Here is a 57671-nt window from a genome sequence, read left to right on the forward strand (position 1 = left end):
TTTGCGCTTTCTGGTCATGTAGAACTCCTCGATAAATGTATTTTCCACTTATCGAGGTGTCCGGGGAAATTAGACCACTGCACGACGCCTTCCCGGCTAAAGCCGGTCCTACTGACGGTACGCGGTGTGAATGTGGGACCGGCTTCAGCCGGGAAGGGGCCTGAATGTGCACCCTCAATTTTGTGGTGTGACGCCTGACGCTTTCCCGGCTCAAGCCGGTCCTACTGACGGTACGCGGTGTGAATGTAGGACCGGCTTCAGCCGGGAAGAGGCCTGAATGTGCATCCTCAATTTTGTGGTGTGACGCATGACGCTTTCCCGGCTAACGCCGGTCCTGCTGACGTCGCCGATCTTCCGGCAGGTGAAGAACGTGTGGGAGCGAGCTTGCTCGCGAATAAGCCGGCACATCCGCCGAATATCCATCGGTAGAGATGCCGCCTTCGTGAGCAAGCTGACTCCCATATGACCGGTGTCCGCCGCATCGTTGCCAGCCACCTTCCCGGCCAAAGCCCATCCTGCCCATTGCGCGCAGTCCCGCCATGCAGAGTTGGCGTGCTTCCTGCTTCGTCTCCCCGATATCGCCATTGATCATCTTTTTGACGCCTGGCCGCATCACAGGGAAAACGTAATGCACCCTCATTCATCTCCGGGAAACACCATGCCGCTCGATGCCCAACTGACGCTTGTGGTCCTCACCCATGACCGGCCCGCGCTCCTGCGCCGGACATTGCAGTACTACAGTGCCTCGTCGGCTCATGTGCTGGTGCTCGATGCTTCGCAGCAGTCAGCCGCAGACATCGCCGCGCTGTTCCCGCAGGTGGATTACCGCCACGTGCCTCAGTTCGCCGAGACCGGGGTCCAGAGCAGGATCGCCCACGGCGTGACCCAGGTGGCTACGCCGTTCATGGCGTTCGTGGGCGACGAAGATTTTCTGATGCATGACGCGCTGGCCCAGTCGGTGGAATTCCTCGCCGCCAACCCGGACTACGGCCTGTGCCACGGCTATTGCCTGATGTACCAGGCCCACGGCGACAAGGTTGAATACTTCCGCCGCGACAAAAAGGGCCAGGAAGACTTCGCCGCCGACGAAAGCGGCGAGCGCGTCCTGAGCTTCATGGATCACTACATTCCGCCGTTCTACGCCGTCACCCGCACGGCGCTGCTGCAACAGTGGTTTGCCGCGTTGCCCCAGAGCATCAGCGGCGAACTGCAAGAGTTCGGCCACGCCTACTTCCTGCTCTCGGCCGCCAAGGCGCGAATCCTGCCGATCCCCTACGTGGTCCGCGAACTCCACCACCGGCTCTCCGACCGCCCGACCCACATGCTGAAAAAGCTGAGTGACAGCGATCCGTCAGCCGTCCTCGAACGGCACGAATTCGCCGGTTTTCTGGCAGCCCTGACCAAGGCCGACCGCGACCTGAATGCAGCCGACGGTATCGAGCAGGTCAAAAAGGCCTACACCGCCCTGCAGGTCTGTCTCGAAGATCAACATTCCCTGGGCCTGACCAGCATCGTGTTGTCCCGCTGGAACGATGTCTTCAGACCCGTGGACCGTCAGTTCGGGCCCCGGCAGTTCGTTGAGATGCCGTTTTACAACCATGCCTTTTTCGATGTGCTGACCGAGATCGAATTCCTGATCCACGCGCTGCCAGCCGGCAAGCTGCAAATGGAACAGCTCGAAGGCACCTGGGTTCAGCAGGAAGTGCTGCTGCGCACCCACGCCAACGACAACCCCGAAACCATCGCCAACCGGATGTGGGAAGCGATGGCCCTGAACATCTTCAACCCGCACATCGTCGAACCGCTGGCCGGTCTGATGGTGCGGCAGGGCGACCCCGAAGAAGCCGCGCAAATGTCGCGCTGGCTCGAGCGCCTGAACTCGGTCCATCGCGAGGACCACCGTGAACGCTTGGCCGATATGCCGTCGGGCCAGCTGTTGCAGTGGCTGGACGCACGCCAGCCGAGCCCGGGCGACGCGCAGGCCATCCTCAACCGCATCGACAGCCTTGGCGGCGCACCGCAGTTCGGCATTCTGTTGCTGGACCTCAACGATGACATGACCAAACTCCAGGTCACCCTGGACAGCCTGGTCGAAGGCCACTGCAAGACCTTCAAGGTCGTGGTGTTCACCAGCGGCGAGCCGCCGGCAGCGACCAGTGCGCAAAACACCCTGCATTTCGTCAAGGTCAGCAAGAGCAACTGGGTCGACAAGGTCAACCAGATCGCCCGCCAATCCACGTGCCATTGGCTGATGCTGGCGGAAGTCGGTGATGCCTTCACCGCCGGCGGCCTGTTGCGCGCCTCGCTGGAACTGCAGGCCGCCCCTGAGTGCCGTGCGGTGTTCGCCGATGAAGTTCAACGTGAGGCCAGCGGTGCGCTGACCCATGTCATGCGCCCGGGCTTCAACCTCGACCTGCTGCTGAGCAACCCGACGCTGATGTCCCGCCACTGGCTGGTCCGCCGCGACGTGCTGGTCGAGGCCGGCGGTTACTCCGCCGACTTCGCCCAGGCTGCCGAATTCGAACTGCTGCTGCGCATCATCGAGCAGGGCGGCATGGGCTGGCTGGCCCATCTGGACGAGCCGCTGCTGGTCACCGACGCGCAACCGCTGGAAGAAAACCCCCAGCAGCGTCTGGCCCTGACCCGGCACCTGAACAATCGCGGCTTCAAGGCCCAGATCAGTCCGGCGGCAACCGGCGCCTGGCGCATCGATTACCGCCACATCCAGCGCCCGCTGGTGTCGATCATCCTGCATGACATCGACGACCTGCCGGTGCTGCAGCGCTGCCTGGCCAGTGTGCTGCTGCGCACGCGCTACGCGAATTACGAAGTGCTGATTGCGGACGATCACAGCGTGTCGGCGGAGCTGAGCGAATGGCTGGGCCGCCAGGAAAAAGGCCGCGTGCGGGTGATTCGTTTCGATCAACCGCTGAACCACGCCGCGCTGATCAACGCCGTGGGCGCGCAGGCCAAGGGCGAATACCTGGCGCTGCTCTCGGCCCATGGTGAAGTCATCAGCCCGAACTGGATCGACGCCTTGCTCAATCAGGCGATGCGTCCGGAAGTCGGCGTGGTCGGCGCCAAGCTGATTGAACGCAACGGCACGGTCAGTCAGGCGGGGTTGATCCTCGGCATGAACGGCGGCGTCGGTTCAGCGTTCGTCGGAGAAGCAAAAGACGCTGCCGGTTACATGAGCCGTTTGCTGCTGGACCAGAATTACTCGGCGGTGTCCGACGCTTGCCTGATGGTGCGCAAGGCGCTGTTCGACGACGTCGGCGGCCTGGATCAAGGTCATTTTGCCGACGCCTTTGCCGACGTGGATCTTTGCCTGAAAGTGGCCCAGGCCGGCTACCTGACGGTGTGGACGCCTCACGTGCAGTTCGTCCATTCGGGGTCGTTGCCTGACGCGCCACAGACGCTGGCGGCGCTGCAGGACAAATGGTCCGGTGCGTTCGCCCACGACCTGGCGTACAACAAGAATCTGCAACTGACCGGCAAGGGCTTCACCCTCGCTCAGGCCGACGGTTCCAGTTGGGCCGAGCTGCTCGCTTAAGGCCTCCGGGTTAAAGGACTACGTCATGTTCAACGGCAAATCAGTGTTCATCTCAGGCGCAACCGGCTCGTTCGGTCGCATGTTCATCCGCTCGCTGCTGGCGCGTTATCAGCCTCGGCGCGTGGTGGTGTTCTCCCGCGATGAACTCAAGCAATACGAAATGCAGCAGGAATTCAACGCCCCGTGCATGCGCTATTTCCTCGGTGACGTGCGCGATGCCGACCGTTTGCAGCAGGGCATGCGCGGCATCGATTACGTGGTCCACGCAGCGGCGCTCAAACACGTGCCGGCGGCGGAATACAACCCGACCGAGTTCATCCGCACCAACGTCAATGGCGCGGAAAACATCATCTCCGCGGCCATCGCCAACGGCGTGAAGAAGGTCGTCGCGCTGTCGACCGACAAGGCCGCCAGCCCGATCAACCTGTACGGCGCCACCAAGTTGCTGTCGGACAAACTGTTCGTCGCCGCCAACAACATCGGTGGCGAGGAGCAGACGCGGTTTTCCGTGGTGCGCTACGGCAACGTCGCCGGCTCCCGCGGCTCCATCGTGCCGTTCTTCAACAAGCTGCTGGCCGGCGGCGCGGCTGAATTGCCGATCACCGACCCGCGCATGACGCGGTTCTGGATCACCCTCGACCACGGTGTGGATTTCGTCATGCAGAGCTTCGAGCGCATGCACGGCGGCGAAGTGTTCGTGCCGAAGATTCCGTCCGTGCGCATCGTCGATCTGGCCCAGGCCATGGCCCCCGACCTGCCGCACAAGATCGTCGGCATCCGTCCCGGGGAAAAACTGCATGAGCTGATGGTGCCCCAGGACGACGCGCGCATGACCCTGGAATTCGACGACCACTACACCATCGTGCCGTCGATTCGCTTCAACAACGTCGACACCGATTTTGCCGTCGACGCCACCGGCGCACAGGGCAAGGCGGTCCACGACGAGTTCGAATACCGCTCCGACACCAACCCGGACTTCCTGTCGATCCGCCAGATCGGCGAGCTGCACGCTGACGTAAAGCCATGATTCCGTACGGCAGGCAGAGCGTTGATCAGGCCGATATCGACGCCGTGGTCGAGGTGCTCAAGTCCGACTGGCTGACCCAGGGGCCGACCCTTGAGCGCTTCGAAGCCGCTATGGCCGAGCGCTGTGAAGCGGGTTTCGCGGTGGCGGTGTGCAACGCCACGGCGGCGCTGCACATTGCCTGTCTGGCGGCCGGACTGGGGCAGGGCGACTGGCTGTGGACCAGCCCGAATACCTTTCTGGCCTCGGCCAACTGCGGGCGCTATTGCGGCGCCGACGTGGATTTTGTCGACATCGACCCGCTGACCTGGAACCTCGACACCGATGCTCTGGCGCGAAAACTTGAAGCCGCCGAATCAACCGGCACGCTGCCCAAAGTGTTGGTGGCGGTGGCGTTTTCCGGCCAGAGCTGCCACATGCGCGCCATCGGCGAACTGGCCCGGCGTTATGGGTTTGTGGTGATCGAAGACGCCTCCCACGCGGTCGGGGCGCACTACGCCGGGCGTCCGGTGGGTTGCGGCGAGTTCGCCGACATGACGGTGTTCAGCTTTCATCCGGTGAAGATCGTGACCACTGGCGAAGGCGGCATGGTGCTGACCAATCGCCCTGAACTGGCTGAACATCTGCGCCGCCTGCGCAGCCACGGCATGACCCGTGACCCGGCGCAGATGGACGAACCGAGTCACGGCCCCTGGTATTACCAGCAAGTCGAACTGGGCTTCAATTACCGCATGACCGACATGCAGGCCGCGCTCGGGCTTTCGCAGCTGAACAAACTGGACGGTTTTCTGGCCCGTCGGCGAGAGCTGGTGGCGCGCTATCAGACGCTGCTCGCCGACCTGCCGCTGACCTTGCCGGCCCTTCAGGCCGAGGCCGAGTCGGCGTGGCACCTGTATGTCGTCCGCGTGCAGACCGACATGCTTTCGGTGAGCCATCGTCAGGTGTTTGAAGGGCTGCGCGCGGCGGGCATTGGCGTGAACGTGCACTACATCCCGGTTCATCTTCAGCCCTATTACCGCGACCTGGGCCACAAACCGGGTGATTTTCCCGAGGCCGAAGCCTATTACGCCCAGGCCATCAGCCTGCCGTTGTACCCGGCGATGACCGACGCGCAACAGGACTACGTGGTTGAGCAGCTTGGCCGGCTGCTTGGCGAAACGGCGCGGGCCAGCGACTGATGCGAGCGAACCCATGACAGGCCCACGAGCATGAACGCCGTCGCCATCATTCCCGCACGGGGCGGCAGCCAGCGCATCCCGCGCAAGAACATCAAGCTGTTCAACGGCGAGCCGATGATCGCCCATTCCATTCGTGCTGCGCTGGCGAGCGGGGTGTTTGATCAGGTTGTCGTCAGCACCGACGATGAAGAGATCGCCGACGTCGCCCGCCATTACGGTGCCGAGGTGCCGTTCATGCGCCCAGCGGATCTGGCCGATGCCTTCACCGGCACGGCGGCGGTAATCCAGCATGCCCTCGGCGCCCTCAGTTGTTCCTTTGATTACGCCTGCTGCATCTACGCCACCGCGCCGCTGTTGCAGGCGCGTTATCTGCGTCAGGGCCTGGAAGCGCTCGAAGCAGCAGCCGAAAAATCCTATGCGTTCTCGGTGTGCAGCTTCGGCTTCCCGGTGCAGCGTGCGCTGTTGATCGACAGCGACGGCTGCCTGGGCGCGATGCACCCGGAATTTCGCAGCGTGCGCTCCCAGGATCTACCCGTCGCCTATCAGGACGCCGGCCAGTTCTACTGGGGCCGCAGCGATGCCTGGCGGCGCGGCGACACGGTATTTTCCGAACTGAGCCTGCCGGTGATTCTGCCCCGGCATCTGGTGCAGGACATCGACAGCCCGGAAGACTGGCTGCGCGCCGAATACCTGTACGCCGCGCTCAAGGCCGGCGGGGAACTGCAATGATGCGCGTGCTGATCCGCGCCGACGCCTCGGTGACCATCGGCAGCGGCCACATTGCCCGCTGCCTGACGCTGGCGAACACGCTACGTGCAGATGGCGCCGATGTGCATTTTGCCTGCCGCGAATTGCCGGGCCACTTACTCCAGCGGCTGGCGGATCAGGGCTATGTCACCCATGTGCTGCCCGCACGCTATGGTGCTGAAGAAGACTCGGACATCGAAGCGGCGTTGCCGTGGCAGGCGGACCTGTCTGCCTTGGCCGAAGAGATTGAAGATGAGCCGCCCTTTGACTGGCTGATCGTCGACCATTACGGGCTGGATGCACGCTGGGAAACGGCGGCGCGCGGTCTCGCCTATCGGGTCATGGCGATCGACGATCTGGCCAATCGGCCCCATGCGGTCGAGGTGTTGCTGGACCAGAATTACAGCGCTCAGGCCCTGGATCAGCCCTATGCCGCTTGGGTTGGTCCTGAGAGCCAGACCTTTCTGGGGCCGAGATTTGCTTTGCTGCGCGACGAGTTTCAGTGCGAGCCCATCGCGATCAAGCCTCGGGTGGAGCGGGTGCTGGTCAATTTTGGCGGCTTCGATGCGGCCGGTCAGGTCTACGCCACGATGCAGGCGCTTCAGGGCTTCGCTGATCTGCAGGTGGATTTCGTCGCCGGTTTGCACAATCCGCACTGGCAGGCGATGAGCGAGCTGGCGGCCTCTCGACCTGAGTGGCGGCTGCACACGCTGACCGGTGATTTTTTCGCGCTGATGCAGGCGGCCGATCTGTTTATCGGCGCCGGCGGCGGCACCACCTGGGAGCGTGCAGCGCTGGGCTTGCCGACGATCTGTATTTCGGTGGCGAACAATCAGCAGCTCAATGCGCAATTGCTGGCCGAGGCCGGTGTGCATGAGTATCTCGGGCCCCATGTGCAGCTTGAGCCCTGGCGTTTGTACGACGCCATCGAGCGGCTTTGCGGTGATGCCCCGTTACGCCAATCATTTGCCGATCAATCGAGGTTGTTGGTGGATGGCCGAGGTGCCCGGCGCATCGCTGATGCATTGGCGACAGTTGCCGATAACGCGGCAAAGGGGCAGGGCGCATGAGCCACTGCCCGTTCTTATTTTCATCGTTTGGCCTAGTGCCGGCCGATGTCAGTGCAGCGAGTGAGCAACGATGAATTCTTTCAAGATCGGTTCCCGAACCATCGGCCCCGACGCGCCGCCGTTCATCATTGCCGAGATGAGCGGCAACCATAATCAGTCGCTGGATCAGGCATTGCGCATCGTCGAGGCGGCGGCCAAGGCGGGCGCCCACGCCCTCAAGCTGCAAACCTACACCGCCGACACCATGACCCTGGACATCGCCGAGGGCGAATTCTTCATCAAAGACCCCAACAGCTTGTGGGCCGGGACCTCGCTGTATGCGCTGTATGAACAGGCGCATACGCCCTGGGAATGGCATGCGCCGATCTTCGCCCGTGCGAAAGAACTGGGGCTGCTGGCATTTTCGACGCCTTTCGACGAGACCGCCGTGGACTTTCTCGAAAGCCTCGACGTGCCGGCGTACAAGATCGCCAGCTTTGAGAACACCGACATCCCGCTGATTCGCAAGGTGGCGGCCACAGGGAAACCGATGATCATCTCCACCGGCATGGCCAGCATCGCCGAGCTGGACGAAAGCGTGCGCGCTGCGCGTGCGGCGGGCTGCAAGGATCTGGTGCTGCTGAAATGCACCAGCACCTACCCGGCGACACCGGCCAACAGCCACGTGCGCACAATTCCGCATATGGCCGGGCTGTTTGGCTGCCAGGTCGGCTTGTCCGATCACACCATGGGCGTTGGCGTGTCGGTGGCGGCGGTGGCCATGGGCGCGACGGTCATCGAAAAGCACTTCACCCTCGACCGCGCCGACGGCGGGGTCGACGCCAGTTTCTCGCTGGAGCCAGCAGAAATGGCCAGCCTGGTCATTGAAACCGAGCGCGCCTGGCAAGGCATGGGCCACGTGCAATACGGCGCCACTGAAGCCGAACAGAAATCGCTGCAATACCGCCGCTCGTTGTACGTGGTGCGGGACATCGCCGAGGGCGAGGCTTTCACCCCGGACAACATCCGCGCCATCCGCCCCGGCCTCGGCCTGGCGCCCAAACACATCGACGCCGTCCTCGGGCGCAAAGCACGACACGCGCTGAAACGCGGCTCGGCGCTGAGTTGGGATGGGGTGGGTTAGCACTCGCGCGACCGACTAAGCTTGTGAGAGGGACCATTATCTTCAGCGCACGCAAAATCGGTGGGAGCGAGCTTGCTCGCGAAGGGGCCGGTACATTCGCCGCATTTTCAGCGTTTGAAATGCCGCCTTCGTGAGCAAGCTCACTCCCACAGTGGTTCTGCGCAATGACCATTATCTTCAGCGCACGCAAAATCTGTGGGAGCGAGCTTGCTCGCGAAGGGGCCGGTACATTCGCCGCATTTTCAGCGTTTGGAATGCCGCCTTCGTGAGCAAGCTCACTCCCACAGTGGTTCTGCGCAATGCCCATAATCTTCAGCGTACGCAAAACCTGTGGGAGCGAGCTTGCTCGCGAAGGGGGCTGAACATTCGCCGCATTTTCAGGGTTTGGAATGCCGCCTTCGTGAGCAAGCTCACTCCCACGATGTCACGTGTCGTCCGATGAATTAGCGTCTGACGCAATGCCGATGACACTGAACCACCCGCCACAATCCCGTGACATCTTCATGTCAATTGCCTGTCTGACCGGCGATCTGATGTTGCGCCGTACCTGTCGGTCAGCTAAAAGCTTGTAAAACTTTTGGTGACCTGTGGGTCATAACGGGCATCTTCACTGTATCGTGTTGGCGGGCCGTGACGTCGTCGGGCTGATTCCAGAGCGATTCTGGTACTGCCCTGACCTGTACGTTGCCCTTTTTTCAGGCCGCAAGCCCCGGATTTTCAACGCCCCGCCTAACCGCGCCGGGTGATGTTCAGCAGTTTTTTATTGGGAAGCCATGATGATTGGCATCAAGAGCATAGCGAGTTATGTGCCCACGGCCGGCGTCGACAATTACGCCCAGGGTGCCAAATTCGGAAAGGATGAAGACTTCATCCTTGGCAAGATCGGTTCTGCTTTTCTGCCGCGCAAAGACGACACCCAGGAAACCTCGGACCTGTGCGTCGAAGCGGTCAACCAGCTGTTCGCCAACAACCCCGGTCTGTCGCGGGACTCCATCGATGCATTGATCGTCGTCACCCAGAACGGCGACGAAGAAGGTCTGCCTCACACGGCCGCCATCGTTCAACACAAACTCGGCCTGCCGACCCACGTCGCCGCGTTCGACATTTCCCTGGGTTGCTCGGGTTATGTCTACGGTATCTATGCGCTGAAAGGCTTCATGGAAGCGACCGGGTTGAAAAACGGCCTGCTGGTCACCGCCGACCCGTATTCGAAGATCGTCGACCCGGAAGACCGCAACACCACCATGCTCTTCGGCGACGCCGCCACCGCCACCTGGTTGAGCGATGACGCGCCGTGGCAGCTGGGCAAATCCAAGTTCGGCACCGACGGCTCGGGGGCGGAGTTCCTCAAGACCACCGACGGCGCGTTCTACATGAACGGGCGTCAGGTGTTCAACTTCGCGCTGGTCAAAGTGCCGGCGCACCTCAACGAATTGCTCGAAGACTCCGGCCTGCAATCCTCCGACGTCGATGCGTTCTGCATCCACCAGGGCAGCGCGGCCATCGTCGATGCGGTCGCCCGTCGGTTCGAGGACGGCAAGTCGCCGGAGAAATTCGTCAAGGACATGCTTGAGACCGGCAATACGGTGTCGTCCAGCATTCCGCTGCTGCTGGAAAAACACGTCATGAACGCCACCTGGAAACGCATCGCGGTCAGTGGTTTCGGCGTGGGCTTGTCGTGGGGCTCGGCGATCCTTTATCGTCCCTGACATCGCGTCACCAGGCTGATCCCAGCCTGCACAACGGCGACGCTGATTTATCAGGTCGCCGTTGTGCTTTCTGCACCTCTCTCGGGAAAAGGACTGCCGTCATGAGCGAGTTTTTCCAGCGCAACCTCGCCGTGATCCGACAGCGCTGGCCTGACGTGGTGCAGCGGTTGAGCGCCGAACACATCGAATCCATTCCTGCGCAGTTGATCGAAGGCCGACAATCGACCCTCAGCATTGGCGGGATCCAGCTCACCAGCCGCCATGATCGCCTCGCCGAAGCGCACACCCAGGCACAAAGCCTCCCCGCCAACAGCCCCGTCGTTCACCTTTACGGCACCGCCCTCGGCGATCTGCAGCGGGTATTGCTGGCCGACGCTTCCCTGCAAACGCTGCACGTTCACATCCTCAATGGCGCGCTGTTCGCCCTGGTGCTGCAACTGCTGGAACAGGATGACTGGCTGTCCGACCCCCGCGTGAACCTCGCGTACGCTGATGCCCGGAGCGAAATCCTCCTGCCATTCTTCGCGCTGCCGGCCGAACTGGTGCTGGCCGACGACAGCAGCGCACGGATCCGCGATCGACTGGTCAGCGAGGTGCACGTCGGCTTCAACAATCACGCGTTCGCCGCCGACACCCCCGACAATGCGCGCCTGCTGGAACAGGGCAGGGCGCTGCTGCAACAGGACACCGATGTCGCCGAGTTGTTTGACACTCAATCCGGGTGCGATGTGTTCGTGATCGCCACGGGGCCGAGTCTGCAACAGCATTTGCCGCGCCTCTTGAGCACGTCGAACAGCGCCAACCGGCCCCTGATCATTTGTGTGGATACCGCCTACGTGCCGCTGCGCAACCAGGGCATTACCCCGGATGTGGTGGTGAGCATCGACCACCGCATCACCCCGCGACATCTCCCCGCCGAGGATTCGGCGCACATCACGCTGGTCTATGTGCCGGGCCAGGACGCCGAGATGCTGCGAAGCTGGCAAGGCCCGCGCTACGTCGGCTATTCCACCAGCCCGCTGTATGCGCGGCTGCGCGAGCAGATTCCCAAGGCCACCTTGCATGTGGGCGGCAGCGTCATTCATCCGGCCGTCGATCTCGCGGTCAAAATGGGCGCCGCGCGGATCACCCTCTTCGGCGCCGACTTCGCCTTCCCCGGCGGCAAGACCCACACCGGGTGGCAGGACGGCGATCTGGGGCCTGCCCTGAGCATCGCCAAACACTGGGTGCGCGACGGCCGGGGCAACAAGGTCAAGACGCAGCTCAATTTCCGCAGCTACCTCATCGAACTCGAACGCTTCATCGCCCGCCACCCCGAGGTCACGTTCCTCAACACCAGCCGCGACGGTGCTTTGATCGCCGGCGCCGACTTCGACCCGGACTGGACCGCGCCATGACCCTGCCTGAACACGTTGTAGAAGAAGCCCGCGACTGCGCGAAGCTGTTTCGTCTTGGCCGGGATATCGAAGGGGCCTTGAAAATGGTCGAACTGATTGATCGATCGCTGCCGCTGATGGATGGGGTTTCTGCTGATAGACAGGCTGAATGGGGGAGGGTGTTGAGTGCGATTCTGGCGTGCCAGGAGCGGCAGGATTGGTTGGGGGTGGCGGATTGGCTTGAAGTCGAGTTTCTTGAAGTCTGACACTTTCCCATTGTCGAGAAGTTGGAGAAATCTCCTACATTAGTTTCAGTTTGATCTGAATTAAGCGGCCCGCAGCGGCCGTTTTTTTATGTTTTTTTAATATCCATTCCAATTAATGCGTTAGCCAATTTGTTACCCTTCAACTGTCGTGATGGCGCAGCCTGCCTGACATGTTTGATATTAAAGCCACTATGCAAATCGTCGATACCGGGACTGTAGGTTCTCCGGGAGAAATGGACTTCCCCGATATTAGAGAACCCTCCGTTTCTATCAACGAGGAATTCAAAATGGCTTTAACCGTAAATACCAATATTGCATCGCTTGCTATTCAAACCAAACTCAATCGTGCGAGCGATGCGCTGAGTATATCTATGACACGGTTGTCATCGGGGTTGCGGATCAACAGCGCGAAGGATGATGCAGCCGGGCTGCAGCTCGCGACGATGATGACCAATGAGATAAGAGGGCAAAGCGTCGCGTTGAGAAACGCTAACAATGGAGTATCAATGGCGCAGACAGCGGAAGGAGCGCTCAACGAGACAGCAAATATTCTCACCAGGATGAAAGAGCTGGCGATTCAAGCTCGTGATGACAATAACGGTACTGCTCAGCGCGCCGCCATGCATGATGAGTTTGTTTTGATGAGCGCCGAGCTCACCCGAACTTCCGAAGATACGAAGCTCAATGGTCGGCGGCTTCTTGATGGTTCTGCGGGGGTCATGGAGCTGCAGATTGGTACCGACACGAGCGCCGCATCTCGAATTACTCTGGATTTAAGCGCTAAGTTCGATGCTGTTTCAATGGGAGTGGATTCCCCCACGTTGGCGTTATCAGGAGCGACCACTGCCGACGCCCATACGAATGCTGACGCGGCGATGCTAGCAATCGATAAAGCTCTGATGTCTGTTACGTCTACCCGGGCGGCCTTGGGGGCGTCGCAGAACAGACTGACCTCGACGGTCGCCAACCTGCAGAGCATGAGTGAAAACACTCAATCTGCTCGTGGCAGGATTCAGGATGTCGACTTCGCCGCCGAAACCGCGGAGCTAACCAAGCAACAAACCCTGCAGCAAGCCTCCATGGCAGTGCTGGCCCAGGCGAACCAGCTGCCGTCCGCCGTTTTGAAGCTTCTCCAATAAACAACCGCCTCTATAGATAACGCCAAGCAAAACCCGGGCGCGCCGAAGGGGGCGCCCGTCTTTTTGAGAACTGGTTAACAAATCGCCGGGTGAGGTTAAAGCTTCCAGGGGTTGCGCCGAAACGCTGTGTATCCCCGGACAACAAACTGCGGGGGTGGCGCTCTGGTGGCAAATAAATTTGAAAAAGCCCTCAAGCTCCTGGCAACCGCGACGATAAACATTACGTAGGTTCTCTAGGCCACACCCGGCGCTTGCCAGGGCCGGATAGCCGCAGCAAACAACTCACGAGGAATTCATCATGGCTTTAGGCGTAAACACCAACGTAGCTTCCCTGGCTGTTCAGAAGAACCTGTCCAAAGCTTCCGATGCACTGTCGACTTCGATGACTCGTCTGTCTTCCGGTCTGAAAATCAACAGCGCTAAAGACGACGCAGCCGGCCTGCAGATCGCAACTCGCGAAACTTCGCAAATCCGCGGCCAGACTGTTGCCATCAAGAACGCCAACGACGGTATCTCGATCGCTCAGACCGCTGAAGGCGCTCTGCAAGAATCGACCAACATTCTGCAGCGTATGCGTGAACTGGCTGTTCAGTCCCGAAACGACACGAACGGTACTGCTGACCGTGGCGCACTGGACTCCGAATACGCTCAAATGTCGGACGAACTGACCCGTATCGCCGGTTCGACCAACCTGAACGGCAAGAACCTGCTGGACGGTTCGGCTAGCACCGTAACCCTGCAAGTCGGTTCCAACACCGGTACTTCGAACCACATCGACCTGGTTCTGACTGGCAGCTTCACTGCTTCGGCTCTGGGCGTTGCAAGCGGCTCTACTTCGATCAGCGGCGCGGATAACGCTACTGCTCACACCAACGTCGACGCCGCTATCTCGGCAATCGACGCGGCTCTGGCAACAATCAACAGCACCCGTTCGAGCCTCGGTGCCGCGCAAAACCGTCTGACCAGCACCATCTCCAACCTGCAAAACGTTAACGAAAACGCCACCGCAGCACTGGGCCGCGTTCAAGACACCGACTTCGCCGCTGAAACCGCTAACCTGACCAAACAACAGACTCTGCAACAAGCTTCCACCTCTGTTCTGGCCCAGGCTAACCAGCTGCCATCCGCTGTTCTGAAACTGCTTCAGTAATAACGGCTAGAGTTTTGGCGGGGGAGTATGCTTGCGTGCTCTCCCGCTTTTTACTTTCAAGAGGTGAGTGGACATGGACATAAGTAGCAGGCTGAACGTGTCTTATTCGATGGTCCAGTCGTTGCCCGCGGTGCCTGTGGTTGCTGACAAGCCTGCCGTGGCGCCTCAAGTCGTTCCTGCTCCGGCGGCTTCATCGCAGTCAGGCACGTCGACAAGTAAAGACTCAGACCCGGAAAAGAAAACCGAAGAACTGGAAGCAGCCGTCAAACAAATGGAAAAGTTCTTTCAGTCGGTTCATCGCAACCTGGAATTTTCCATCGACGATAAATCGGGGAAAGTGGTGGTGAAGGTGATCGCCACGGAAACCGGTGAAGTGGTGCGGCAATTGCCGTCTGCCGAAGCCTTGAAGCTCGCCGACAGCCTGAAGAATGCAAACAGCCTGTTATTCGACGCGAAAGTTTAAATGGCATGAAAGGTGAACGCTGTGCATGTGGCATCGCGTGCTCGTCAAAATGCCGACTACAACTGAAAGGAGACTCACATGGCTAGTCCTATTACCCCCTCCACCGGCCTCGGCTCGGGCCTGGCAATCGGTGACATCGTCACTGCGCTGGTCAACTCCGACAAGCTGGCCAAGCAAACTCAGATCACCACCCAGACCAAGCTGGTCACCACCAAAATCTCCGGCATTGGCACGCTGACGAGTGCGATGACCGCCTTTCAGACCGCGCTGACGAACCTCGGCAAGACCGACACCCCTGCGTTCGCCGGTTATGCAGCAAAAGCTTCCGATGCGACCAAGCTAACCGTCACGTCCGACAACTCGGCCGTACCCGGTACCTACAGCATCACCGTCAAAGACCTTGCAACGGCTTCGAGTGTCGCCAGTGCTTCTTTTGCCGGCGGGACCACCAGTGCTATTCCGAGTGGCGATTTGACCCTCACTCAAAATGGCATTGACACCAAGATCACCATCCCGACCGGCGCCACGTTGGCGTCGGTCGCCAAGCAGATCAATGCGCAAACCGCGACGTCAAACATCAGCGCCAACATCATCACCGATGACAATGGCTCACGCCTGGTATTCAGCTCCACGGTGACGGGCAAGGGCACGGATATCACGGCCTCCAGCACGACGTCCAGCGAATTCAATATCGTCGCTGGCGCCAAGCTCGATCCGGCCAGCAAAACCAGTGCGGGTTACATTGGCGCCCAAGCGATCGACGCCAGTCTGACCGTCAACGGCCTGACCATCACCAGCGCCAGCAACACCATCGACAAGAGCCTCGGTGGCTTGTCCATGACCCTGTTGGCGCCGGGTGCTTCGACCGTTGCGGTGACCGGCAACAACGATGGCCTGAAAGCCTCGCTGCAAACCTTCATCGATGCCTACAACACCGTTGTCAAAGCCGTGGCCAGTGTCACCAAGGCCACCATCAGCGACACCCCGGATAAAACCACCGGTGCAACAGTGACCCCGGCCGCACTGACCGGCGATGCGTTGCCGCGCTCGATCCTTTCGGCGATTCGTGATCAGTTGGTAACGTCAGGGGCACCCGGCGGTATTTCCGTGCTCTCTCAATTGGGTATTACCACCGGTCAGTCCGACGGTACGCTCAGCCTTGATGCCAAGAAGTTTTCCGCCGCGATGGATCAGGGACTTGCGGGCGACGTGCAGCAGCTCTTCAGCGGCACTGACAGCACCAACGGCTTGCTGTCTCGGATGAAGGCGGCCATCACGCCGTACACCCAGACCGGCGGCATCTTGTCCACGCGCACCAGCAGCCTCAACAAACAGCAGACTGATCTGCAGAACCAGCAGACGGCGCTCGACCTGCGCGTGACCACGCTGACCGCCACGCTGACCGCCAAATACAACGCGATGGACTTGTTGGTGGGGCAGTTGAAAGCCTCTGCGACGAGCATTACCTCGTTCTTCGACTCGCTCAATGCCCAGCAAAGCGGCTGACCGTTGACGAGCTGATCAAGACCCGGCCCCCAGTGCCGGGTTTTTGGCATCTGGCCTTAAAGTTTTCCCGGGCCGTGTCGATACCCTCACTATAGAAACTTCGTTGCGCGAGGTAAGACAATGAACCGTATGGCAGCCCTTCGTCAGTATCAGAAGGTTAACTCACACGCCCAGACCGCCGTGGCCACGCCACACCGTCTGGTACAGATGCTGATGGAAGCCGGCCTGGACCGTATCGCCCAGGCCAAAGGCGCCATCGAGCGCAAGGACATCCCCGCCAAAGGACTGTTGATCGGCAAGGCGATTGAAATCATCGGCGGCCTGCGTGAAGGTCTGGACATGGAAAAGCAGGCAGAAGCCCTGGCCCATGTCGACAACCTGTATGTCTACCTGATGAAGCGTCTGGCGGAAGCGAACATCAAATCCGATCCGAAGATCCTCGATGAAGTCAGCGGCTTGCTGACCACGGTCAAGGAAGGCTGGGACGGGATCGGCGAACAGCAACCCGTGCTCTGAAGGAGAACCCCATGAGCGCTGCACTCAAGCGAATCGAAGAAACCCGTGAAGCCTTGGTCGATGCCCTCGAGCAGCGTGACTGGGAGGCGATCGGCCAGCTCGATATGGCCTGCCGGGCCTGTGTCGATGAGGTCATCAGTCAGGCAAGCAACGATGAGCCTGAGCTGCGAAATAATCTGGAAGAGCTGCTAGGCGTCTATCGCAAGCTTATTGACGTTGCTGTGGGCGAACGTCAAGCGATCGTCGACGAAATGTCGCAGATCCAGCGAGCGAAAAGCGCGGCAAAGGTTTACCATCTGTTCGGTTGACACTTGGTCCATAGCCAAAATAAGTACGCCATAAATTTGACTGTGTACGGTTTTTTGACTTAACTAGTGAAGTTCACTAATTTCGGTGATTGACACGTCTCAACGGACGATACGAAAGCCAAGCTTGCCCGTGATCGGGCATCGAGTTGACTAGGGAAGTTGCTATTGCATGTGGCGTGAAATCAAAATCCTGCTGATCGATGACGATAGCCAGCGCCGCCGTGACATGGCGGTGATCCTGAATTTTCTGGGTGATGAGAACCTGTCTTGCTCCAGCACAGACTGGCAGCAAGTCGTGGGTTCGTTGACATCCACCCGAGAAGTGCTTTGCGTGCTGGTTGGCAGCGTGAACGCCCCGGGCAGCCTTCAAGGCCTGCTCAAAACCGTGGCCGCGTGGGACGAGTTTCTCCCGGTCCTGCTGATGGGTGAGAATTCTTCGGCCGAACTGGCGGACGATCTGCGCCGCCGGGTCCTCTCCACCGTCGAGATGCCGCCCAGCTACAGCAAACTGCTGGACTCCCTGCACCGCGCCCAGGTCTATCGCGAGATGTACGACCAGGCCCGTGAACGCGGGCGTCAGCGCGAACCCAATCTTTTCCGCAGCCTCGTCGGCACCAGCCGTGCGATCCAGCACGTGCGCCAGATGATGCAGCAGGTCGCCGACACCGACGCCAGCGTGCTCATCCTCGGTGAATCCGGGACCGGCAAGGAAGTCGTCGCGCGTAACCTGCATTACCATTCCAAGCGCCGCGATGCGCCGTTCGTGCCGGTCAACTGCGGCGCGATCCCGGCCGAGCTGCTCGAAAGCGAATTGTTCGGCCACGAGAAGGGCGCCTTCACCGGCGCCATCACCAGCCGGGCAGGGCGCTTCGAACTGGCCAACGGCGGGACGCTGTTTCTCGATGAGATCGGCGACATGCCGCTGCCGATGCAGGTCAAGCTGCTGCGCGTCCTGCAGGAACGCACCTTCGAGCGCGTGGGCAGCAACAAGACCCAGAGCGTCGACGTGCGGATCATTGCTGCGACGCATAAAAATCTTGAAGACATGATCGTCATCGGCAGTTTCCGCGAGGATCTGTACTACCGTCTGAACGTGTTCCCGATCGAAATGGCCCCGTTGCGTGAGCGTGTGGAAGACATTCCACTGCTGATGAACGAGCTGATTTCGCGCATGGAGCATGAGAAGCGCGGGTCGATCCGCTTCAATTCCGCTGCCATCATGTCTCTGTGCCGTCACGGTTGGCCGGGCAACGTGCGTGAACTCGCCAACCTCGTTGAACGCATGGCGATCATGCACCCGTACGGTGTCATCGGCGTCTCCGAGCTGCCGAAGAAATTCCGCTACGTCGACGACGAAGACGAGCAACTGGTCGACAGCCTGCGCAGCGATCTCGAAGAGCGCGTGGCCATCAACGGCCATACGCCGAACTTCGCCAGCAGCGCATTGCTGCCGCCTGAAGGCCTGGACCTAAAGGACTACCTCGGTGGTCTGGAGCAGGGCCTGATTCAGCAGGCGCTGGACGATGCCAACGGGATCGTGGCGCGCGCCGCCGAGCGTTTGCGCATCCGCCGCACCACGCTGGTGGAGAAAATGCGCAAGTACGGCATGAGCCGTCGCGAAGGCGACGAACAGGTCGAAGACTGACTGTCGTTTGACGCGTCAAAAATAAACCGCTGATTTTTCAGCGGTTTTTTTTCGGCACGGGGATTGCTATGTCTCTGGGAACATACCGTTTACTGACGGTTCGCTACCCGAGAGATCAACTATGCCCCAGGCCGCTCAGATGTCTTCCGAACCCGGTTCAGCCATTGGTTCGTTAGTGCAGCAGTCCCCGGAAGTGGCCAGCAGGCAAGGCCTTGAACAGGCCTTCGCGCTGTTCAGCCAGATGTCGACTCAACTGACCGATTCCTACGGCCTGCTCGAAGCGCGGGTCACCGAGCTCAAGGGCGAACTGGCCGTGGTCAGCGCCCAGCGCATGGAGGAATTGGCGGAGAAAGAGCGTCTGGCGAACCGCTTGCAGCATCTGCTCGATCTGCTGCCCGGCGGCGTCATTGTTATCGACGGCACCGGCATGGTCCGCGAGGCCAATCCTGCCGCACTGGATCTGCTGGGCGAGCCGTTGATCGGCATGCTCTGGCGCCACGTCATCGCCCGCTGCTTTGCGCCGCGCGAGGACGATGGCCACGAAATCTCCCTGAAGGACGGGCGCCGGCTGTCCATTGCCACCCGTTCCCTGGACGCCGAGCCGGGCCAATTGGTGCTGCTCAACGACCTGACCGAAACCCGTCATCTGCAAAGCCAGCTGGCGCGCCATGAGCGTTTGTCGTCCCTGGGTCGCATGGTCGCGTCGCTGGCCCATCAGATCCGTACGCCGCTGTCCGCCGCCATGATCTACGCCAGCCACCTGGCCGAACAGGCCTTGAACGTCGAAACCCAACAGCGCTTTGCCGGACGTCTTAAAGAGCGTTTGCACGAGCTCGAGCATCAGGTCCGCGACATGCTGGTGTTTGCACGTGGCGAGTTGCCGCTGACCGACCGGGTGACGCCGGCCGCGCTGGTGGCCGCCCTCGAATCCGCCGCCCAGACCCATGTGCGTGATGTGGCCGTGCGCTGGCAGTGCGACAGCCCGTCGGGTGAGTTGCTGTGCAACCGCGACACGCTGGTCGGCGCGCTGCTCAACCTCATTGAAAACGCGGTCCAGGCCAGTGCCGGCCAGCCTGACGGGCGTCGCCGCCTCAAGATTCATGCGTACAACCGCGGCAACACATTGCGCCTGTGTGTCAGCGACAGTGGCAGCGGCATCGAGCCTGCGGCCCTGGCCCGCATCGGCGAGCCCTTCTTCACCACCAAAACAACCGGCACCGGTCTCGGTCTGGCCGTTGTCACCGCCGTGGCGCGGGCGCATCAGGGGCGTGTCGAATTCCGCTCACGTCCGGGCCGTGGCACCTGCGCCATCGTGTCCTTGCCTTTGGTTCCTGGCGCTGGGAGTGACACGGCGTCTGGTCCGTCGGTGATAACGGCAGGTGAGCGCTCATGACCATCAAGGTGCTGCTGGTTGAGGATGACCCGTCTCTGCGCGAAGCACTGGGCGAAACCCTGGCGCTGGCCGGCCATGATTATCAGGCGGTTGGCTCGGCGGAAGAGGCGCTGATCGCCGCTGCCGATTCGTCGTTCAGCCTGGTGGTCAGCGACGTCAATATGCCCGGCATGGACGGTCACCAATTGCTCGGCCAGTTGCGCAGCCGCTACCCGCAGTTGCCGGTGCTGTTGATGACCGCCCACGGCACGGTCGACCGCGCGGTGGAGGCGATGCGTCAGGGCGCGGCCGATTATCTGGTCAAACCGTTCGAGCCCAAGGCGTTGGTGGCGTTGGTTGCCCGCCATGCGTTGGGTCGCCTCGGGCCGGCCGATGGCGAGGGTCCGATCGCGGTCGAGCCTGCCAGCGTGCAGTTGCTCAGCCTCGCCAGTCGTGTTGCGAAGAGCGATTCGACGGTGTTGATTTCCGGCGAATCGGGCACGGGTAAAGAAGTGCTGGCGCGTTTCATTCATCAGCAGTCGCCGCGCGCCGGCAAGCCGTTCATTGCGATCAACTGTGCGGCCATCCCGGACAACATGCTCGAAGCCACCCTGTTCGGCCACGAAAAGGGTTCGTTCACCGGGGCCATTGCCTCTCAGGCCGGCAAGTTCGAGCAGGCCGAGGGCGGGACTCTGCTGCTCGACGAGATTTCCGAAATGCCCATGGGCCTGCAGGCCAAGCTATTGCGTGTGCTGCAGGAGCGGGAAGTGGAGCGGGTCGGTGCGCGCAAGCCTATCGAACTGGATATCCGCGTGCTGGCGACGACTAACCGCGATCTGGCGGGCGAAGTGGCGGCCGGGCGTTTCCGCGAAGACCTGTTTTATCGACTGTCGGTGTTCCCGCTCGCGTGGCAATCCTTGCGCCAGCGTCCCGCCGACATTCTGCCGCTGGCCGAGCGTCTGCTGGCCAAGCACGTCAATAAAATGAAGCACGGGCCGGTGCGTCTGTCCGCCGAGGCGCAGCAGTGCCTGATCAGCTACGCCTGGCCGGGCAATGTCCGCGAGCTGGACAACGCGGTACAGCGAGCGCTGATTCTGCAGCAGGGCGGTGTCATTCAGGCCGAGGACTTCTGCCTTGCCGGGCCGGTCACGTTCGCCGCTGCGCCGACCCCTCAGGTGTCGGCGGTCGCGACCGGCGCCATGGAAGTGTCGCCCGATATCGGCAGCGGGGAAGGGGCCGGCGCCCTGGGTGAAGACCTGCGTCGGCGGGAGTTCCAGATGATCATCGACACCCTTCGTGCCGAGCGCGGTCGTCGCAAAGAGGCCGCCGAACGCCTCGGTATCAGCCCGCGTACGTTGCGCTACAAGCTGGCGCAGATGCGTGATGCGGGGATGGATGTCGAAGGGTTTCTGTTTGCCTCTTGAGCAGGCGCGTGTGTCGGTGAAATGGATGCCTGCCTGACTGGAGCTGACGATAGATATCCGTCAACCCGCTGATTTTTCAGTGAGTGTGATGCCGTCTTCGTGAGCAAGCTCAGTCCCACAGGGACTGCGTCTGATAGGGCATCGCGCGGTGTCAATGCGTGAAGCGCCTCTGCGTTTATGTGTCCGTTCAAATACCCATCCGAACACTTTCATCAAACGTGGCACATCGCCGCTATTGGTCTGGCACCCTTGTTGCTAATGCTTAGGTAACCGCTGAATCCGTGTCAAAAATCTGCGGCCCTTTTGAGAGAAACGTCATGACCCAAGGTGTTGAATTTAATCGCTTGATGTTGGACATGCGCTCCATGCAAATGGACGCCATGGCTCAGCCCAAGGCCATCGCAGCGCCAGAACAGGCCGGTGCGAGCAGTTTTGCTGACATGCTCGGCATGGCGGTGAACAAGGTCAACGACACCCAGCAGGCGTCGAATCAGTTGTCGACCGCTTTCGAGATGGGCAAGAGCGGCGTGGACCTCACCGACGTGATGATCTCCTCGCAAAAAGCCAGCGTGTCGTTTCAAGCGCTGACCCAGGTACGCAACAAGCTGGTTCAGGCGTACCAAGACATCATGCAAATGCCGGTTTGAGGACGATTTAAGTCATGGCCGAAGCCGCCGTCGATAACGTACCCGCCAAAACGGGTGCGCCAGGAAGCAAGCCGCCGATGTTCGGGCTGGCGTTCCTGCAAAATCTCTCCGAGATGACCATGCTGCGTCAGGTCGGCCTCATGGTCGGTCTGGCTGCCAGCGTGGCGATTGGTTTCGCCGTCGTGCTTTGGTCGCAACAGCCTGATTACAAGCCGCTCTATGGCAGCCTGTCGGGCGTCGACACCAAGCAGGTGATGGACACGTTGGCTCAGGCCGACATTCCCTACACCGTCGAGCCTAATTCCGGTGCGCTGCTGGTGAAGTCCGATGACCTGTCCCGTGCCCGCATCAAGCTGGCCGGCGCCGGCATCGCCCAGAGCGACGGCAACGTCGGTTTCGAAATCCTCGACAAGGATCAAGGCCTGGGCACCAGCCAGTTCATGGAGGCCACTCGTTACCGTCGTGGCCTGGAAGGCGAACTGGCGCGGACCATCTCCAGCCTCAATAACGTCAAGGGCGCCCGCGTTCACCTGGCGATTCCGAAGAGCTCGGTGTTCGTGCGTGACGATCGCAAGCCCAGTGCTTCCATTCTGGTTGAGCTGTATGCCGGTCGTTCGCTGGAGCCGGGTCAGGTGCTGGCGATCATGAACCTGGTCGCCACCAGCGTGCCGGAACTGAGCAAGTCGCAGATTTCTGTCGTTGATCAGAAGGGCAACCTGCTGTCCGATCAGGCCGAGAACTCCGAGCTGTCCATGGCCGGCAAGCAATTCGATTACACCCGTCGCATGGAAAGCATGCTGACCCAGCGTGTACAGAACATCCTGCAGCCGGTGCTGGGCAATGACCGCTACAAGGCAGAAGTGTCGGCAGACGTTGATTTCAGCGCCGTCGAATCCACTGCCGAAAGCTTCAACCCGGACCAGCCTGCGTTGCGCAGCGAGCAGACCGTCAACGAACAACGCTCCAGCGGCAGCGGTTCAGGTGGCGTACCGGGTGCTTTGAGCAACCAGCCGCCAGGCCCGGCGACCGCACCACAGAACGCCACCGCCGGTGCTGCAGGTGCCGCGGGCGCCATCGCCCCGGGCCAACCGCTGCTGGACGCCAACGGTCAACAGATCATGGACCCGGCCACCGGTCAGCCGATGCTGGCGCCATACCCGGCCGACAAGCGTAACCAGTCGACCAAGAACTTCGAGCTCGACCGTTCCATCAGCCACACCAAGCAGCAGCAGGGCCGGGTCAATCGCCTGTCGGTTGCGGTGGTGGTGGATGATCAGGTCAAGGTCAACCCGGCCAACGGCGAAACAACGATGGTGCCGTGGACCGCCGATCAATTGGCGCGCTTCACCCGTCTGGTGCAGGACGCCGTCGGCTTCGACGCCAGCCGTGGTGACAGCGTCAGCGTGATCAACGTGCCGTTCTCCACTGATCGCGGCGAAGTGATCCCGGACATTCCGTTCTATTCGCAATCGTGGTTTTGGGACATCGTCAAACAGGCCATGGGCGTGCTGTTCATCCTGGTGCTGGTGTTCGGTGTACTGCGTCCGGTGCTCAAGGGCATCACCAATCCTCAAGGCAAGCGCCTTGACGGTGACTCCGAGCTGGGCGGCATGATCGGGATGGACGGTGAACTGGCAAACGACCGCGTCAGTCTGGGCGGTCCGCAAAGTATTCTGTTGCCGAGCCCTACCGAGGGCTATGACGCACAGCTCAACGCAATCAAGAGCCTTGTGGCCGAGGACCCGGCGCGTGTAGCGCAGGTCGTCAAAGAGTGGATCAACGCTGATGAGTGATAGAGCTGCTGCGCTTAAATTGACCCGCGTGGACAAGGCCGCGATTCTGCTCCTTACCCTGGGTGAGACCGATGCCGCGCAGGTCTTGCGCCACATGGGGCCGAAAGAGGTTCAACGTGTGGGCGTGGCCATGGCGCAGATGCGCAATGTGCACCGCGAGCAGGTCGAGCAGGTGATGAGCGAGTTCGTCGACGTGGTCGGCGATCAGACCGGTGTCGGCATCGGCTCGGACGGCTACATCCGCAAGATGCTCACCCAGGCACTGGGCGAGGACAAGGCCAACGGCCTGATCGACCGGATTCTGCTGGGCGGCAACACCAGCGGTCTCGACAGCCTGAAGTGGATGGAACCGCGCGCGGTGGCCGACGTCATCCGTTTCGAGCACCCGCAGATTCAAGCCATCGTCGTGGCCTACCTGGACGCCGATCAGGCCGGTGAAGTGCTGAGTCACTTCGATCACAAGGTGCGTCTGGACATCATTCTGCGCGTGTCGTCGTTGAACACCGTGCAGCCGGCGGCGCTGAAAGAGTTGAACCAGATCCTCGAGAAGCAGTTCTCGGGCAACGCCAACACGTCGCGTACCACCCTGGGTGGTATCAAGCGTGCGGCGGATATCATGAACTTCCTCGACAGCTCGATCGAAGGCCAGCTCATGGATTCGATCCGCGAAGTGGACGAAGACCTGTCGACGCAGATCGAAGACCTCATGTTTGTCTTCAACAACCTGTCCGACGTCGACGACCGCGGGATTCAGGCCTTGCTGCGCGAAGTCTCCTCCGATGTGCTGGTCCTGGCACTGAAGGGCTCCGACGACGCCATCAAGGAAAAGATTTTCAAGAACATGTCCAAACGTGCCGCCGAACTGCTGCGCGACGACCTGGAAGCCAAAGGCCCGGTTCGCGTCAGCGACGTGGAAGGCGCCCAGAAAGAAATTCTCACCATTGCCCGTCGTATGGCGGAGGCCGGGGAGATCGTTCTTGGCGGCAAAGGTGGCGAGGAAATGATTTAAGCGTAGGTGTCGTTGATGTCCAGCTCCGATAAAGCAGCACCCAGTGAGCTCATCCGCGCCCAGGATTTGCGCGGCCTCGACGTCTGGGCCTTGCCCAGCTTCGACCCGCAGGTGGAAACGCCCGAGCCGGAACCGGTCATCGAAGAAGCCGAGCTCGCCGAAAGCGAAGAAGTGCCGCTGGAGGAAGTCCAGCCGATGACCCTGGAAGAGTTGGAAAGCATCCGCCAGGACGCCTACAACGAGGGGTTTGCCATCGGCGAAAAAGAGGGTTTCCACAGCACCCAGCTCAAGGTTCGTCAGGAAGCGGAAGTGGCCCTGGCGGCCAAGCTCGAGAGCATGGAAACCCTGATGGGGCATCTGTTCGAGCCCATCGCCGACCAGGACGCACAGATCGAGAAAGCCATGGTGTCACTGGTCGAACACGTGGTCCGCCAGGTTATCCAGCGCGAACTGAAAACCGACTCCAGCCAGATCGGCACGGTGCTGCGCGAAGCGTTGCGACTGTTGCCGATGGGCGCCGCCAACGTGCGCATTCTGGTCAACCCGCAGGACTTCGCGCTGGTCAAAGCCATGCGTGAGCGTCACGAAGAAACCTGGCGCATTCTCGAGGACGATACGATCCAGCCCGGCGGTTGCCGTGTCGAGAGCGAGCACAGCCGCATCGACGCCACGGTCGAGGCGCGGATCAGTCAGGCCCTCGGCAAAATGTTCGACCAGTTGCACGAGCAGGCCCTTCATCCGGCGCCCCCCGATGTGACCATCGAACTGGAAGAGGCGATCCAGAGCGCCGAGAAAACCACTTACCCGCTGGGTGCTGTCGATGCGCCTTGAACGCACCAGTTTCGCCAAGCGTCTGAGCACGTATCCCGACGCCATCTCCCTGCCTACGCAGCCGATCGTCGAAGGACGACTGCTGCGCATGGTCGGCCTGACCCTCGAAGCCGAGGGCCTGCGCGCGGCCATGGGCAGCCGTTGCATGGTGATCAACGACGGCAGTCATCACCCGGTCGAAGTGGAAGCCGAGGTCATGGGCTTCTCCGGTGGCAAGGTGTTCCTGATGCCGGTTGGCAGCGTCTCCGGCATTGCACCGGGCGCCCGCGTCGTGCCACTGCCGGACACCGGCCGTCTGCCGATGGGCATGACCATGCTGGGCCGCGTCCTCGACGGCGCCGGTCGCCCCCTCGACGGCAAGGGCGGGATGAAAGCCGAGGACTGGGTGCCGATGGACGGCCCGACCATCAACCCGCTCAATCGCAACCCGATCAGCCAGCCGCTGGACGTGGGCATTCGCTGCATTAACGGTTTGTTGACGGTCGGCCGCGGTCAGCGTCTGGGTCTGTTCGCCGGTACCGGGGTGGGCAAGAGCGTGCTGCTGGGGATGATGACCCGCTTCACCGAGGCCGACATCATCGTCGTCGGGCTGATTGGCGAACGGGGTCGCGAGGTGAAGGAATTCATCGAGCACAGCCTGGGCGAGGAGGGCCTCAAGCGCTCTGTCGTCGTGGCCTCTCCTGCGGATGACGCGCCGTTGATGCGTCTGCGTGCGGCGATGTACTGCACGCGCATCGCCGAATATTTTCGCGACAAGGGCAAGAACGTCCTGTTGCTGATGGATTCCCTGACCCGTTTCGCCCAGGCCCAGCGGGAGATCGCCCTGGCCATCGGCGAGCCGCCTGCGACCAAGGGTTATCCGCCGTCGGTGTTCGCCAAGCTGCCCAAGCTGGTGGAACGCGCCGGTAACGCGGAAGCGGGCGGTGGCTCGATCACGGCGTTCTACACCGTATTGTCCGAAGGCGACGACCAGCAGGACCCGATCGCCGACTCGGCCCGGGGCGTGCTCGACGGCCACATCGTGCTGTCGCGGCGACTGGCCGAAGAGGGCCATTACCCGGCCATCGATATCGAAGCGTCGATCAGCCGGGTGATGCCGTCCGTGGTCGATCCGCAGCACATGGTTCAGGCGCAGTATTTCAAGCAATTGTGGTCGCGTTATCAGCAGAGCCGCGATCTGATCAGCGTCGGTGCGTACGTGGCCGGCGGCGACCGAGAGACTGACCTGGCGATTTCACTGCAGCCACAGTTGGTGAAGTATTTGCGCCAGGGCTTGCAGGAGAACGAGAGCATGCAGAGCAGTGAGGAGCAGTTGGCGAAGATTTTCAATCCTCAGGCTGGGGGTTAATCGGTCATGGCAGTCAGTCGCGCAGCCCGTCTGGCGCCGGTGGTGGAGATGGCCGAGAAGGTCGAGAAGGCCGCCGTGCAGCGCCTGGGGCATTTTCAGGGTCAGGTGCGGCTGGCTGAGGCCAAGCTGGGTGAGCTGGATAAGTTTCGCTCTGATTATCAGCAGCAGTGGATCGACAAGGGCGCCCATGGGGTGTCGGGTCAGTGGCTGATGAATTATCAGCGCTTTCTCAATCAGTTGGAGACGGCGGTGGCGCAGCAGCGTCAGAGTCTGGCGTGGCATGAGAATAATCTGAACAAGGCGCGCGGCGAGTGGCAGAAGGCGTATGCGCGGGTGGAGGGGCTGCGCAAGCTGGTGCAGCGGTATATCGATGAGGCGCGTGCGCTGGAAGATAAGCGCGAGCAGAAGCTGCTGGATGAGCTGGTACAGAGGTTGCCCAGGACGGAGCAGTTTTAGGAGCTTGAGATCAAGATCAAGATCAAGATCAAGACCCTTAAGATCACGAGCGTCTGCCTGGGGGCAGACTGTTTCGCCTTCGGCGAGTTACTTTTAAAAAGCACTAAAAGTAACCAAAAGTGCCTGCTCCTGGTTTGGCCCTCCTGCGTCGGGTTCCCTCGCTCCGGTCTTGCTCCGTGGGCCCGCGCCGAACGGACATCCATGTCCTGACGGCGCTCTCGCCGCATCCATGCGGCTCGGCCCACTGCGCAAAACCTGCGCTCGGCCTGCACCCAAGTCGCGTTTTGCGGTGTTTGAACTGGCGTGGGAGAAGATCAAAGGCAGTTGCACTGTAGGACTGGCTTTAGCCGGGAAGCTCTTGATCTGTTTTTGATCTGTTTTTGATCTGTTTTTGATCTGTTTTTGATCTGTTTTTGATCTGTTTTTGATCTGTTTTTGATTTTCGTACATAGAAAGCCCAAACACCGCAATCGCGACTTGGGTGCAGGCCGAACGCAGACGACGCGGAGTGGGCCGAGCGGCAGGGATGCCGCGAGAGCGCCGTCAGGACATGGATGTCCGTTCGGCGCGGGCCCACGGAGCGTCGTCGGAGTGAGGGTATTCCGACGAAGGAGGAACCCAACCGAGAGCAAGCACCCTTGGTTACTTGGGGTGCTTTTCCAAGTAACTCGCCGAAGGCGAAACGTCTGCCGTTAGGCGGACCCTCTTGATCCTGAAAGCCAAGTAAAAGCTAACGATTTGCCACGCCTCACAAGGGCTGCTAAAACTCAAGCGTCTGGCGCTGTTTCATACAAGGAATTTGCCAATGTCAGTTACCTCCGAACGCTCCAAAGATGGCCAAGAGCTGACCATCACCATCAAAGGACGCTTCGACTTCTCGAAGCACCAGGACTTTCGTGGCGCCTACGAAAAAGAACACGAGGCCAAACGCTATACGGTTGACCTGAAAGACACGACCTACCTCGACAGTTCAGCGCTCGGTATGCTCCTCCTGCTGCGCGACCATGCCGGCGGCGAAAGAGCCGAAGTCCAGTTGGTCAACTGCACCGCCGACGTCCACAAAATCCTCACCATCTCCAGCTTCTCCAAACTCTTCAAAATCGCCTGATGATCTCGCCTGCCTCCGATCGCCTGACGGTCCTCATCGCTGATGACAACGTCAGCGACCGGATGCTCCTGTCCGCCATCGTCAGCCGCCAGGGCCATGACGTCCTAACCGCCAGCGACGGCGCCGAAGCGGTCGGGCTGTTCGAGCGTCGGCGGCCGCAACTGGTGCTGATGGACGCCATGATGCCGGTCATGGACGGCTTCGAAGCGGCGCGCCAGATCAAGACACTCGCGGGTGACGCGCTCGTCCCGATCATCTTCCTGACGTCACTGACCGAAGGCGAAGACCTTGCCCGTTGCCTCGACGCCGGCGGCGACGACTTCATTGCCAAGCCCTACAACCAAGTGGTGCTGGCCGCCAAGATCAACGCCATGAACCGCCTTCGCGTGCTGCAGGAAACCGTCCTGCACCAGCGCGACCTGATCACCCGCCACCATAAATACCTGCTCAACGAACAGCGCGTGGCCAAGGCGGTGTTCGACCAGATCGCCCACTCCGGGTGCCTGAGTTCGCGCAACATCCGTTACCTGCAATCGCCCTACGCGCTGTTCAACGGCGATTTGCTTTTGGCCGCGTGGTCGCCGTCCGGCAACATGCACCTGCTGCTGGGGGATTTCACCGGCCATGGTTTGCCGGCGGCGGTGGGCGCGATGCCGCTGGCCGAGGTGTTCTACGGCATGACCGCCAAGGGTTACGGCTTGTCCGAAACCCTGCGGGAGATGAACGCCAAGCTCAAACGCATCCTGCCCGTCGACATGTTCTGCTGCGCCGCGTTGCTGTCCCTGAACTTCAAGCAGCAACTGGTCGAGGTCTGGAACGGCGGCCTGCCGGATGGTTACCTGCTGCATGGCGACGACCGGCCGCACACGCCGCTGATTTCGTCCAACGTGCCCCTCGGCGTCTTGAGCGCCGGCAGCTTTGACGACAACACCCAGGTGTATCCCTTCGGGCCGGGGGACCGGGTGTTTCTGCTGTCCGACGGCGTGGTCGACAGCACCGGCCAGGACGGCGAACTGTTCGGCGCCCGGCGTCTGCAGAATGTGCTGGTGAGCAACCGCAACCCGGCGCTGCTGATCGAAGAAGTGCAGTGGGCCCTGGCGCGCTTTCGCGGCCAGGCGCGGGACGATGTGAGCATGGTCGAAGTGGCCTTCACCGAGCCTGACTTGCTTGGCCCGCCCTCGGTCATCTATACCGACAGTGGCGATTCCAGCCCGCTGGATTGGTCCGCGTCGTTCGAGTACCGCGCGGCAACGCTCAAGCGTTTCAACCCGCTGCCGTATCTGTTGCAACTGCTGCAGGAGGTACATGGCTTGCGCATGCAGAGCAGCGAGCTGTATATCGTGCTGTCGGAGCTGTACAGCAACGCGCTGGAGCATGGCGTGCTCGGGCTTGACTCGGCGCTGAAGCGCGACGCCGCAGGTTTTGGGCTTTACTACCAGCAACGCGCCGAACGCCTCGATCGTCTGGTGGACGGCTTTATCCGCATCGATTTTCAGATCGTCCCGGACGGCGAGGGCGGTCGCCTGACGGTGCGGGTGCAGGACAGCGGTGCGGGTTTCGATTCCGATCGCGTGCTGGCGCTGCCGCCTGCGGTCACCCAATTGTCCGGGCGCGGCCTTGCGCTGGTCCGGCAGCTCAGCGACCGTTGTCGGTGGTCCGATGATGGCCGGACGGCCAGCGTGGAATTTGCCTGGGAGGGTCTGGCATAATCCCCGCGTCTTGATCAAGGAGTGAACAAGTGTCGAATAATCCTGTGGACTTCCACGTGCTCAGCACGCTGCGTGACGTGATGGAAGCTGAATACCCGGCGCTGCTGCAGGTGTTTATTTCCGATTCCATCAATCGGGTCAACGACATGACCCTGTTGTTGCGTGACCCTTCCTTCACTGCCTCCTCCAGCGCCTCGCTGCATCGCCTCGGCCTGATGGCCCACAGCTTCAAAGGCAGCACCGGCAACATGGGCGCCACGCATTTGTCAGAACTGTGCCTGCAACTCGAAGAGCAGGGGCGCGGCATGGTGACAGCGGATGACGCCCGGATAAGGCGTCTGGTGTTCGAGATCAAAGAGGAATTCTGCGCCGTCAGGAAAGTTTTCGAAGACGAACTGCAACTCTGCCACGCCAGCCACTGAGCCGGGTGTTCCCCTCCGGCTTTCTGCCTCGGACTCACGTTTAATCCAGCCTCTCTCGCTACCTGGCCCGCCATTTGCTTTGTCTCTCTGTAATTGTGCTCTTGCGGAGATTCACATGGCGCTCGCCACCAACCCATTACTGACGGCTTTGACAGCTGCCAAAGCCCAGAAGGCCGGGAATAATGCCCCGACCAAGGCGCCGGAACCCGTCAAGCACAGCAGTTCCAGCTTTTCTGACGTATTCGCCAGGCAGGCACCGGTCAAGTCTCACGGTGCGGATAATCCGGCGCCCAAGCCGGCAAGCGCCAAGAGTTCGGCAGCCGACGACAAGCCTGCCGCCAGCCATACGTCTGCCGCCGCCGACAAGACCGTTGCCGATAACGGCAATGGCTTGCCTGCCAAACCGGTGAACGGCAAGGCCGACGATGAGGCCGGCGCGGGCAAAGGCGATGCTCACGACAAGGATGACGGCACTGACGATGGGAAAGACCCGACCCTCGCGGATGCGCCGTCGGTAGACCCTGTGCCGGACCCGACACTGGCCGTCACGCCGCCGGTTCAAGAGCCCGTGGCCGTCGCGCCTCCCGTTCAACCTGCGGTAGATCCGGCGCTTCTCGCCGGCACGCTGCCCGTGATGCCGCCGCCTGCGGTGCAGGCGCCGACCGCTGCAACCGACGCAACCGACGCTGCCGGCGACGATTTCGATCCGTACGCCGATCCGCTGGAAGGCTTGACCGCTGTGCAGGTCGCCCTGGAAAACAAGGCCCAGCAGGCGGCGCAGAACAACGGTGTGCAGGGCGACGGCAAAGGTGGGGGCAAGCAAGACCCGAACGCCGATCCTTCGCAACTGTTGGCTACCAACCTGGCGGCGCTGGGCGACCAGCCTGTGGACAAGAGCACCACCGAAGGCGGCGGCGACAAAGCCTTCAGCGGCTTGCTGGCTGACGGCCTGAAAGACGTGAAGGCCGCCACCAGCGATACGCGAGTGGACAACTTCGCCGATCGACTGGCGGCCTTGTCCCAGGCCGCGCAAGTGAAAAACACGTCGACGTCGACTCCTGCCACGCCATTGCTCAATCAGCCATTGGCGATGAATCAGGGGGGATGGACTGAAGGCGTGGTCAACCGTGTGATGTACCTGTCGAGCCAGAACCTCAAACAGGCGGACATCCAGCTGGAGCCCGCTGAACTGGGCCGTCTGGACATCCGCGTCAATATGGCGGCGGACCAGCAGACCCAGGTCACCTTCATGAGCGCCCACGTCGGCGTGCGTGAAGCGCTGGAAAGCCAGATGTCTCGCCTGCGCGATTCCTTCGTCCAGCAGGGCATGGGCCAGGTCAACGTCAACGTCTCTGACCAGTCTCAGGGGTGGCAGCAACAGGCTCAGCAGCAGTCGGGCGGCGATGGTCAGCGCAACGGCGGCGGCAGCCGCGTTAACGGTGCCAGTGGCAGCGACCTCATCGCTGACGGTGCTCCGGTGGACGCCGCCTCGGCGGCTGCCAGCGCACCGCTGACCGTGGTGGGTTCCAGCGCGGTGGACTATTACGCCTGAAAACGCCCTGCCAACGCTTGGGCGTTGTCAGTCGCGGCAAGGGGTTAGCGGCAAGCGGCAGGTAAAAGTGGGATCAAGGGCGGCAGTGCGTGGGAGACCCCGGTTTCTCGGGCTCTGCCGCCTTTTGCTTTTACTTGCCGCTCACCCCTTGCAGCTTGCGGCTGCCGTTCTGGCACAACCCTTGCTCTTCCTCTGTCACGCAACACCGAACCCCTTGGATAGTGACGGATTATTGGCATGGCGAAGAGTGACGACGCAGCAGTGGCGGACCCTGCAAAAAAGGGCAAGTTGAAAGTCATCATCCTCATTGTGGTGGGGCTGCTGCTGGCCATTGGTGTGTCGGTAGGCGCGACCTGGTTCATCATGCACAAGGCCGAAAGCAAGCCGGACGCCGCCGCCATTGCGGAAGCGGCGAATGCCAAAAAAGAGGCGATCTTCGAACCGCTGACGCCGCCCTTCGTCGTCAACTACAACGTCAACGGTCGCCAGCGCTACATGCAGGTCAGCATCACCTTGCTGGCCCGCGACCACGCCGACCTCGAAGCGTTGAAAGCGCACATGCCGGTCATCCGTAATAACCTGGTGATGATGTTCTCCGGCCAGCCATTCGATACCATCGCAACGCCGGTGGGCATGGAAATGCTGCGCCAGAAGGCGGCAGCCGTGGTCCAGGAAGTGGGCCAGAAAGAGCTGAGCAAGAGCGTGATCGAACAGGTACTTTTCACTAACTACGTACTGCAGTAGGACCACGACATGGCCGTGCAAGACCTGCTGTCCCAGGATGAGATCGACGCGCTGCTTCATGGCGTCGACGACGGTCTGGTACAGACCGATAGTGTTGCCGAGCCTGGCAGCGTAAAGAGTTATGACCTGACCAGTCAGGATCGCATCGTCCGCGGACGCATGCCGACCCTGGAAATGATCAACGAGCGTTTCGCCCGTTACACCCGCATCAGCATGTTCAACTTGCTGCGCCGCTCGGCCGATGTGGCCGTGGGTGGCGTGCAGGTGATGAAGTTTGGCGAATACGTGCACTCGCTGTACGTGCCGACCAGTCTGAACCTGGTCAAGATCAAACCCCTGCGCGGCACCGCGCTGTTCATCCTCGACGCCAAGCTGGTGTTCAAGCTGGTGGACAACTTTTTTGGCGGCGACGGTCGCCACGCCAAGATCGAAGGCCGTGAATTCACCCCGACCGAGCTGCGCGTGGTGCGCATCGTGCTGGATCAGGCGTTCATTGATTTGAAGGAAGCCTGGCAGGCGATCATGGAAGTCAACTTCGAGTACATCAACTCGGAAGTGAACCCGGCCATGGCCAACATCGTCGGCCCGAGCGAAGCGATCGTGGTGTCCACCTTCCACATCGAACTGGACGGCGGTGGCGGCGATCTTCACGTGACCATGCCGTATTCGATGATCGAGCCGGTGCGCGAAATGCTCGACGCCGGTTTCCAGTCGGATGTCGACGATCAGGACGAACGCTGGGTCAACGCCCTCAAGCAGGATGTGCTCGACGTGTCGGTGCCGTTGCGCGTCGCGGTCGCTACGCGTCAGCTCAAGCTGCGTGACATCCTGCACATGCAGCCGGGCGACGTGATCCCGGTCGATCTCCCGGAACACCTGGTCATGCGCGCCAACGGCGTGCCGTCCTTCAAGGTCAAACTGGGTTCGCACAAGGGCAACCTGGCCCTGCAAGTCGTCGAACCCATAGAACGCCGCTGACGCTCCGTCGCCGGCAAAACGAATGTGCTGCGTAAACGAATCAATGTTCCCCGAGGACAACCATGGCTAATGACAACGATATGACTTCCGCAGACGACCAGGCTCTGGCCGACGAGTGGGCTGCTGCACTGGGTGAATCCGGGGACGGGCAAGCGGACATCGACGCGCTGCTGGCGGCCGACGCCGGCAACAACGCCAATCGCATGACGATGGAAGAATTTGGCGGCGTGGCGAAAAGCAACGGCGCAGTTTCGCTGGACGGCCCGAACCTGGACGTGATTCTGGATATCCCGGTGTCGATTTCCATGGAAGTGGGCAGCACCGACATCAACATCCGCAACCTGCTGCAGCTCAACCAGGGCTCGGTGATCGAGCTGGACCGTCTGGCCGGCGAGCCGCTGGACGTGCTGGTCAACGGCACCCTGATCGCCCACGGCGAAGTGGTGGTGGTGAACGAAAAGTTCGGCATCCGTCTGACCGACGTGATCAGCCCGAGCGAACGTATCAAGAAGCTGCGTTAAGTGCGCGGCGTGATCAGAACCCTGTCGAGCCTGCCGCTGCTGGCGATGTCCTGGGCGGTAATGGCGGCCGATCCGGCGACGCCTGCCGCGCCTGCTGCAACGACGGCGACGACGGCTGCGACGGCAACGCCTGCGGTCGCCGCGCCGGTGGCCGGTTCGGTGAACGGCGGGATGGCCGGTCAGTTGCTGCAACTGGTGCTGGGGCTGCTGCTGGTGATCGGGCTGATCTTCGTGCTGGCCTGGCTGATGCGCCGGGTGCAGCGCGCAGGGCCGGCTGGCAATCAGGTGATCAAGCTGGTGGGCTCCCGCGCGTTGGGGACGCGTGATCGGCTGGTGCTGGTGCAGGTCGGCAACGAACAGGTGTTGCTGGGAGTCTCGCCCGGCAGCATCACTGCGCTGCACGTGATGAATGAGCCGGTCGAGGTCCCTGACGCGCAAAACGCGCAGCCGGAGTTCGCCAGGCGTTTGCTTGAAGCGCTGGGCAACAAGGGCGCGGCGGGGCAACGCCCAGGCATGAATATTTTCGGTGCCGCCGGCAAGAAAGCAGGTACGCCAGGCACGACGGGTAAGCCAGATACTTCGGATCAGAAGGACATGAACTGATGCGCATTGTTTTGACGCTGCTGCTGTTGCTTGCAGCGCCGCTGGCGTTCGGCGCCGATCCGTTGTCTATCCCGGCCATCACGCTGGGCACCGGCGCCAATGGCCAGCAGGAATATTCGGTCAGCCTGCAGATCCTGCTGATCATGACCGCGCTGAGCTTCATCCCGGCGTTCGTCATGCTGATGACCAGTTTCACGCGGATCATCATCGTCTTCTCGATCCTGCGTCAGGCCCTGGGCCTGCAACAGACGCCGTCCAACCAGATTCTCACCGGCATGGCGCTGTTCCTGACCATGTTCATCATGGCGCCGGTGTTCGACCGGGTGAACAACGATGCGCTGCAGCCGTACCTGGCGGAAAAACTCACCGCCCAGGACGCCGTGGCAAAGGCCGAAGTGCCGATCAAGGACTTCATGCTGGCGCAGACCCGCTCCAGCGATCTCGAGCTGTTCATGCGTTTGTCCAAGCGCACCGACATTCCGACCCCGGATGCGGCGCCGCTGACGATTCTGGTGCCGGCGTTCGTGACCTCCGAACTGAAAACGGCGTTCCAGATCGGCTTCATGATTTTCATCCCCTTCCTGATCATCGATCTGGTGGTGGCGAGCATCCTGATGGCCATGGGCATGATGATGCTGTCGCCGTTGATCATTTCCCTGCCGTTCAAAATCATGCTGTTCGTGCTGGTGGATGGCTGGGCGCTGATCATCGGCACACTGGCCGGCAGTTTTGGTGGTGTATGAACCTGTTTGACGTGGAGTGCGCAGCATGACCCCGGAAGTAGCCGTCGACCTGTTTCGCGAAGCGCTGTGGCTGACCACGACCATGGTCGCCATTCTGGTGGTACCAAGCCTGATCGTCGGCCTGATCGTCTCGATGTTCCAGGCCGCCACGCAGATCAACGAACAGACCCTGAGCTTCCTGCCGCGCCTGCTGGTCATGCTGGTCACGCTGATTGTGGTCGGCCCGTGGATGGTGCGCACCTTCATGGAGTACATCACTAATCTGTACACCAGCATTCCCCAAGTGATCGGCTGACCCCTCGATGGAACCTGTGCTGGCGTTGACCGACACCCAGATCAGCACGTGGGTGGCGGCGTTCATGCTGCCGCTGTTCCGCATCGGCGCGCTGCTCATGACCATGCCGATCATCGGCACCACGCTGGTTCCCAAGCGGGTGCGGCTGTATTTCGCGCTGGCGATCACGGTGGTCGTCGCGCCGAGCCTGCCGCCCATGCCCGCCGTGCATGCTCTGGACCTCAGCGGGCTGCTGCTGATCGCGCAACAAATCCTCATCGGCGCCGGCATGGGCCTGTCGTTGCAGCTGTTTTTCCAGGCCTTCGTGATCGCCGGGCAGATCATCGGGATTCAGATGGGCATGGGCTTCGCGTCCATGGTCGACCCGGTCAACGGCGTGTCGGTGGCGACCATCGGGCAGTTTCTCACCATGCTGGTGACCCTGCTGTTCCTGGCCATGAATGCTCACCTGGTGGTGTTCGAAATCCTCATCGAGAGCTTCACCACCCTGCCGGTGGGGCAGGGCATCAGTACATCGGACATCTGGCTGCTGGTGATGCGTCTGGGCTGGGTGCTCGGCGCGGCACTGGTGCTGGTGCTGCCGGCCATCGCTGCGCTGCTGGTGGTGAACATCGCCATGGGCGTGATGACCCGCGCGGCGCCACAGCTGAATATCTTTTCCATCGGTTTTCCGCTGACGCTGGTACTGGGGATGGTGATTCTGTGGATCACCCTCGGCGACATTCTCAATCAATACCAACCGCTGGCGGTCGACGCCCTGCAGTTGCTCAGAGACCTGGTCAAGGCGCGCTGACATGGCCGAAAGCGAGAGTGGTCAGGACAAGACAGAAGACCCCACGGACAAACGCAAACGCGATGCCCGGGAGAAGGGCGAGATCGCCCGCTCCAAGGAGCTCAATACGGTCGTGGTGATGATCGTGGGCGCTGCGGGGCTGCTGGCGTTTGGCGGCTCCATGGCGGAAATGATGATGCAGTTGATGCGCGACAATTTCACCATCACCCGCGAGGCGATTCTCGACGAGCGCAGCATGGCGATCATGCTGATGGCCTCGGGCAAGGCGGCGTTGCTGTCGGTGCAGCCGATCCTGCTGGCGTTGACCGTCGCGGCGTTCGTCGGTCCCATTTCCCTCGGCGGCTGGCTGTTTGCCGCAGGCTCCCTGGCGCCCAAGTTCAGCCGCATGAACCCGGCCGCCGGGATCAAGCGGATGTTCTCGCCCAAGGCGCTGATCGAGCTGCTGAAGTCGCTGGCGAAGTTTTTGATTGTGCTGGCGGTGGCGCTGGTGGTGCTGATGAAGGACAAGGGCGACCTGGTGTCCATCGCCCATGAGCCGCTGGAAATGGCGGTGGTGCACAGTTTGCAGTTGGTCGGCTGGAGCACGCTGTGGATGGCGCTGGGCCTTTTGATCATCGCGGCGATCGATGTGCCGGTGCAGTTGTGGGAGTCGCACAAGAAGTTGCTGATGACCAAGCAGGAGGTGCGTGATGAGCACAAGGACAGTGAGGGTCGGCCGGAGGTCAAGCAGCGGATTCGTCAGTTGCAGCGGGAGATGTCGCAGCGGCGGATGATGGCGGCGATTCCGGAGGCGGATGTGATTATCACGAACCCGACGCATTATGCGGTGGCGTTGAAGTATGACGCGGAGCGGGGCGGGGCGCCGATTCTGTTGGCCAAGGGCAGTGATTTCATGGCGCTGAAGATTCGGGAGATTGCGGCGCAGCATGAGATTTTGTTGTTGCAGTCGCCGGCGTTGGCGCGGTCGATTTATTACAGCACGGAGTTGGATCAGGAGATTCCGGCGGGGTTGTATCTGGCGGTGGCGCAGGTGTTGGCGTATGTGTATCAGATTCGGCAGTATCGGGCGGGGCGTGGCAAGCGGCCTGATCCGCTGAGGGATAATCTGCCGATTCCGCCGGATTTGAGGCGTGATTCGTAGGGCTTCTAGATTGTTGAGATCAAGATCAACAGCGTCTGCCTGGGGGCAGACTGTTTCGCCTTCGGCGAGTTACTTGGAAAAGCACCCCAAGTAACCAAGGGTGCTTGCTCTCGCCGCATCCATGCGGCTCGGCCCACTCCGCGAAACCTCCGTTCAGCCTGCACCCAAGTCGCGTTTTGTGGTGTCTGGACTTGCTTCGTAGGAAAGATCAAAAGCAAAGCAAGGCAGATCAAGAGCAGATCAGTCGCTAAGGACTTGTGGGAGTGAGCTTGCTCACGAAGGGGTTGGTACATCCACCGAATTTCTGGTGTTTGAAATGCAGCATTCGCGAGCAAGCTCGCTCCCACAGGGAGGGAGACTGTCAGCATAAATGTCGGCGCCTGAGCTGGCCTCTTCCCGGCTAAAGCCGGTCCCACTAAAGGCACCGCGTACACACTGTGTGACCGGCTTTAGCCGGGAAGCCTTTGATCTTGATCTTCGTACACAAAAAGTCCAGACACCGCCAATCGCGACTTGGGTGCAGGCTGAACGCAGGTCTCGCGGAGTGGGCCGAGCCGCATGGATGCGGCGAGAGCGCCGTCAGGGCATGGATGCCCGTTCGGCGCGGGCCCACGGNACTTGGGGTGCTTTTCCAAGTAACTCGCCGAAGGCGAAACGGTCTGCCCCCAGGCAGACGCTCTTGATCTTCGTACGGAGGGCCGACGTCAGCTTGATGACAGCGCAAACCGAAAGCGTCTAGAGTGACCTCAGTCCCTTTCTAGGCCTCGCCACTTGACCATTCGATCGAATGCAGCGCCACTGTCTGACGCTCAGTCCAGCGCCGAAGCGTTGAATGTCCTGTTGCTGGCATGCGCCACAGGCAATCGGTTGGCGTTCGAAGCGATGTATCACGCCACGTCGTCCAGGCTGTTCGGTATATGCCTGCACTATTCCGGCAATCGGGCCGAGGCGGAAGAGGTGCTGCAGGAGGTGTACATCATGGCGTGGCTGAAGGCCTCTCGATTCGATCCGCAACGGGCCAGCGCCATCACCTGGCTCTCGACCATGGCCCGCCACAAGGCGATTGACCGGCGCAGGGCCCATCGCCGTCAAGATCCCCTTGAAACCATCCCCGAATTACCCACCCAGGACGACCCCATCCCGGACGCCCTCGAGCGCGAGCAGGAGGGCAGTCAGCTGGACCGCTGCCTTGAAACCTTGGAAGACGCGCAGCAACGCTATATCCGCGTGGCGTTCTTCGAGGGTTGTTCCTACGCCGAACTGGCCGAGCGCCACGGTATTGCGCTGGGGACGATGAAAAGCTGGATTCGCCGCGGGCTGCTTCGACTGCGCTTGTGCCTCGGCCTATGAACGAGCATCCCGTGCCGCCCGACGAGACCCCGGACCTGCTGATCGCAGAGTACGTGCTGGGCGTGCTCAGCCGCGAAGAGCGTGAGCGGGTGGAGGCGATGATTGCGCTGGAGCCTCGCCATCAACGCGCGCTGGCGCAATGGCAGGAGCAGTTCGCCGAGTGGCTCGGTCAATTGCCCGCGTCCAGTCCTCCCGCCGGTACCTGGGGCAGGATTGAGCAGCGGTTGTTTGCGGGTGCCAGCCATTCGCCGTCACGGGTGTCAGGCTGGTGGAACAGCCTCGGGCTCTGGCGCTGGACAACGGCGGCGCTGGCTGCCGGGTTGCTGGCGTCGGTGCTGACGCTTCAACAACCTGTTCCTGGACCGACGCCGGGGCCGGCCTTGTTGGCGCGTCTCGAACAGAGCGATGGCAATACGCTGTTTGCCGCGACGGTCAACCCTGACCGGCGAAGCGTGCTGTTCGTCAACACGGGCCGCGCCGACTGGCCGGGTAAAAGTGCCGAGGCGTGGGTAATCGCTGCCGATGGCAAGCCTCGGTCGCTGGGCCTGCTGCCGGCCAATGCCCCCGCGACATTGAGCGTAGCGCCGCCACTGGCTGACCTGCTCGCCAGCGGCGCAGTGCTCGCGGTCACTCTCGAGCCGTTGAACGGGTCACCGAGCGGGCTGCCGACCGGACCGGTCGTCGCCCAGGGAAAAATATCCTCACTCTGATGCATCCGTTCCGGCGCCCGCTTCGTATATCTCCCACCTTCATCCGAAGGACCTAAGAATCCGGGAGAACTACCATGTTGACCCTCGCCAAACGCATCGCCGCTGTCTCGTTCGCTGCCCTTTGTCTTGCTGCATCCCCCGGCTTTGCCGCCGATACCGTCATGGTCGGTGGCGCCGCCATGTACCCGACCAAGACCATCGTCGAGAACGCCGTCAACTCCAAGGACCACACGACCCTGGTGGCGGCGGTCAAAGCTGCAGGGCTCGTAGACACCCTCAACAGCAAAGGCCCGTTCACCGTCTTCGCCCCCACCAATGAAGCTTTCGCCAAACTGCCGGCCGGCAATGTCGAAACGCTGGTCAAGCCGGAGAACAAGGCTGACCTGACCAAAATTCTGACGTATCACGTCGTCGCCGGCACCCACACCGCCAAACAATTGATGGCGGACGCCAAAATGAACGGCGGCAAGGTGATGCTGAAAACCGTACAGGGCGAATCCCTCACCGTGATGCCCCATGACGGCAAGCTCTGGGTGATGGACGCCAAAGGTGGCAAAAGCGCGGTCAGCATCGCTGATGTGATGCAGTCCAATGGCGTCATCCACGTGGTCGATTCGGTGCTGATGCCGTAAGCGCTGACCTGATCGTTGCAGTACCCGGCGGACGCTCATTCCGTCCGCCGGGTCCATGGCCTGGCTTTTCTGCGGGCGCCATGTCGATCGACTCAATGCCCTTCTGCTCATCCCTCCCGTACTCCTGCTAATCCCCGCACAGATTTATTTTCAATCCGCTGCATCCAGTTCCCTTTCCCCCGGGTAGTACAAGTAGTAGCGATGGCTGCTGACCTGTTTATCCAATGGAGAGATGGCATGAACGCTAAAAAATTACTGGGTTCGTTCGGTGTTTCATTGGCTGCCACTTGCCTGCTGGCAACGGCGCCGGCGGCTTTCGCGCAGATGGCGTTGCCGGATGCGGTGAAGGTACCGGACGGTCACAAGATCGCCATGGAGACGGTAGGCGTGGGCGAGATCACCTACGAATGCCGCGACAAGCCCAACGCCGCCGGCCAGACCGAATGGACATTCGTCGGCCCGAAAGCGGTATTGAATGATCGCAGCGGCAAGCAGGTCGGCACCTACTTCGGGCCACCGGCGACGTGGCAGGCCGCTGACGGTTCGAAGATCACCGGCACCCAGCTCGCCGTGGCTCCCGCCGGGACGGGCGACATTCCGTATCAGTTGGTGAAAGCCAACCCTGCAGAAGGCAACGGCGCGATGAGCAACGTCAGTTACATCCAGCGGGTGGCGACCAAAGGCGGTGTCGCGCCGAAGATGGAGTGCTCGACGGCGACCAAGGGCAAGCAGGAAATCGTGAAATATCAGGCGGAGTATATTTTCTGGGCCGCGAAGTAGACCAACGTCCCACGTCAGGCAGCGTCGCTGACGCACAAAGTCATCTACGCTGCACCGACGCAACCCCGGCCTTTGGGCTGGGGTATTTCTTTTCGTTGGCGGTTGAACATTTTGTCCCTACCTGAAGACTGTTTTGACTACGAAGCCTGCCTGGCCGCGTGCGCCCGAGGTGAGCAGCAGGCGTTGCACGGGCTCTACACGCAAGAGAGCGCCCGCCTGCTCGGCGTCGCCAAACGGATCGCCCGCAGCGACGCGCTGGCCGAGGACATCGTGCACGACGCCTTCCTCAAAATCTGGACCCGCGCTGGCAGTTTCGACCCGGCGCGAGGCACTGCCCGTGGCTGGATCTTCAGCGTGACCCGGCACCTGGCGCTGAACTTCATGCGTGACAACGCGCACATCGTTCAGGTCAGCGAGCAAAGCGAAAACGCGGTGCTGGCCGAGGTCTCTCTGGAGGCAGCCACCGACGCCGACACCTTCGAATACCGTGCCCGCTCGGGGCGTATTTACGGGTGCCTCGAACAACTCGAACCGGCGCGTCGCAACTGCATTCTTCATGCGTACGTAGACGGTTTTTCGCATTCGGAGATAGCGCAGAAAATCGGCGCGCCACTGGGCACCGTGAAAGCCTGGATCAAACGCAGTCTGGTGGCATTGCGGGAGTGCATGGGATGACAGGCTATCCGTCGAACGACAGCGCCGATGAACTGGACGCACTGGCCAGCGAGTACGTGTTGGGCACACTGCCGGCTGAGCAACGACTCAATGTCCAAAACCGCCTCGCCACGGACGCCCACTTGCGCGCGGCAGTGGACGCATGGGAAGGGCGCCTGCTGGCCTTGACCGAACTCGCCGAAACGCACACCCCAAGCCCACGGCTGTGGGATCGAATCGAGCGCAGCGTCAACAGCCGTGCCCGCCGGGCTTCCGTCAAGACTCCGGCCGTGACGTCGCACTCCTGGTGGGATCTCCTGCCCCTGTGGCGCGGACTGGCCGGCGCAGGACTCGTTGCGACCCTGCTGCTGGGCTCGATGCTCCTGACCCGAACCGCCCCGGTGAACCCCACGACCTACCTCGTCGTGCTCGTTGCCCCGCAAAACCAGGCCCCCGGCTGGGTCATCCAGGCCAGCAACCCGGAAGAAATCCAGCTGATACCGCTCGGCGCCACCCCAGTCCCCGCCGACAAAGCCCTCCAGTTCTGGACAAAAGCCGACGGCTGGCAGGGCCCCGTGTCCCTGGGCCTGGTCAAACCCGGCCAGACCCTCTCCGTACCGGTGAACAAACTGCCGCCGCTGCAACCCAACCAACTCTTCGAACTCACCCTCGAAAACCCCAACGGCTCCCCGACCGGCAAGCCTACGGGGCCGATTCAATTCATCGGACGCGCCGTGAAAGTGATCTAGCGGCTGGACGCGGAGCGTCGAGGGCGGCATTCCCACGCAGAGCGGGGGAACGATCGGCCAATCATCTAGCGTCTGGAAGGCCGCTTTCGTGAGCAAGCTCACTCCCACATGAGCGTCGTTTGCCCTTGATGATTTGCGGTGTCACATCTGACGCCTTCCCGGCTGAAGCCGGTCCTACTAAGCGTAAGCGCGCTTCTGATCTTCATACGCAAAAAGTCCAGACACCACAAAACGCGACTTGGGTGCAGGCCGAACGCAGACGACGCGCAGTGGGTCGAGCCGCATGGATGCGGCGAGAGCGCCGTCAGGACATGGATGTCCGTTCGGCGCGGGCCCACGGAGCGTCGTCGAAGTGAGGGAACCCGACGAAGTCGGGCCAAGCCAGGAGCAGGCACCCTTGGTTACTTGGGGTGCTTTTCCAAGTAACTCGCCGAAGGCGAAACCGAGGCCGTTAAGCCGACGCTCTTGATCTTGATCTCCACCGCACCGGTGCAAAACCGTCGGACGAACACAAATCTAAATACTGGCACTCTGATATTTTCACCCAATCCCAAATGTTGGACCCCTTCTTGCAATAACCCCGATACAACGCTTCGGCGTCAAAAGATTGATTTAACGCGCAGGTGCCCATCGGTGGAACGCTCACAAATAATCTCCCACGCCAGAACCGGATTGATCGGCCTGGGCCGTGGACAACTTGGCGTCCCGCTACTGCTCCTCGTCATGCTCGCCATGATGATGCTGCCCATGCCGCCGTTCCTGCTCGACGTCTTCTTCACCTTCAACATTGCCCTGTCCATCGTCGTCCTGCTCGTCTGTATCTATGCCCTGCGGCCCCTCGACTTCTCCGTATTCCCGACCATCCTCCTCGTCGCCACCCTGCTGCGACTGGCCCTCAACGTCGCCTCCACCCGCGTCGTGATGCTCCACGGCCAGGACGGCCACGCCGCCGCCGGTAAAGTCATCCAGGCGTTCGGTGAAGTCGTCATCGGCGGCAACTACGTCGTCGGTATCGTCGTCTTCGCCATCCTCATGATCATCAACTTCGTCGTCGTCACCAAAGGTGCCGGCCGGATCTCCGAAGTGAGCGCGCGTTTCACCCTCGACGCCATGCCCGGCAAACAGATGGCCATCGACGCCGACCTCAACGCCGGCCTCATCGACCAGCCCGAAGCCAAACGCCGTCGTCTTGAAGTCGCCCAGGAAGCCGAGTTCTACGGCTCCATGGACGGTGCCAGCAAATTCGTCCGCGGTGATGCCATCGCCGGCCTGCTGATCCTCTTCATCAACCTCATCGGCGGCATGCTGGTGGGCATCCTGCAACACGGCATGAGCTTCGGCGACGCGGGCAAGGTCTACGCGCTGCTGACCATCGGTGACGGTTTGGTGGCGCAATTGCCATCCCTGTTGCTGTCCACCGCCGCCGCGATCATGGTGACCCGAGCCTCCGGTTCGGAAGAAATGGGCAAGCTGGTCGGTCGGCAGATGTTTGCCTCCCACAAGGCGCTCGCCGTATCCGCCGGCATCATGATCGTCATGGGCCTGGTCCCGGGCATGCCGCACTTCTCCTTCATCAGCCTCGGTCTGGTGGCCGCCGGCGGCGCCTACCTGCTGTGGAAGAAAGAGAACCAGGTCAAGCTGGCCGCCGTGCAAGAGGTCAAGCGTCAGCAAGAGCTGCTGCCATCGCCGACCCGCGCGCAGGAATCCAAGGAACTGGGCTGGGACGACGTGACCCCGATCGACATGATTGGCCTGGAAGTCGGCTACCGCCTGATTCCGCTGGTCGACCGCAACCAGGGTGGTCAATTGCTGGCGCGGATCAAGGGCGTGCGCAAGAAGCTCTCTCAGGAGCTGGGGTTTCTCATGCCGACCGTGCACATCCGCGACAACCTCGACCTGGCGCCCAGCGCCTATCGCCTGACCCTTATGGGCGTGACCCTGGCCGAAGCCGAGATCTACCCGGACCGCGAACTGGCGATCAACCCCGGTCAGGTGTTTGGCAGCCTCAACGGCATCACTGCCAAAGACCCGGCGTTTGGCCTGGAGGCCGTGTGGATCGAAATCAGCCAGCGTGCCCAGGCGCAATCCCTCGGTTACACCGTGGTGGACGCCAGCACCGTGGTGGCGACTCACTTGAACCAGATTCTCTACAAGCACTCTCATGAACTGATCGGCCACGAGGAAGTCCAGCAATTGATGACCCTGCTGGCCAAGGGATCGCCAAAACTGGCGGAAGAACTGGTCCCGGGCGTGCTGTCGCTGTCGGCCCTGCTGAAGGTGCTGCAGGCGCTGCTCGCCGAACAGGTGCCGGTTCGCGATATCCGCTCCATTGCAGAAGCCATCGCCAACAACGCTGCGCGTAGTCAAGATACCGCCGCGCTGGTGGCTGCCGTACGGGTCGGATTGTCCCGCGCAATCGTCCAAAGCATTGTCGGCATTGAGCCGGAGCTGCCTGTGATCACCCTTGAGCCAAGGTTGGAACAGATATTGCTAAATAGTCTGCAGAAGGCAGGTCAGGGTCAGGAAGAAGGCGTTCTCCTCGAACCGAGCATGGCTGAGAAACTTCAGCGCTCGTTGATCGAAGCGGCGCAGCGTCAGGAGATGCAGGGGCAGCCGGTTATTTTGTTGGTCGCAGGTCCGGTTCGCGCCATGTTGTCCCGCTTTGGACGGTTGGCTGTACCGAATATGCATGTTTTGGCTTACCAGGAAATTCCTGACAATAAGCAAGTCACCATCGTAGCGACTGTCGGGCCTAACGGCTGAGGTAGTGAGTCATGCAAGTTAAGCGTTTTTTCGCCGCCGATATGCGACAAGCCATGAAACTGGTTCGCGATGAGCTGGGCGCTGAAGCCGCCATCATCGGCAACCGGCGGATCGCTGGCGGCGTGGAACTGACCGCCGCCCTGGACTACAAGCTGTCTGCGCTGGCCCCGCGTGTGCCGAACATCGAACTCGAAGACGAGCTGCGCAAGACTCAGTCGCTCATCGTCACTGCTCAGGCTGAGCTGACCCACCGCAGCGAGCTGGACACTGTCGCCAACCGTCAGTTGTTCGCCGGCCTTGCGATGGATGACAGCAAGCAGATCGAACCGACGCTGGAAGAACCGTTTCGCCCGTCCGTCCACGCCGCAGTGGCCGCCGAACGCGCCGAGCGCAACGCCGAGCCGGGTGTTGGCGACCGCGCCTACGAAGCGATGCGCTCCGAATTGAACGGCCTGCGCGAACTGCTGGAAGTCCAGCTGGGCTCGCTGGCCTGGAACCAGCTGCGAGACGGCCGTCCGCAACAGGCCAATCTGTGGCGCCGTCTGCAACGGGTCGGCCTTTCCGGCCCGCTGTCCCGCGACTTGCTGGCGATGGTCCCGGACTCCAACGATCAGGCCCACACCTGGCGCATGCTGCTGGCCCATCTGGCCCGCATGATTGCCACGCCGGACGTCGAGCCACTGGAAGAGGGCGGTGTGATTGCCATGGTCGGTCCTGCCGGCATGGGCAAAACCACCACGCTGGCTAAACTGGCGGCCCGATATGTGTTGAAATACGGCGCGCAAAATATCGCGCTGGTGAGCATGGACAGTTTCCGCATTGGCGCTCAGGAGCAACTGAAAACCCTGGGCCGGATCCTCAATGTACCGGTCACCCACGTCGACCCGGGCCAGTCCCTGGCACAGGCGCTGGAGCCGCTGTTGCGCAAGCGTGTGGTGTTGATCGACACCGCCGGCCTGCAAGCCAGCGATCCGGCCTTGCGTCTGCAACTGGAAACCCTCGCCGGGCGTGGCATCAAGGCGCGCAACTACCTGGTGCTGGCGACAACCAGCCAGAAGCAGGTGCTGTCAGCGGCTTATCACAGTTACAAACGTTGCGGCCTGGCCGGGTGCATCCTGACCAAGCTCGACGAAACGGCCAGCCTGGGCGAAGTGCTCAGCCTGGCCGTGACACACGAACTGCCTGTGGCCTATCTCACCGATGGCCCACGGATACCGGATGATCTGCATTTGCCCCGTCGGCACCAATTGGTGAGCCGGGCTGTCAGCGTGCAGATGCAGGAGGAGCCGAGCGAGGAAGCGATGGCGGATATGTTTGCGGATCTTTATCACAGCACCGGCAAGCGCGCGGGCTAGGTGAAGAAAATGACAGTGGAATTTTCCTGCATCGATGGTCTGCCAGGCATTGTTCAGACACTGAACGTGCAGCCCGACATGTGGCTTAGGTCTAAGCAAGACAAGGTAAACAATTAACATGGGCAGCATGCATCCCGTACAGGTTATCGCGGTGACCGGTGGCAAAGGTGGCGTAGGCAAGACCAACGTTTCAGTGAATCTTTCACTGGCACTGGCCGAGCTGGGACGTCGCGTCATGCTGCTGGACGCCGATCTGGGTCTGGCCAACGTCGACGTATTGTTGGGTCTGACCCCCAAACGCACCCTGGCTGATGTCATCGAAGGGCGGTGCGAGCTGCGCGATGTCTTGCTGCAAGGCCCGGGCGGCGTACGCATCGTGCCGGCGGCATCGGGCACCCAGAGCATGGTCCACCTGACCCCGGCGCAGCATGCCGGGCTGATTCAGGCGTTCAGTGACATTGGCGACAACCTCGATGTGCTGGTCATCGATACCGCCGCCGGCATCGGCGAGTCGGTGGTGAGCTTCGTCCGCGCGGCCCAGGAAGTGCTGCTGGTGGTGTGCGACGAGCCCACATCGATCACCGACGCCTATGCCCTGATCAAACTGCTCAACCGCGATTACGGCATGAACCGCTTCCGCGTCCTGGCCAACATGGCCCAGAGCCCGCAGGAAGGGCGCAACCTCTTCGCCAAGCTGACCAAAGTCACCGACCGTTTTCTCGACGTGGCCCTGCAATATGTGGGCGCCGTGCCGTACGACGAATGCGTACGCAAGGCCGTGCAGAAACAGCGCGCCGTGTACGAAGCGTTTCCGCGTTCCAAATGTGCCCTGGCGTTCAAGGCCATCGCGCAGAAAGTCGACACCTGGCCGCTCCCGGCGAACCCGCGCGGCCACCTGGAATTTTTCGTAGAACGCCTCGTGCATCAAACCAGCGCAGGGCCCGTCTCATGACAGCAAGTGGCTATCGCATGTACAGCAAATCGTCCAAAGACTCCCAGTATGAGCTGATCGAGCGTTATGCCCCGCTGGTCAAACGAATCGCCTACCACTTGCTGGCGCGTCTGCCGGCCAGCGTGCAGGTCGAGGATTTGATCCAGGCGGGCATGATTGGCTTGCTCGAAGTCTCGACCAAATACGACTCCACGAAAGGGGCCAGCTTCGAGACGTACGCGGGTATTCGTATCCGTGGTGCGATGCTCGACGAAGTGCGCAAGGGGGACTGGGCGCCGCGCTCGGTCCACCGCAACACGCGCATGGTCAGTGACGCGATTCGTGCAATCGAAGCAAAAACCGGCCGTGACGCTAAAGATCACGAGGTTGCTGCCGAACTTGAAATGAGTCTCGACGATTACTACGGGATTTTGAACGATACCCTGGGCAGCCGCCTGTTCAGTTTCGACGACCTGTTGCAGGACGGCGAACACGAAGGGCTGCACGAGGACGGCGCGAGCCAGTCCCTCGAACCGTCGCGGGATCTGGAAGACGAGCGCTTCCAGGCTGCGCTGGCCGAGGCTATTGCCAACTTGCCCGAACGTGAGCGCCTGGTGTTGTCGCTGTACTACGACGAAGAGCTGAACCTCAAGGAAATCGGTGAGGTCCTGGGGGTCAGCGAGTCGCGGGTCAGCCAGCTGCACAGTCAATGCGCGGCGCGGTTGCGCGGTCGTCTTGGCGAGTGGCGCGCACGTTCGTGAATCAGGCGCAGGCTGCGAGGCCTGCGTGTTGCGTGTAAGACCGGCTGTGCAAGACGTGAGCGGGAAGCAAATGAGACACGGCAGGAGTCGGTCGAACCGGGTCGTAGATGATCCGGTTTCGCTGCGCTTGTTTCGGTCGATTCCACCCCCTCTTGATGTTCGGCACAGCCGGTATTGATTGAACGCGCGTTCAGGTGCTGAACGCGTTAAAGACTGCTTGGAGGTCGAATTGGACAAGAACATGAAAATCCTCATCGTTGATGACTTCTCAACGATGCGGCGGATCATAAAAAACCTGTTGCGTGACCTTGGGTTCACCAACACGGCCGAAGCAGATGACGGACTCACCGCATTGCCGATGCTGCAAAGCGGCGCTTTTGACTTCCTCGTCACTGACTGGAACATGCCGGGCATGTCCGGCATCGACCTGTTGCGTCAGGTGCGTGCCGACGAGCGTCTGCGCAGCCTGCCGGTGCTGATGGTCACTGCCGAAGCCAAGCGCGAGCAGATCATCGAAGCCGCTCAGGCCGGTGTGAACGGCTACGTGGTGAAGCCGTTCACCGCGCAAGTGCTCAAAGAAAAAATCGAAAAGATATTCGAGCGCGTCAATAGCTGATGTCCGCTGCGAGGGCGCTATGGATTCCAAAGATTCGACAATGGGTGACTTTGAGTCAACCCTGAAGAAACACGCACAAGAGCTGGTCGCGAGCCTTGAAAAAGGCAAGTTCGGCGACGCCGTGCAACTGATCCATGAGCTTAACCAGACCCGCGACCGCGGCCTGTATCAGGAAGTCGGCAAACTGACGCGCGAGCTGCACAGCGCGATCGTCAACTTCCAGATCGACCCGAACATGCCGCAGGCCGAGGAGGTCTCCCAGATCACCGACGCCACCGAGCGGCTGTCGTACGTCGTCAGGCTGACTGAAAACGCGGCGAACCGGACCATGGATCTGGTAGAGCTGAGCACGCCGTTGATGCACGGGCTCACTGAAGACGCCAAGTCGTTGAGCGCCGATTGGGGACGCTTCATGCGCCGCGAGATCAGCGCCGAAGAGTTTCGTGATCTGGCCCGCCGCGTCGATGTGTTCCTGACCCGCAGCGAGAAGGAGACCACCGAGGTCTCTGCGCACCTGAACGACATTCTGCTGGCTCAGGATTACCAGGACCTCACCGGTCAGGTGATCAAGCGCGTGACCACGCTGGTCACGGAAGTCGAGCGCAATCTGCTCAAGCTGGTGCTCATGGCGAGCCAGGTGGACCGCTTCGCGGGCATCGAGCACGACCAGGAAATGTTCCGTCAGCAAAAAGAACAAGAAAAACTTCACTCCAAGGGTGAAGGTCCGCAGATTCATGCCGATAAACGTGAAGACGTTGTATCCGGACAGGATGATGTTGACGATCTGCTATCCAGCCTCGGATTCTGATTCGGTCATTCTGTCTCGGACTTCAGGTTTTCTGTGAAAGTGGCTGCTGGACCCGTGCGCCAATGCTTCGACGAAAGCAATGCGCGCAGGCCGTCAGTGCAGCCTCCGGATCGGTTTGACGGTTAATTTTAGGAGCACCCCCCAATGAGCTTCGGCGCCGATGAAGAAATCCTTCAGGATTTTCTGGTAGAGGCCGGCGAGATTCTCGAGCTGTTGTCAGAGCAGTTGGTCGAGCTGGAAAGCCGGCCTGACGATGCGGACCTGCTCAATGCAATTTTTCGCGGTTTTCACACTGTAAAAGGGGGCGCCGGCTTCCTCCAGCTCAACGAGCTGGTTGAATGCTGTCACATCGCCGAGAACGTGTTCGACATCCTGCGCAAGGGTGAGCGTCGCGTCGACTCGGAGCTCATGGACGTGGTGCTCGAAGCACTCGACACCGTCAACAGCATGTTCGGTCAGGTGCGCGAGCGTTCTGCCGTCACCCCGGCCACGCCTGAATTGCTGGCCGCGCTGGCTCGCCTGGCCGAGCCTGCCTCGGCAGAAGAAATCGCTGCGGCACCGGTGGTGGTTGAAGAGCCGGTCGCTGAAGCGCCGTCCGAGGACATCACCGATCTGGAATTCGAACAGCTCCTGGATTCGCTGAACGCCGTCAAGGCGCAAGCGGCAGGTGCGCCGGCTCCGTCTGCGCCTGTCGCCCCGGCACCCGTTGCAGCAGCGCCGGCGGCAGCGGCTCCCGCTGCGCCGGCTGGCGCTGCGGCCAGCGATGAAATCACTGACGCCGAATTCGAATCACTCCTCGATCAGCTGCATGGCAAAGGCCAGTTCGCCGTTGATGCGATGCAACCGCCAGCGGCTGTGACGCCGTCTGCCGCACCGGCCAGTGACGAAATCACTGACGACGAATTCGAGTCGCTGCTGGATCAGTTGCACGGCAAAGGCTCGTTCTCACCGGACGCCGTCGGCGCTGCGGCTCCTGGCGCTGCGGCACCTGCTGCCGCTGCACCTGCCGCGCCGGTTGCGCCCGCCGCTGCGTCGAAAGCCGCTGCGTCGGACGAGATCACCGACAACGAATTCGAAGACCTGCTGGATCAGTTGCACGGCAAAGGCAAGTTCGAACCTGCCGTGGCTGCCGGCGCACCTGCAGCGCCGGCCGCAGCGGCACCGACCAAGAAGCCCGAGCCCGCCAACGCCGAACCGGCCAAAGCGACGCCTGCTGCTGCAGCGCCGGCCAAAGCTGCACCGGCTGCTGCACCGGCACCAGCTCGCGCTGCTGCTCCGGCGCCCAGCGAAAAACCGCCCTCTGAAGCGGAAACCACCGTGCGCGTCGACACCGCGCGGCTGGATGAAATCATGAACATGGTCGGCGAACTGGTGCTGGTGCGTAACCGCCTGGTCCGCCTGGGTGCCAACAGCGCCGATGAAGCCATGTCCAAGGCCGTGTCCAACCTGGACGTGGTCACCGCTGACCTGCAGACCGCGGTCATGAAGACCCGCATGCAGCCGATCAAGAAAGTGTTCGGTCGCTTCCCGCGACTGGTTCGCGATCTGGCGCGTCAGTTGAAGAAAGAAATCAGCCTTGAACTGGTGGGTGAAGAAACCGACCTGGACAAGAACCTCGTCGAGGCCCTTGCCGACCCGCTGGTCCACTTGGTGCGCAACGCGGTCGATCACGGTATCGAGTCGCCGGAAGAGCGCGAGGCGTCGGGCAAGTCCCGGAACGGTCGTGTGATTCTGGCCGCCGAACAGGAAGGCGATCACATCCTGCTGTCGATTTCCGATGACGGCAAAGGCATGGACCCTGCGGTCCTGCGTGCCATCGCGGTCAAGCGTGGCGTGATGGACAAGGATGCAGCGGATCGCCTCAGCGACACCGACTGCTACAACCTGATCTTCGCGCCGGGCTTCTCGACCAAGACCGAGATTTCCGATGTGTCCGGGCGTGGCGTGGGCATGGACGTGGTGAAAACCAAGATCGCCCAGCTCAACGGCTCGATCAGCATCAATTCCACCAAAGGCCTGGGTTCGAAGATCATCATCAAGGTGCCGCTGACCCTGGCGATCATGCCGACGCTGATGGTCATGCTGGGCAACCAGGCCTTCGCGTTCCCGCTGGTCAACGTCAACGAGATCTTCCACCTGGACCTGTCGACCACCAACGTCGTCGACGGTCAGGAAGTGGTGATCGTGCGCGACAAGGCGCTGCCGTTGTTTTACCTCAAGCGCTGGCTGATCAGCTCGGCGGCTCACGAGGAGCAGCGCGAAGGCCACGTGGTCATTCTGTCGGTAGGCACGCAACGCATCGGCTTCGTGGTGGATCAGTTGGTCGGCCAGGAAGAAGTGGTGATCAAGCCGCTGGGCAAAATGCTGCAAGGCACGCCAGGCATGTCGGGCGCAACTATCACCGGTGACGGCCGTATCGCACTGATTCTCGATGTCCCGAGCATGCTCAAGCGCTATGCGGCCCGACGGATTGGTTAAGCAGGATCGGCTTCGGTAGGGCGGCTTTCGATTTTTGGTGGGACCGGCTTTAGCCGGGAAGAGGCCGGTGGGGACACTCTGGATTTTCCGGTGTGACACCCGACGCCTTCCCGGCTAAAGCCGGTCCCACTAACAGCATGCGGAGGGCGCCTTGCGAGGTTTTTCAGTGGGACCGGCTTCAGCCGGGAAGAGGGCAGGGTGAACACCCTTGATCTTTCGGTGTGATACCCGACGCCTTCCCGGCTAACGCTGGTCCTACAAATAGACCCGGTCTCGTTTTAAGCGCGAAAACCGGTCCCACTGGCCTGTCTCGTTTTGCCAATGTGACCCAAGCTACGTGATTCAGGGCGTGCGGCCCCTCAGGGTGGCGCGCGCTCTTTGGAGTGTTTATGGCAGTCAAGGTTCTCGTCGTGGACGATTCGGGTTTTTTCCGACGTCGTGTCTCGGAAATTCTCTCCTCGGATCCCACGATCCAGGTGGTCGGTACCGCCACCAATGGCAAGGAAGCCATTGACCAAGCCCTGGCCCTCAAGCCCGACGTGATCACCATGGACTACGAAATGCCGATGATGGATGGCATTACCGCGGTCCGTCACATCATGCAGCGTTGCCCGACCCCGGTGTTGATGTTCTCTTCCCTGACCCACGAAGGCGCCCGAGTCACACTCGATGCGCTGGACGCTGGGGCGGTGGATTTCCTGCCCAAGAATTTCGAAGACATCTCGCGCAACCCCGAGAAGGTCAAACAGATGTTATGCGAGAAAGTGCACAGCATCTCGCGCAGCAATCGTCGTTTCAGCGGTTACGGCAGCACGCCTTCTGCCACCTCGGCGCCCGCGCCGTCTGCTGCGCCCGCTGCACCGCGCAGCACGGCTGCCGAAGCGCGACCATCGCGTCCGGCGCCAGCCCCTGCGCCTGCGCGTTCAGCCGCGCCGGCGTCGCAGCAGCCTGCAGCGGCGTCCCATCACCACGCGCCGACGTCGGCTGCGCCCAAGCGCAAAGCCTACAAACTGGTGGCGATCGGCACGTCTACCGGCGGTCCGGTGGCCTTGCAGCGCGTTCTGACCCAACTGCCGGCCAACTTTCCGGCGCCCATCGTGCTGATCCAGCACATGCCGGCCGCCTTCACCAAAGCCTTCGCCGAGCGCCTCGACAAGCTGTGCCGCATCAGCGTCAAGGAAGCCGAGGACGGTGACATCCTGCGCCCCGGTCTTGCACTGCTGGCCCCTGGCGGCAAACAGATGATGGTCGATGGTCGCGGCGCGGTGAAAATCCTGCCGGGGGACGAGCGCCTGAACTACAAGCCCTGCGTCGACATCACCTTTGGCTCGGCGGCAAAATCCTACAGCGACAAAGTCCTCGCGGTCGTCCTCACCGGGATGGGCGCTGACGGCCGTGAAGGCGCGCGTCTGCTCAAGCAGAGCGGCAGCCAGATCTGGGCCCAGGACGAAGCCAGCTGCGTGATTTACGGCATGCCCATGGCGATCGTCAAAGCCGAACTGGCCGACGCCGTCTACAGCCTCGACGACATCGGGCGCCACCTGGTGGAGGCCTGCAGCTGATGGATGTCTTGACGCTCATAGGGATCATTCTGGCGTTCGTCGCGATCATTGGCGGCAACTTCCTCGAAGGCGGGCACCTGGGCGCCTTGCTCAACGGTCCGGCCGCGCTGATCGTGCTCGGCGGTACGCTGGCGGCCTGCCTGCTGCAGACGCCCATGAGCGCGTTCAAGCGGGCGATGCAGATCTTCATCTGGATTCTGTTTCCGCCGCGTATCGATCTGGCGGGCGGCATTGATCGCGTCGTGTCCTGGAGCCTCACCGCGCGCAAAGAGGGCTTGCTCGGCCTCGAAGCCGTGGCGGATTCGGAGCCCGATGCCTATTCGCGCAAAGGCCTTCAGCTGCTGGTCGACGGCGCTGAACCGGCGGCCATACGCGGCATTCTGGAAGTGGATTTCATCACTCAGGAAAGCCGCGACATTCAGGCCGCGAAGGTCTACGAAAGCATGGGCGGTTACGCGCCAACGGTCGGCATCATCGGTGCCGTCATGGGCCTGATCCACGTTATGGGCAACCTGGCCGATCCCAACCAACTGGGCAGCGGCATTGCCGTGGCGTTCGTCGCGACCATTTATGGCGTTGCCTCCGCCAACCTGATTCTTCTGCCGGTGGCCAACAAGCTCAAGGCCGTGGCGATCCGTCAGTCGCGCTATCGGGAAATGCTCCTTGAAGGCCTGCTGTCGATTGCCGAAGGCGAGAACCCGCGCTCGATCGAACTGAAGCTGCAAGGCTTCATGGAGTGATGGACTGATGGCCCGCCGACGTCACCAGGAAGAGCACGAAAACCACGAACGCTGGCTGGTGTCCTACGCGGACTTCATCACCTTGCTGTTCGCTTTCTTCGTGGTCATGTATTCCATCTCGTCGCTGAACGAAGGCAAATACAAAGTGCTGTCCGAGGCGCTGGTCGGGGTGTTCAATGAGCCCGAGCGCAGCGTCAAACCGATCCCCATCGGCGAGCAGAAGCCGCAGACCGTGAGACCCGCCGATCCGCTGGTTCAGGACAGCGAGCAGACCGACGCCGCGCTGGGCCAGGCTGCAGACGACCCGCTCAAATCCATTGCCGATGACGTCAACGCGGCGTTCGGCGACCTGATCGCTTCCAAACAGATGACCGTGCGCGGCAACGAGCTGTGGATCGAGATCGAACTCAATTCCAGCCTGCTGTTCGGCAGCGGCGACGCGATGCCGAGCAATCAGGCGTTTGACCTGATCGACAAGGTCGCGAAGATCATCAAGCCGTTCGATAACCCGGTGCACGTCGAAGGCTTCACCGATAACCAGCCGATCAACACCGGGCAGTTCCCGACCAACTGGGAGCTGTCGTCGGCGCGCTCGTCGAGCATCGTGCGCATGCTGGCCATGGACGGGATCAACCCGGCGCGGCTGGCCTCGGTCGGCTACGGCGAGTTCCAGCCGCTGACCTCGAATGCCACCGCCGATGGCCGCGCCCGCAACCGCCGCGTGGTGCTGGTGATCTCGCGCAACCTGGACGTGCGCCGCAGCCTCACGGGCTCGGGCACCACGGCCAGCGCAAAACCCGATGCGGCGCTGCGTCGTGCTGGCACACAAACTGCACCGGTCCCGGCCAAGCCGCCGCAAGGCGTCAAATCTTCGTCATCTGCCCCTTAAACCCGGTCGTCGCTTTGGTCGGGGGGAAAACGAGTACATGAGAGTCTGGGCAGTAGCCAATCAGAAAGGCGGGGTCGGCAAGACCACCACCTCCATCGCTTTAGCCGGCTTGCTGGCAGAGGCGGGCAAGCGCGTGGTCGTGGTGGACCTCGATCCCCACGGCTCGATGACCAGCTATTTCGGGCAAGATCCCGATACGCTGGAGCACAGCAGCTTCGACCTGTTCCTCAACAAGGGCGTGGTGCCGGACGGTTTGCCTGGCCAACTGCTGCTGCCCACCAGTGACAAACGCATTTCCCTGCTGCCGTCGAGCACCGCGCTGGCCACCCTTGAGCGCCAGTCGCCGGGGCAGAGCGGGCTGGGGCTGGTGATTGCCAGGAGTCTGGCGCAGCTGTGGCAGGACTTTGATTACGCGATCATCGACAGCCCGCCGTTGCTCGGCGTCTTGATGGTCAACGCGCTGGCGGCCAGCCAGCAACTGGCGATCCCGGTGCAGACCGAATTCCTCGCGGTGAAGGGCCTGGAGCGCATGGTCAACACGCTGGCGATGATCAACCGCTCGCGCAAGGTGCCGCTGCCGTACACCATCGTGCCGACGCTGTTCGACCGTCGCACCCAGGCGTCGATGAGCACCCTCAAGCTGCTGCGCGACAGTTACCCGGAGCACGTCTGGAATGCGTTCATTCCGGTGGACACCCGGTTGCGCGATGCCAGCCGCGCCGGTGTGACCCCCTCGCAGTTCGACAACAAGAGCCGTGGCGTGCTGGCTTACCGCGCGTTGCTCAAGCACATGCTCACCGAACAGCTTGTCGGGCAGGTCGCCTAGTGTCCGCTGATCATTATTTGCCGAGCGGCGCGCCTGCACGCTCAAGTCCATCGGCTATGCAGCCGATAGCTGTATCAGGCGGCAATCGCATCACTACTTTTCGGGCTCCCGTATGAACCGCCCCCTGGACATCGCTTCACGACCACAACTGGCGCTGCAGAACTACCTGGACGCGTTGCTGCATGACGCGACCGAGGAGCTGGAGGCCGTCGAGTCCGTCGATGAATTTCAAGCGGCCGTGCTCGAAGAGCAGGCCCACGACGCACGCATGCGTTCTGCCGTTGCGGCAGCGGTGGCTGCTGCGCTGCCCCCTGCGTTGCCGGCGTCGCAGCCTGCTCCCGTGAGCCGGCCTGCGCCGGTCTCGCTCGCCTATACGGCTCAGCCTGAACCGGCCGCCGCGCGGGTGATGGAACGTCCGGTCGTTATGCCACCGGTGATTCTGCCGCCCGCCATCGTTCCGCTGGTTGAGCCGGTCGTTGAAGCGCCTGTGGTTGAGGCTCTGGTGGTGGAAGAACCGCCAACGGCGCTGGTCGAGCCGGTGGTCGACGTGCATCTGTCTGCCCAGCGCACACCGACGCCGCCGCCCACTGGCGATGAACGCCCGGCCTGGGCGGCCGAGCCGTTCGAATGCCTCTTGTTCGACGTCGCCGGTCTGACCCTCGCGGTGCCACTGGTGTGCCTGGGTTCGATTTACCCGTTGGCCGGCCATGACTTGACGCCGCTGTTCGGTCAGCCGGACTGGTTCCTCGGGATCCTGCCGAGCCAGGCCGGCAACCTGAAGGTGCTCGACACGGCGCGCTGGATC

Annotated in this window: 54 protein-coding genes and 1 pseudogene (1 of these 55 running past the window's edge); 54 read left to right on the forward strand and 1 reads right to left on the reverse strand. The window is 61.5% G+C overall.

Features of this window, described 5'->3' with window-relative positions; all coding sequences use genetic code 11:
* The first annotated feature begins 628 nt into the window (after positions 1-628).
* The 24 genes from IFT47_RS22170 (at position 629) to fliJ (ending at position 27653) form a co-directional block, all read left to right on the forward strand.
* Positions 629-3553, forward strand: a complete 2925-nt coding sequence (locus tag IFT47_RS22170; protein WP_192174126.1) for a glycosyltransferase family 2 protein — start codon at positions 629-631, stop codon at positions 3551-3553.
* A 25-nt stretch (positions 3554-3578) separates the two neighbouring features.
* The gene (gene pseB, locus IFT47_RS22175) at positions 3579-4580 is read left to right on the forward strand and encodes a UDP-N-acetylglucosamine 4,6-dehydratase (inverting) (protein WP_192174127.1); all 1002 of its coding nucleotides are present in this window, start codon (positions 3579-3581) and stop codon (positions 4578-4580) included.
* Positions 4577-5755 (forward strand): UDP-4-amino-4,6-dideoxy-N-acetyl-beta-L-altrosamine transaminase, encoded by a 1179-nt coding sequence (gene pseC / locus IFT47_RS22180; protein WP_192174128.1) that lies wholly within the window; start codon positions 4577-4579, stop codon positions 5753-5755. The genes pseB and pseC overlap by 4 nt, the downstream gene beginning before the upstream one ends.
* Before the next feature lie 30 nt (positions 5756-5785).
* Entirely contained in the window at positions 5786-6484 is a 699-nt protein-coding gene (pseF, locus tag IFT47_RS22185) for a pseudaminic acid cytidylyltransferase (RefSeq protein ID WP_192174129.1), read from the forward strand.
* On the forward strand, positions 6481-7572 hold the full coding sequence (gene pseG, locus IFT47_RS22190; RefSeq protein WP_244656025.1) for a UDP-2,4-diacetamido-2,4,6-trideoxy-beta-L-altropyranose hydrolase: 1092 nt from the start codon (positions 6481-6483) through the stop codon (positions 7570-7572). The genes pseF and pseG overlap by 4 nt, the downstream gene beginning before the upstream one ends.
* A gap of 70 nt (positions 7573-7642) precedes the next feature.
* Positions 7643-8695, forward strand: a complete 1053-nt coding sequence (gene pseI, locus IFT47_RS22195; protein WP_192174130.1) for a pseudaminic acid synthase — start codon at positions 7643-7645, stop codon at positions 8693-8695.
* A gap of 776 nt (positions 8696-9471) precedes the next feature.
* On the forward strand, positions 9472-10404 hold the full coding sequence (locus tag IFT47_RS22200) for a ketoacyl-ACP synthase III (protein WP_192174131.1): 933 nt from the start codon (positions 9472-9474) through the stop codon (positions 10402-10404).
* A 101-nt stretch (positions 10405-10505) separates the two neighbouring features.
* Positions 10506-11801, forward strand: a complete 1296-nt coding sequence (locus IFT47_RS22205; RefSeq protein ID WP_192174132.1) for a motility associated factor glycosyltransferase family protein — start codon at positions 10506-10508, stop codon at positions 11799-11801.
* Complete coding sequence (locus IFT47_RS22210) at positions 11798-12046, forward strand: hypothetical protein (RefSeq protein WP_192174133.1); 249 nt, start codon at positions 11798-11800, stop codon at positions 12044-12046. The genes IFT47_RS22205 and IFT47_RS22210 overlap by 4 nt, the downstream gene beginning before the upstream one ends.
* 287 nt (positions 12047-12333) lie before the next feature.
* Positions 12334-13185 carry a flagellin domain-containing protein gene (locus IFT47_RS22215; protein ID WP_192174240.1) on the forward strand — a complete coding sequence of 284 codons (852 nt, stop codon included), beginning with the start codon at positions 12334-12336 and terminating at the stop codon, positions 13183-13185.
* 298 nt (positions 13186-13483) lie between these two features.
* Positions 13484-14335 carry a flagellin domain-containing protein gene (locus IFT47_RS22220; protein WP_192174134.1) on the forward strand — a complete coding sequence of 284 codons (852 nt, stop codon included), beginning with the start codon at positions 13484-13486 and terminating at the stop codon, positions 14333-14335.
* Between the two features lie 73 nt (positions 14336-14408).
* The gene (locus IFT47_RS22225) at positions 14409-14798 is read left to right on the forward strand and encodes a flagellar protein FlaG (protein ID WP_192174241.1); all 390 of its coding nucleotides are present in this window, start codon (positions 14409-14411) and stop codon (positions 14796-14798) included.
* A gap of 78 nt (positions 14799-14876) precedes the next feature.
* Positions 14877-16304: a flagellar filament capping protein FliD gene (gene fliD / locus IFT47_RS22230; RefSeq protein WP_192174135.1), complete on the forward strand. Its 1428-nt coding sequence runs from the start codon at positions 14877-14879 to the stop codon at positions 16302-16304.
* 120 nt (positions 16305-16424) lie between these two features.
* Positions 16425-16820, forward strand: coding sequence for a flagellar export chaperone FliS (fliS, locus tag IFT47_RS22235; protein WP_122534871.1), 396 nt, complete (start codon positions 16425-16427; stop codon positions 16818-16820).
* An 11-nt stretch (positions 16821-16831) separates the two neighbouring features.
* Positions 16832-17128, forward strand: a complete 297-nt coding sequence (gene fliT, locus IFT47_RS22240; RefSeq protein WP_133775902.1) for a flagellar protein FliT — start codon at positions 16832-16834, stop codon at positions 17126-17128.
* Between the two features lie 169 nt (positions 17129-17297).
* Positions 17298-18773, forward strand: coding sequence for a transcriptional regulator FleQ (gene fleQ, locus IFT47_RS22245; protein ID WP_192174136.1), 1476 nt, complete (start codon positions 17298-17300; stop codon positions 18771-18773).
* Between the two features lie 139 nt (positions 18774-18912).
* Entirely contained in the window at positions 18913-20166 is a 1254-nt protein-coding gene (locus IFT47_RS22250; protein WP_244656026.1) for a sensor histidine kinase, read from the forward strand.
* Positions 20163-21569 carry a sigma-54-dependent transcriptional regulator gene (locus tag IFT47_RS22255; RefSeq protein WP_192174138.1) on the forward strand — a complete coding sequence of 469 codons (1407 nt, stop codon included), beginning with the start codon at positions 20163-20165 and terminating at the stop codon, positions 21567-21569. Before IFT47_RS22250 ends, IFT47_RS22255 begins: the two co-directional genes overlap by 4 nt.
* A gap of 317 nt (positions 21570-21886) precedes the next feature.
* Positions 21887-22216: a flagellar hook-basal body complex protein FliE gene (gene fliE / locus IFT47_RS22260; RefSeq protein ID WP_065987290.1), complete on the forward strand. Its 330-nt coding sequence runs from the start codon at positions 21887-21889 to the stop codon at positions 22214-22216.
* Positions 22217-22230: 14 nt separating this feature from the next.
* On the forward strand, positions 22231-24009 hold the full coding sequence (gene fliF / locus IFT47_RS22265) for a flagellar basal-body MS-ring/collar protein FliF (protein ID WP_192174139.1): 1779 nt from the start codon (positions 22231-22233) through the stop codon (positions 24007-24009).
* The gene (gene fliG / locus IFT47_RS22270; protein WP_065987292.1) at positions 24002-25018 is read left to right on the forward strand and encodes a flagellar motor switch protein FliG; all 1017 of its coding nucleotides are present in this window, start codon (positions 24002-24004) and stop codon (positions 25016-25018) included. Before fliF ends, fliG begins: the two co-directional genes overlap by 8 nt.
* A gap of 15 nt (positions 25019-25033) precedes the next feature.
* Complete coding sequence (fliH, locus tag IFT47_RS22275; protein ID WP_192174140.1) at positions 25034-25849, forward strand: flagellar assembly protein FliH; 816 nt, start codon at positions 25034-25036, stop codon at positions 25847-25849.
* Positions 25839-27197 (forward strand): flagellar protein export ATPase FliI, encoded by a 1359-nt coding sequence (gene fliI, locus IFT47_RS22280; RefSeq protein ID WP_192174141.1) that lies wholly within the window; start codon positions 25839-25841, stop codon positions 27195-27197. Before fliH ends, fliI begins: the two co-directional genes overlap by 11 nt.
* A 6-nt stretch (positions 27198-27203) precedes the next feature.
* Positions 27204-27653 (forward strand): flagellar export protein FliJ, encoded by a 450-nt coding sequence (gene fliJ, locus IFT47_RS22285; protein WP_192174142.1) that lies wholly within the window; start codon positions 27204-27206, stop codon positions 27651-27653.
* Between the two features lie 93 nt (positions 27654-27746).
* On the opposite strand, the gene IFT47_RS22290 is transcribed toward fliJ, so the two are convergent.
* Positions 27747-28103, reverse strand: a complete 357-nt coding sequence (locus IFT47_RS22290) for a hypothetical protein (protein WP_192176544.1) — start codon at positions 28101-28103, stop codon at positions 27747-27749.
* 355 nt (positions 28104-28458) lie between these two features.
* Here IFT47_RS22290 and IFT47_RS22295 point away from each other — a divergent pair, with 355 nt between their 5' ends.
* The 30 genes and pseudogenes from IFT47_RS22295 to IFT47_RS22440 all read left to right on the forward strand — a co-directional run.
* On the forward strand, positions 28459-28761 hold the full coding sequence (locus tag IFT47_RS22295) for an STAS domain-containing protein (protein WP_192174143.1): 303 nt from the start codon (positions 28459-28461) through the stop codon (positions 28759-28761).
* Entirely contained in the window at positions 28761-30470 is a 1710-nt protein-coding gene (locus IFT47_RS22300) for an ATP-binding SpoIIE family protein phosphatase (protein ID WP_192174144.1), read from the forward strand. The genes IFT47_RS22295 and IFT47_RS22300 overlap by 1 nt, the downstream gene beginning before the upstream one ends.
* Before the next feature lie 29 nt (positions 30471-30499).
* Entirely contained in the window at positions 30500-30892 is a 393-nt protein-coding gene (locus tag IFT47_RS22305; RefSeq protein WP_192174145.1) for an Hpt domain-containing protein, read from the forward strand.
* 115 nt (positions 30893-31007) lie between these two features.
* Positions 31008-32444 carry a flagellar hook-length control protein FliK gene (locus tag IFT47_RS22310; protein ID WP_192174146.1) on the forward strand — a complete coding sequence of 479 codons (1437 nt, stop codon included), beginning with the start codon at positions 31008-31010 and terminating at the stop codon, positions 32442-32444.
* Positions 32445-32681: 237 nt separating this feature from the next.
* Positions 32682-33188, forward strand: coding sequence for a flagellar basal body-associated protein FliL (gene fliL / locus IFT47_RS22315; RefSeq protein ID WP_192174147.1), 507 nt, complete (start codon positions 32682-32684; stop codon positions 33186-33188).
* A 9-nt stretch (positions 33189-33197) separates the two neighbouring features.
* Positions 33198-34166: a flagellar motor switch protein FliM gene (gene fliM / locus IFT47_RS22320; RefSeq protein WP_133775890.1), complete on the forward strand. Its 969-nt coding sequence runs from the start codon at positions 33198-33200 to the stop codon at positions 34164-34166.
* 62 nt (positions 34167-34228) lie between these two features.
* Entirely contained in the window at positions 34229-34687 is a 459-nt protein-coding gene (gene fliN, locus IFT47_RS22325; protein WP_192174148.1) for a flagellar motor switch protein FliN, read from the forward strand.
* Positions 34688-35170 (forward strand): annotated as a pseudogene (gene fliO / locus IFT47_RS22330) (flagellar biosynthetic protein FliO); the annotation flags it as partial. It abuts the gene before it with no gap.
* Positions 35171-35289: 119 nt separating this feature from the next.
* Positions 35290-36033, forward strand: coding sequence for a flagellar type III secretion system pore protein FliP (fliP, locus tag IFT47_RS22335; RefSeq protein WP_192174149.1), 744 nt, complete (start codon positions 35290-35292; stop codon positions 36031-36033).
* A gap of 25 nt (positions 36034-36058) precedes the next feature.
* Positions 36059-36328, forward strand: a complete 270-nt coding sequence (fliQ, locus tag IFT47_RS22340) for a flagellar biosynthesis protein FliQ (RefSeq protein WP_065987304.1) — start codon at positions 36059-36061, stop codon at positions 36326-36328.
* A gap of 7 nt (positions 36329-36335) precedes the next feature.
* Positions 36336-37121 carry a flagellar biosynthetic protein FliR gene (fliR, locus tag IFT47_RS22345; protein ID WP_065987305.1) on the forward strand — a complete coding sequence of 262 codons (786 nt, stop codon included), beginning with the start codon at positions 36336-36338 and terminating at the stop codon, positions 37119-37121.
* A 1-nt stretch (position 37122) separates the two neighbouring features.
* The gene (flhB, locus tag IFT47_RS22350; RefSeq protein WP_192174150.1) at positions 37123-38262 is read left to right on the forward strand and encodes a flagellar biosynthesis protein FlhB; all 1140 of its coding nucleotides are present in this window, start codon (positions 37123-37125) and stop codon (positions 38260-38262) included.
* A 771-nt stretch (positions 38263-39033) separates the two neighbouring features.
* Positions 39034-39612 (forward strand): sigma-70 family RNA polymerase sigma factor, encoded by a 579-nt coding sequence (locus tag IFT47_RS22355; protein ID WP_197984074.1) that lies wholly within the window; start codon positions 39034-39036, stop codon positions 39610-39612.
* Positions 39609-40322 (forward strand): anti-sigma factor, encoded by a 714-nt coding sequence (locus IFT47_RS22360; RefSeq protein ID WP_192174151.1) that lies wholly within the window; start codon positions 39609-39611, stop codon positions 40320-40322. The genes IFT47_RS22355 and IFT47_RS22360 overlap by 4 nt, the downstream gene beginning before the upstream one ends.
* 74 nt (positions 40323-40396) lie before the next feature.
* Positions 40397-40954: a fasciclin domain-containing protein gene (locus IFT47_RS22365; protein ID WP_192174152.1), complete on the forward strand. Its 558-nt coding sequence runs from the start codon at positions 40397-40399 to the stop codon at positions 40952-40954.
* Positions 40955-41191: 237 nt separating this feature from the next.
* Positions 41192-41734, forward strand: coding sequence for a DUF3455 domain-containing protein (locus IFT47_RS22370; protein ID WP_192174153.1), 543 nt, complete (start codon positions 41192-41194; stop codon positions 41732-41734).
* Positions 41735-41845: 111 nt separating this feature from the next.
* Positions 41846-42409, forward strand: a complete 564-nt coding sequence (locus IFT47_RS22375) for a sigma-70 family RNA polymerase sigma factor (protein ID WP_192174154.1) — start codon at positions 41846-41848, stop codon at positions 42407-42409.
* Positions 42406-43137, forward strand: a complete 732-nt coding sequence (locus IFT47_RS22380; RefSeq protein ID WP_192174244.1) for an anti-sigma factor — start codon at positions 42406-42408, stop codon at positions 43135-43137. The genes IFT47_RS22375 and IFT47_RS22380 overlap by 4 nt, the downstream gene beginning before the upstream one ends.
* Before the next feature lie 633 nt (positions 43138-43770).
* Complete coding sequence (gene flhA, locus IFT47_RS22385) at positions 43771-45900, forward strand: flagellar biosynthesis protein FlhA (RefSeq protein WP_192174155.1); 2130 nt, start codon at positions 43771-43773, stop codon at positions 45898-45900.
* An 11-nt stretch (positions 45901-45911) separates the two neighbouring features.
* Positions 45912-47255, forward strand: a complete 1344-nt coding sequence (gene flhF / locus IFT47_RS22390; RefSeq protein ID WP_192174156.1) for a flagellar biosynthesis protein FlhF — start codon at positions 45912-45914, stop codon at positions 47253-47255.
* Between the two features lie 118 nt (positions 47256-47373).
* On the forward strand, positions 47374-48207 hold the full coding sequence (gene fleN, locus IFT47_RS22395) for a flagellar synthesis regulator FleN (protein ID WP_062385964.1): 834 nt from the start codon (positions 47374-47376) through the stop codon (positions 48205-48207).
* Positions 48204-48947 (forward strand): RNA polymerase sigma factor FliA, encoded by a 744-nt coding sequence (fliA, locus tag IFT47_RS22400; RefSeq protein WP_074892894.1) that lies wholly within the window; start codon positions 48204-48206, stop codon positions 48945-48947. Before fleN ends, fliA begins: the two co-directional genes overlap by 4 nt.
* Positions 48948-49188: 241 nt before the next feature.
* Positions 49189-49563: a chemotaxis response regulator CheY gene (locus IFT47_RS22405; protein ID WP_172612850.1), complete on the forward strand. Its 375-nt coding sequence runs from the start codon at positions 49189-49191 to the stop codon at positions 49561-49563.
* Between the two features lie 19 nt (positions 49564-49582).
* Positions 49583-50371, forward strand: a complete 789-nt coding sequence (locus tag IFT47_RS22410; protein WP_192174157.1) for a protein phosphatase CheZ — start codon at positions 49583-49585, stop codon at positions 50369-50371.
* Positions 50372-50515: 144 nt separating this feature from the next.
* Positions 50516-52849 (forward strand): chemotaxis protein CheA, encoded by a 2334-nt coding sequence (locus IFT47_RS22415; RefSeq protein ID WP_192174158.1) that lies wholly within the window; start codon positions 50516-50518, stop codon positions 52847-52849.
* Between the two features lie 389 nt (positions 52850-53238).
* The gene (locus tag IFT47_RS22420; protein ID WP_192174159.1) at positions 53239-54411 is read left to right on the forward strand and encodes a protein-glutamate methylesterase/protein-glutamine glutaminase; all 1173 of its coding nucleotides are present in this window, start codon (positions 53239-53241) and stop codon (positions 54409-54411) included.
* On the forward strand, positions 54411-55151 hold the full coding sequence (locus IFT47_RS22425) for a flagellar motor protein (RefSeq protein ID WP_133775877.1): 741 nt from the start codon (positions 54411-54413) through the stop codon (positions 55149-55151). The genes IFT47_RS22420 and IFT47_RS22425 overlap by 1 nt, the downstream gene beginning before the upstream one ends.
* Positions 55152-55158: 7 nt before the next feature.
* Positions 55159-56040 carry a flagellar motor protein MotD gene (gene motD, locus IFT47_RS22430; protein WP_192174160.1) on the forward strand — a complete coding sequence of 294 codons (882 nt, stop codon included), beginning with the start codon at positions 55159-55161 and terminating at the stop codon, positions 56038-56040.
* Positions 56041-56077: 37 nt separating this feature from the next.
* Positions 56078-56866: a ParA family protein gene (locus tag IFT47_RS22435; protein WP_192174161.1), complete on the forward strand. Its 789-nt coding sequence runs from the start codon at positions 56078-56080 to the stop codon at positions 56864-56866.
* 112 nt (positions 56867-56978) lie between these two features.
* On the forward strand, positions 56979-57671 hold the 5' portion of the coding sequence (locus tag IFT47_RS22440) for a CheW domain-containing protein (RefSeq protein WP_192174162.1). Its footprint extends 264 nt past the window's final position; only the first 693 of its 957 coding nucleotides appear in the window; its start codon is at positions 56979-56981; its stop codon lies off the right edge, out of view.

The organism is Pseudomonas sp. CFBP 13711, assembly GCF_014842265.1.
Classification (GTDB): domain Bacteria; phylum Pseudomonadota; class Gammaproteobacteria; order Pseudomonadales; family Pseudomonadaceae; genus Aquipseudomonas.

Coding starts and splice junctions, on each gene's coding strand:
- pseI (WP_192174130.1), top strand. CDS start 7,643: ATGAATTCTTTCAAGATCGGTTCCCGAACCATCGGCCCCGACGCGCCG.
- flhF (WP_192174156.1), top strand. CDS start 45,912: ATGCAAGTTAAGCGTTTTTTCGCCGCCGATATGCGACAAGCCATGAAA.
- fliG (WP_065987292.1), top strand. CDS start 24,002: ATGAGTGATAGAGCTGCTGCGCTTAAATTGACCCGCGTGGACAAGGCC.
- IFT47_RS22290 (WP_192176544.1), bottom strand. CDS start 28,103: ATGTACGAAAATCAAAAACAGATCAAAAACAGATCAAAAACAGATCAA.
- IFT47_RS22425 (WP_133775877.1), top strand. CDS start 54,411: ATGGATGTCTTGACGCTCATAGGGATCATTCTGGCGTTCGTCGCGATC.
- IFT47_RS22170 (WP_192174126.1), top strand. CDS start 629: ATGCACCCTCATTCATCTCCGGGAAACACCATGCCGCTCGATGCCCAA.
- IFT47_RS22365 (WP_192174152.1), top strand. CDS start 40,397: ATGTTGACCCTCGCCAAACGCATCGCCGCTGTCTCGTTCGCTGCCCTT.
- pseF (WP_192174129.1), top strand. CDS start 5,786: ATGAACGCCGTCGCCATCATTCCCGCACGGGGCGGCAGCCAGCGCATC.
- IFT47_RS22250 (WP_244656026.1), top strand. CDS start 18,913: ATGTCTTCCGAACCCGGTTCAGCCATTGGTTCGTTAGTGCAGCAGTCC.
- fliE (WP_065987290.1), top strand. CDS start 21,887: ATGACCCAAGGTGTTGAATTTAATCGCTTGATGTTGGACATGCGCTCC.
- fliH (WP_192174140.1), top strand. CDS start 25,034: ATGTCCAGCTCCGATAAAGCAGCACCCAGTGAGCTCATCCGCGCCCAG.
- fliS (WP_122534871.1), top strand. CDS start 16,425: ATGAACCGTATGGCAGCCCTTCGTCAGTATCAGAAGGTTAACTCACAC.
- fliF (WP_192174139.1), top strand. CDS start 22,231: ATGGCCGAAGCCGCCGTCGATAACGTACCCGCCAAAACGGGTGCGCCA.
- IFT47_RS22360 (WP_192174151.1), top strand. CDS start 39,609: ATGAACGAGCATCCCGTGCCGCCCGACGAGACCCCGGACCTGCTGATC.
- IFT47_RS22435 (WP_192174161.1), top strand. CDS start 56,078: ATGAGAGTCTGGGCAGTAGCCAATCAGAAAGGCGGGGTCGGCAAGACC.
- IFT47_RS22210 (WP_192174133.1), top strand. CDS start 11,798: ATGACCCTGCCTGAACACGTTGTAGAAGAAGCCCGCGACTGCGCGAAG.
- IFT47_RS22415 (WP_192174158.1), top strand. CDS start 50,516: ATGAGCTTCGGCGCCGATGAAGAAATCCTTCAGGATTTTCTGGTAGAG.
- fliA (WP_074892894.1), top strand. CDS start 48,204: ATGACAGCAAGTGGCTATCGCATGTACAGCAAATCGTCCAAAGACTCC.
- fliT (WP_133775902.1), top strand. CDS start 16,832: ATGAGCGCTGCACTCAAGCGAATCGAAGAAACCCGTGAAGCCTTGGTC.
- IFT47_RS22200 (WP_192174131.1), top strand. CDS start 9,472: ATGATTGGCATCAAGAGCATAGCGAGTTATGTGCCCACGGCCGGCGTC.
- IFT47_RS22310 (WP_192174146.1), top strand. CDS start 31,008: ATGGCGCTCGCCACCAACCCATTACTGACGGCTTTGACAGCTGCCAAA.
- IFT47_RS22205 (WP_192174132.1), top strand. CDS start 10,506: ATGAGCGAGTTTTTCCAGCGCAACCTCGCCGTGATCCGACAGCGCTGG.
- pseB (WP_192174127.1), top strand. CDS start 3,579: ATGTTCAACGGCAAATCAGTGTTCATCTCAGGCGCAACCGGCTCGTTC.
- IFT47_RS22405 (WP_172612850.1), top strand. CDS start 49,189: ATGAAAATCCTCATCGTTGATGACTTCTCAACGATGCGGCGGATCATA.
- IFT47_RS22215 (WP_192174240.1), top strand. CDS start 12,334: ATGGCTTTAACCGTAAATACCAATATTGCATCGCTTGCTATTCAAACC.
- fliD (WP_192174135.1), top strand. CDS start 14,877: ATGGCTAGTCCTATTACCCCCTCCACCGGCCTCGGCTCGGGCCTGGCA.
- fliN (WP_192174148.1), top strand. CDS start 34,229: ATGGCTAATGACAACGATATGACTTCCGCAGACGACCAGGCTCTGGCC.
- flhB (WP_192174150.1), top strand. CDS start 37,123: ATGGCCGAAAGCGAGAGTGGTCAGGACAAGACAGAAGACCCCACGGAC.
- fliR (WP_065987305.1), top strand. CDS start 36,336: ATGGAACCTGTGCTGGCGTTGACCGACACCCAGATCAGCACGTGGGTG.
- IFT47_RS22220 (WP_192174134.1), top strand. CDS start 13,484: ATGGCTTTAGGCGTAAACACCAACGTAGCTTCCCTGGCTGTTCAGAAG.
- IFT47_RS22255 (WP_192174138.1), top strand. CDS start 20,163: ATGACCATCAAGGTGCTGCTGGTTGAGGATGACCCGTCTCTGCGCGAA.
- fliQ (WP_065987304.1), top strand. CDS start 36,059: ATGACCCCGGAAGTAGCCGTCGACCTGTTTCGCGAAGCGCTGTGGCTG.
- fliI (WP_192174141.1), top strand. CDS start 25,839: ATGCGCCTTGAACGCACCAGTTTCGCCAAGCGTCTGAGCACGTATCCC.
- pseG (WP_244656025.1), top strand. CDS start 6,481: ATGATGCGCGTGCTGATCCGCGCCGACGCCTCGGTGACCATCGGCAGC.
- fliL (WP_192174147.1), top strand. CDS start 32,682: ATGGCGAAGAGTGACGACGCAGCAGTGGCGGACCCTGCAAAAAAGGGC.
- IFT47_RS22295 (WP_192174143.1), top strand. CDS start 28,459: ATGTCAGTTACCTCCGAACGCTCCAAAGATGGCCAAGAGCTGACCATC.
- IFT47_RS22225 (WP_192174241.1), top strand. CDS start 14,409: ATGGACATAAGTAGCAGGCTGAACGTGTCTTATTCGATGGTCCAGTCG.
- IFT47_RS22420 (WP_192174159.1), top strand. CDS start 53,239: ATGGCAGTCAAGGTTCTCGTCGTGGACGATTCGGGTTTTTTCCGACGT.
- IFT47_RS22410 (WP_192174157.1), top strand. CDS start 49,583: ATGGATTCCAAAGATTCGACAATGGGTGACTTTGAGTCAACCCTGAAG.
- IFT47_RS22380 (WP_192174244.1), top strand. CDS start 42,406: ATGACAGGCTATCCGTCGAACGACAGCGCCGATGAACTGGACGCACTG.
- fleN (WP_062385964.1), top strand. CDS start 47,374: ATGGGCAGCATGCATCCCGTACAGGTTATCGCGGTGACCGGTGGCAAA.
- fliJ (WP_192174142.1), top strand. CDS start 27,204: ATGGCAGTCAGTCGCGCAGCCCGTCTGGCGCCGGTGGTGGAGATGGCC.
- motD (WP_192174160.1), top strand. CDS start 55,159: ATGGCCCGCCGACGTCACCAGGAAGAGCACGAAAACCACGAACGCTGG.
- IFT47_RS22300 (WP_192174144.1), top strand. CDS start 28,761: ATGATCTCGCCTGCCTCCGATCGCCTGACGGTCCTCATCGCTGATGAC.
- fliM (WP_133775890.1), top strand. CDS start 33,198: ATGGCCGTGCAAGACCTGCTGTCCCAGGATGAGATCGACGCGCTGCTT.
- fliP (WP_192174149.1), top strand. CDS start 35,290: ATGCGCATTGTTTTGACGCTGCTGCTGTTGCTTGCAGCGCCGCTGGCG.
- pseC (WP_192174128.1), top strand. CDS start 4,577: ATGATTCCGTACGGCAGGCAGAGCGTTGATCAGGCCGATATCGACGCC.
- fleQ (WP_192174136.1), top strand. CDS start 17,298: ATGTGGCGTGAAATCAAAATCCTGCTGATCGATGACGATAGCCAGCGC.
- IFT47_RS22370 (WP_192174153.1), top strand. CDS start 41,192: ATGAACGCTAAAAAATTACTGGGTTCGTTCGGTGTTTCATTGGCTGCC.